Raw genomic sequence first — 57,671 nt, 5'->3', positions numbered from 1 at the left:
ACAATACGTTAAAGAAAATGAGTGTAAAGTAATTATTTGCTAATAATTGCAAATTCAAATTTCAATAGCTCTTATCATGGTATAAACATTAGTATATTTATTCTAAGCGAATTAATATAGTTTACTAATATTTATACGTTAAGTATTAAGAATTATTGAAATAATAGAATGGATAATACTACGCAAGAGCATAAAAGATTAAATCAAAATTATTCCGAAGAAAAAGACTGGCTTAAATGGGGTCCCTATTTAAGTGAACGCCAATGGGGTACTGTTCGTGAAGATTATAGTGGTGGTGGTGATGCATGGAACTATTTTCCGCATGACCATGCTCGTAGTAGAGTTTACCGCTGGGGCGAAGATGGTATCGCAGGCATATCTGACCGTTACTGTAATATCTGTTTTGGTGTTAGTATGTGGAATGGTAATGATGATATTATAAAAGAACGGTTATTCGGTTTAACAGGTCCACAAGGTAATCATGGTGAAGATGTAAAGGAACTTTATTATTATTTAGAGTCTACTCCTACACATTCATACATGAAACATTTGTATAAATATCCTCATGCTAAATTCCCTTATGCGGAACTTGTAGCAGAAAATAGAAGTAGAGATAGAAGCCAATTAGAATATGAATTATTAGATACTGGTATATTTGATGATGATGCTTATTTTGATGTAGAAACAGAATATGCTAAAGCTGATAATGAAGATATTTTGGTAAAAATCACGGTAAATAATCGTGGTAAAAAGAAAGCACCTATTCATTTATTACCAACACTATGGATTAGAAACTATTGGAGTTTTAGGGATATGCCTAAGAAACCAGTGATTAAAAAGACAGACAATAAAAAAGAAAATTGCGTAAGTATTGATCATTGCTATGTTGGTAAGTATAATTTTTATTATGAAGATGCTTCAAAACTTTTATTTACTGAGAATGAGACAAATATGGAAGCTGTTTTTAATAGTGAAAATGATCACCCCTATAAAAAAGATTTATTTCATACAGCAGTTACCACTAATGACTATAAGGTAGCCACAAAATTAAAAAACGGGACTAAGTTTTCTCCATTATACATTTTAGAACTAGAAGCTGGTGCATCAAAATCTATAAAACTTAGATTGTCAAAAAATGAATTAAACAATCCTTTTGATGAAGATTACGATTCGGTTTTAAAAACTAGAACAGAAGAATGTGAAGAGTTTTATAAAAACACAGTGAAAGATAATGACCAATTAATGATTCAAAAACAGGCTTTTGCAGGTTTACTTTGGTCCAAACAATATTACAATTATGATGTAGAAAAATGGCTGAATGGTGATGCGAAAGCATCAATACCTTCGGCACAAAGGTTGACCGGTCGTAATAATACTTGGAAAACATTACGTAATCACGATATTATGCTTATGCCAGATGCATGGGAATACCCTTGGTATGCCGCTTGGGATTCTGCTTTTCATTGTGCTACAATGGCATTGGTTGATGCCGATTTTGCAAAAAATCAACTATTACTTTTCACAAAAGAGTGGTATATGGCGCCTAATGGCCAGATACCTGCTTATGAATGGAATTTTAGTGATGTGAATCCGCCTGTACAAGCATGGGCAACGTTAAATATTTATAGAAACGAAAAAAAGGTAAAAGGTAAAGGAGATCTTAACTTTTTAAAACGGATGTTTAATAAGCTCGCTATTAACTTTACGTGGTGGGTGAACCGTTTAGATACTAACCAAAATAATGTGTTTGAAGGTGGCTTTTTAGGCTTAGATAATATTGGTGTTTTTGATAGAAGTCATGGAGTGCCAGGTGGTGGTGTTTTACAACAAGTTGATGGTACAGCATGGATGGCGCTTTATTGTTTAAATATGCTCGAAATGAGCTTAGAACTAGGTATGGAAGATGATACTTACGACGATATGGCTATTAAATACTTTGGTCATTTTGTTTTTATTGCCGAGGCTTTAAATGAGATAAGTATAAAACATAAGGGTATTTGGAATGAAGAGGAAAGCTTTTTCTACGATAAATTAATTTTACCTGATGGTCAAGAAAGATCAATACGTGTACGTTCTATAGCTGGTATGCTTTCTATAGCTGCAGTACTTTGTATTAAAAAAGAAACACTTGAAAAGTTGCCTAAATTTAAAGAAAGCGTTCAGTGGTTTAAGCACCATAGAATGAAAACTTTAAAGTTTCCGGTGATACAAGAATATGCTGATGGTGAAGATTTATTACTTTCTTTAGTACCTAAAGACCGAATGAAAATTTTAGTAAAAGCATTATTAGATGAAAAAGAATTTTTAAGTCCTTACGGAATACGTTCACTTTCTAAGATACATGAAACTCCTTATCATATTGATATTAATGGCGTAGATTATAATATTAATTTTGAACCTAGCGAGTCTTCAACTTCATTATTTGGTGGTAATTCAAACTGGAGAGGCCCTGTCTGGTTTCCTATGAATTATTTATTTATCCAAGCTATAAAAGAACATTATATGTATTATGGTGAAGAAGAAAAATTTGAATACCCAACAGGAAGTAAAAATGAATTATCACTGCAAGAAATAAGTGTCGAAATAAGTAAACGTCTTATATCAATTTTTGAAAGCGATGAAAAGGGCGAGCGTGTAGTTCATGCGTTACATAAAGGTATTTATACCCGTGAGCATTTTAAAGATCTTATTTTGTTTTATGAGTATTTTCATGCAGATAATGGCCGAGGAGTGGGTGCATCACACCAAACTGGTTGGACATCATTAGTAGCTAATTTGATTAATGAAATTAATTAAAAATTCAATATTTATTAAAAAGCTACTTTAAGCGTAGCTTTTTTTTATGCTTTAGGATTTGGGTAATTATCAGATTGGTCTTCAACAGTTTCATCCATGCAAACAAAATCTTTTTCAATAAGAATACCAATTTCTATATCTGAAGCTGTTTTAAACACGTTATTAAAACCAACAACACTATTTGTTGCCCAGTCTTTTGTAGCTTCAATAGGGAAGAGAACAGTGACTGTATTGTTACTAAAATCAGCTTCTAGTGTGTTTACTTCTCCTGCTTTTAGTTCATACATAAATTGAGTAGTAGGAAACTCTGTTTGTTCCTTATAATATCCTGTTCTACAAAACTCTTCTACTTCACTTTTAGTAAGTCTATAGCGTAGCGTATTACCTTTTATTCTAATTTTCATTTGTACTAGTCTTGTAATTAATAGTAATTCTTGTGCCTTCTCCTTGCTTTGTATTTATAAACAAACGTCCGTTTATATAACTAATTCGTTCCTTCATATAAAATAAGCCCATACCGCCATCGCTATTGTTTTTTGGAGGTTTGTCAACAGTAGTGTAATCAAATCCATTACCATCATCATCAACTTTTACACTTAATAATCCATCGGTATAATTAATAGATAAAAGTATGTAATTTGATTCTGCATATTTTATAGCATTGTTTACCGCTTCTTGGGCAACTCTATAAATGTTCGTTTCAGCTAATGAGTCAAAACGTATATTTTTTTCCGTTTTATTTTCAAACAGAATGTTTTTGCCAGTCAGTTTTGCTAACTCAACTGCCATTTTATGTAATGCAGGTATTATACCGTGATCTTTTAATTCTGGTGGCGTTAAATTAAAAGTAGCCGTTCGTACACCTTTAATTAAATCGGAACATAAAGTTTTTAAATAGGCTATTTTTTCTGCCGTTTTAGCAGTGTTTTCAAGGTTTATAGATTCTATATTAAACTTTAAAGCGGTTAGCATTTGGCCAATACCGTCATGAATATCTTTTGCAATACGTTTACGTTCTTCTTCTTGGCCTTCAACTATTTGACTTGCTTGTTGTTTTTTTTGAAGCATTTTATCATCAAAATTCTGTTGCTTTAACTGTTCAACTTTTGCTTGATTTTGAATACGTTCTGTGATATCAGAACATAAGATTAATATGCTTTGTTTTTTGCTAGATTGGTGTAGAGGTATTATAGACATGTCTAGCCAAATTCCTTCTCCTTTTTTCGTGTTTATTTTAATTTCTTCGGTGCGTATGTTTTTTCTATTGTTTTTTAAGATTTCCTTTAAATACTGTTGTTGTCCTTCATTAGTAGTTAATACTTCTGAAAGTTGTTTGGTTAAATCTTGTGTGTTTACACCTAATAATTCTTGAAATTTTTTACTTATAAACACAATACTCCCGTCGTTTTTTGCACTTGCAAATAAGGCGGCATTATCAATTACAAAGTTCAACTCTTGTAACTCTTGTAATGACTTTTCTTTCTCTTGAAAAAGCTCTTGTATTTTTTCTGTGTTTGTGTCTGATTTTAGCTGGCTCTTTATCAGTTTTGCGATGGTACCTTTAATTTGAAAAGATAAAGGTCTGAAGATAAAAATAATCTCAAGTATAAGAATAAGAAGTGAAAAGGCAAATAAAGCAAATTCTTTATATTTCAAAAATTGAAGTTCAGTCTTACTTTTTTCATCATATTCATTCACAATGGTATCCATTAATTGAAGAAATATTTTTTCGTTTTTCAGAATTTCATTTGGGTTAGATTCAATCCCATCTTTATTATTAATAATTTTAGTAGCACAGGCTATCATTGAGTTATGATAGGGAGTAATTTTTTTAAAAAGCTTTTGAATGTCTTTGTGTTCTTCTTTTTTTAGCCCCATAGAATCATTACCAAATTGCAATGCTTTATGAGAAGTACTCCAAACGTAAATTGTTTTTTTTAAATCAGATACTATTTGTTTTTTTTCAGATGTAGCTAGTTGAGGTTGTTTTAGTAACAATACTTCTTTTACAAGTTTTTGACTATAGGCACGTTGCCTACCTGCTACGTTAATTACACGAGAGTCACCTAATTGAGCGTTTATATGGAGTTGAATTAATATTTGAGCAACAATAATGGTCATTGCAATTGCTGCAAAAGCAAACAGGTACCATTTTTGTATTCTTAAAAAGGTAGTGGTATCTAATGGACGCTCAAATTGTTTTTCACTCATGTATAATTTTTGGTTAAGAAAAGAGACTTTTTAACCTTGTAAAGCTTTGCCAACTAGTGCTAAGGAACTTTCAGATAAAGGAAGTTTTAAAGCGGCTTTTTGTCCTTTTTCTGACATTTTACGCCATGTTTTTTGAACAATATCAATTAATTTTTCTTCACTATATTTTTTAGCAAAAGGTTCAAAATAAAACTCTAAAAACACTAAACAAATGACATCTTCTAATGTTTGTGTTTCTTCGTTTTTTTTTAGTTGTTTTTTTTCAAGTAAAAAAGCAACATTATCAATAGTATCTTGATTATAGCCAACTTCTTTCAAAATTTCACCAGCTTTTTTAGCATGAAATTTTTTAAGGTCTTGTCGCCATTTAAGATAACCAGCTCTATTCATTTCGTATGAATCACGAGCTATTTCCCATCTGCAGATGTGCTGGCAACGAGCTGTTAATTGTAACACTTCAGAAGCATCAGGAGCAAAATCATTTAATTTTTCACTCATTCTAATAGCATAAAGCACTTCTTTCGCATAGCTTTTCCCATTAAAGTATTCTTTGTTTGGGTCTTGCTCATTTGCTTTATCAAAAAGTTGAAATGCTTTTTCTAATTTATCTGATGCTGCCATAATGTACCTTGCTTTTCTCCAAAGCTATTCAGAAAAACCAATATACACAATATCATCTTCTATTTTTACAGGATATGTTGCAATAGCATCTAAATCACCATTCAAATTATCACCGCTTTCTAAAGAAAAAGTTTTTTTGTGTAACGGGCATGCAACCATTGGTATACCTTTGTGATCACCAATCATACCTCTGCTTAAAACCATTTCTTCTTTTTCAGGGGATAAGTTTTGACAAGCATACCATTTATTTAGTCTTTTAAAATTAAATACAGCAATCTGTAAATCTTTGTATTTAACACAGGCGCCACCATCTTTAGGAAATGAACTAACAGGCGCTGCTTTAAACCATACGTTAACATCTTCTGGCTTTACGGTTTTATATTTATCTGAAATTATATTCATTGTTTAAAATTTATAATTGATTGTTTAAAACTCAATTAGACCCATTTTTCAGGCATTTTTTGTTCTCTTAAAGGAACAAATACTAAGTTATCATCATCATCATCGCTATTTACAAAGTGATTAAAACGCTTCATCATTTCTGGATCGTTAATAGCTTGTGTCCATTCGCATTCAAACTTATTAACTAGTGTTTGCATTTCATTTTCTAAATCTTCTGCAATCCCTAATTTATCTTCTATAATTACTTCTTTTAAATAATCAAGTCCACCTTCTAAACGTTCTTGCCATGCTGCTGTTCTTTGTAGAGGTTTTGCGGTACGCATGTACAGCATTAAATAACGGTCAATATATTTAATTACCGTTTCATTATCTATCTGTTCTGCAAATAGTTCAGCATGTCGTGGTGTAGCCCCTCCATTACCTCCAAGGTATAAGTTCCAACCACCTTCAACAGCAATTAAACCAAAATCTTTTCCACGGGCTTCCGCACATTCACGAATGCAACCAGAAACACCACCTTTAATTTTGTGAGGGGCACGTATTCCTCGATATCTATTTTCTAATTCGATACCAAAACTTACACTCTCATCCATTCCGTATCGGCACCATGTAGAACCTACGCAAGTTTTTACTGTACGTAAAGATTTACCGTATGCATGACCACTTTCAAAGCCATGATCAATTAATTCTTTCCAAATTAATGGTAATTGGTTCAAAGTTGCACCAAATAAATCGATACGTACACCACCAGTTACTTTGGTATATAAATCATATTTTTTAGCAATTTCTCCAAGAGCAATTAGCTTATCTGGTGTAATTTCTCCACCAGGAACACGTGGGACTACAGAATAGGTGCCATTACGCTGAATGTTTGCTAAAAATCGATCATTTGAATCTTGTATAGCATATTCTTTATTAGCAGTATCAGCATTGATACTTGCCATTAATGAAGCTACAAGAGGTTTACATAATTCACAACCATGACCACCATTTCCGTGGTTATCTAATACTTCATCAAAAGTTTCATACCCTTTTACTTGAATTATTTTGTACAAATCTTGACGATTATAATCAAAGTGTTCACAAACAGAGTCCTTAACTTCAATACCTAAAGATTTTAAAGTAGCCTCAGTAAGGTCTTTTACCATTGGCTTACAACCACCACAACCAGTACCTGCTTTAGTACAGCTAACAACATCGGCTAGATCTTTAGATTCACCACTTTCAATAGAACCACAAATTTGTCCTTTGGTGACATTTTCGCAAGAGCATATTTGTGCTTCATTCGGTAAATCCATAACATCACCAAAAGAACCTCCATCTGCACCAGCTGGTAATATTAATTGTTCAGGGTTTTCAGGAATTGCCATTCCGTTTAAGAAAATTTGGTGCAACATACTATAATCAGAAGCATCACCAACCATAATACCACCTAATAGTGATTTTCCTTCTTTATCTACAATAATACTTTTGTAAATACCTTGAAGAGCATTCTCGTAAACAATTTCTAAACCATCATTTTCGTTTAATGCATCACCAAAACTAGCTACATCAATACCACTTAACTTAAGTTTGGTAGACATATCTATTTCAGTTGGCATATTAGCCTCTTTATCGCCTAGTAATTGTTCTACAACAATTTCTGCCATATCATAACCAGGAGCAACTAAGCCATAAATCATATTGTTTAATAAAGCACATTCACCAATAGCAAAAATATCAGTATCAGAAGTTCTCATATCATTAGTAACAACAATACCACCTCTTGTACCTACTTCTAATTCACAGGTTTTAGCTAATTCATCCCTAGGTCTAATTCCGGCAGAAACTAGTAACATATCAAATGGTACAGTTTCATCTTCCGAGAATTGCATTCCTGTCATAAAGCTATCACCAGTTAATTGTTGCGTAGCTTTACTTAATAATATCTTAATACCTAAGGCTTCTAATTTGGTTTGTAAAGATTTACTAGCATCGTTATTTAATTGCCTTGGCATTAATCTAGGAGCAAATTCAACAACGGAAGTTTCAAGTCCCATATCAACTAATGCTTTAGCTGCCTCTAAACCTAAAAGTCCTCCACCTAATATAGCTGCTTTTTTTTGTGTTCCTTCAGCTTTTAATTTAGCAACATAGTTCATGGTATCGTCTAAATCTTCAATAGTACGGTATACAAATACGCCTTCTTTTTCAATTCCCTTAATTGGAGGAACAAAAGCTGATGAACCTGTTGCTAATACCAAATAATCGTAAGTATACTTTTCATCTTTAGTCGTTACAATAGTTTTAGATTTTCTACTGATGTCACTTACTCTAACATTAGTAATTAATTCTATTTCATTTTCTTCGTACCAAGTACGAGGAGCCATTTCTAAAGCTTTAGCATTCTTGTTCTCAAAATACTCACTTAAATGAACTCTATCATAAGCAGGTCTTGGCTCTTCACCAAAAACAATGAGTTTAAAAGATTTGCTACCTTCTTTAGCCATAAATTTTTCACAAAACTTATAACCAACCATTCCATTTCCTACAACTATTATAGTTTTCATATATGCCGTTTTAGATATTACGTAGCAATATTACGTATAATTACGTATATATTTACTATTTTTATAAAAATAAATACGTAGTTTTGTTGTCATATTATTAATTATAGGTCTTAAAAATGAAAATTATGACAGTATCTATTCAACCAAAAGTAACATTAGTCGGCGCTGGCCCTGGTAGTAGTGACCTTATTACTTTAAGAGGGTTCAAGGCTTTACAGCAAGCATCAGTAGTTTTATATGATGCATTGATTAGCAATCAACTTTTAAATGAAATTGATGATAGTGTACCTAAAATATACGTAGGTAAACGTTGTAGTGAACATTCTTACACACAAGATGATATTAATAAACTAATTGTCGAAAACGCCTATACTTACGGACATGTAGTACGTTTAAAAGGAGGTGATCCTTTTGTTTTCGGAAGAGCAAGTGAAGAAATTGAATACGTAGAATCTTTTGGTATACCTATTACAGTAATTCCAGGTGTTACTAGTGCTGTAGCTGTACCAGCAAGTCAAGGTATTCCTGTTACAAGAAGAGGGATTAGTAGTAGTTTTTGGGTGATGACAGCAACAAAAAAAGATGGTTCTTTTTCAGATGATTTACAATTGGCTGCACAATCATCGGCAACTATGGTGATACTTATGGGTATTCGTAAGTTTAGCGAAATAGCCCAAGAAGTTTCAAAATACAGAAATACATTAACGCCATTTGCTATTATTCAAAACGGAACTTTAACAGCAGAAACATGTGTCACTGGCATGTTACAAAACTACACTAGTGTGCTAAATACCATTGATATAACTAAGCCAGGTGTAATTGTTATTGGTGATGTTGTTGCGGAACACCCATCTTTCTATGAAGAAGAAGTGCAACGTGTTTTAAATTCTAACCTTTAATTATTTCTATACATAATTTTCAAGCCGATATGGTCATTATTTTGGTTCTGCCTTGATCCAGATTTTGACCAATATATCGGTGGATTTATTTATTATTAGCTAAGTTTAATATTCCTAAGAATATTGAATTATATCTGTTTACTGTCTTCAATTATATTTTCAATAATATATGAGGTAGAAAACTAATATATAATTAAAATTACGTATAAATTTGTCTTTTTGTCTTTAAAAATAAGTATTTATACGTATTTATACGTATTTTTGATTCATATCAAGAAAGCTACATTAATTTCTTTAATTCAGACACTATGAAAAATTCTACCTCAGGAAAAGCCACAAAATTAAATTTAACTAATTTTAAAAGTATTCCGATTAGAACATTTTGGATTACCTCAATAGCATTTTTCTTATGCTTTTTTTCTTGGTTTGGAATTGTTCCTTTTATGCCAGATGTAGTTAAAGATTTAGGATTAACACCTTCGCAAAAATGGAACTCTATAATATTAGCCGTTTCAGGTACTGTATTTGCACGTTTATTAATAGGAAAATTATGTGATAAATATGGCCCAAGATTATGTTATACGTATTTACTTGTATTTGGTGCAATACCTGTAATATTATTAGGTTTTGTACAAACACCTTTACAGTTTTTAGTATGCAGGTTGTTTATAGGTTTTATAGGTGCATCATTTGTAATAACACAATTTCACACTTCAATAATGTTTGCCCCTAGTATCGTTGGTACTGCAAATGCTACCTCTGCAGGTTGGGGAAACCTTGGTGGTGGTGCAAACCGTTTAGGTATGCCTTTAATTGCGGCGGCTGTAGTAAGTTTTGGTGTTGCTGATAATATTGCTTGGCGATATTCAATGGTAATTGCAGGTGTTTTATGTTTTTGTATGGGACTTGTTTATTATTTTTTCACTCAAGATACTCCTGAAGGGAATTATAAAGAACTAAAAGAGAAAGGTGAAATGCCAATTTTAAAAAAGGACGAAGTTTCATTTACTAGTACTTTAAAAGATTACAGAGTTTGGATTTTATTTTTAGTTTACGCTTCATGCTTTGGTATTGAACTTACGGTTTACGGTACTATGGATGATTACCTTCAAAATAGATTTGGTTTGGAGCGTACTTTTGCTGGTAATCTAGTCCTTTCATTTGCTTTAATGAACATATTTGCTAGAACACTAGGTGGCTACTTCGGAGATGTCTTCGGAAAGATGAAAGGGCTAAGAGGTAGAGTTATATTCTTAGCAGTAATGTTAGCTATTGAAGGTGTTGTGTTGGCTGTTTTTTCAACTACAACAAGTTTGGTTGTAGGAATGATATTTTTAATACTCTTTAGCTTATCTGTACAAATGGCTGAAGGAGCAACTTTTTCAGTAGTGCCTTTTATAAATAAAAAAGCCATTGGATCTATTTCAGGTATTGTTGGCGCAGGTGGTAACGTTGGTGCTTTTTTAGCAGCTATTTTATTAAAATCGAAATCTGCAGTTGCTGAAAGTGCTGCTATTTCTGCTAATAATGCTTTGGGTGAAGAAGCTATAAAAACAGCTCAAACAGTTGCTTCAGCAACAGCTGTTTCTAGTGGTTACTTTGTAATTGGTGGTTGTATATTGCTAGCATCACTATTATCATTAGCAATTAAATTTGCAGTATCTGAGGAAAAAGTAGAAGAAGAAAATTTAAACATGCAATTGGCAGATAAATAACAAAATATATTTGAGAACTTCAGTCCAACATACTATTAATTCGAACGCTAGAAAATTTTCAATTAAAGGAGTTTCTTGTGGTACTTGTGTGAATGATACTTGTTTAATTAAAAAAAATCTATCAACACCATCTGTCTTTGATTTTTCACATAAAAAAACTGAAATTAGATGTAGAAAGGGACAGCAATTTATTATTGAAGGTGCGCCCGTAAACGGACTCTTTTTTATTTTAAAAGGTAAAGTAAAAGTTTTTAGAACAGGAATTAATGGCCGTGAACAAATTGTAAGGTTTGCAAACGAAGGAGAAATAATCGGACATAGAGGTTTTGGTACAGAGGAGTATTACTCAATTGGTGCCATTGCATTAGAAGATACAGTGCTTTGCTATTTTTCAAAAGCTATTTTACAAGAGGTACTTAAAACTGATCCAAGTTTTACGTATGACCTAATGTTATTTTATGCAAACGAATTAAATAAGAGTGAAGCTAAAGTTAAAACTATTTCACAAATGACCGTTCGTGAGCGTATAGTTGATACCTTATTATATATACATAGAAAATTCAATACTAAAAATGATTTTCTAAACTTACCACTTAGTAGAAAGGAGTATGCAGATTATGCGGGCACCACAGAGGAGCAAGTTATTCGAATTTTTTCTGCTTTAAAAAAAGAAAACCTTATTAGTGCAAAAGGTAAAAAAATAAGTATTGTGAACTTAGCACTACTTAAACAAGAGATTTCAGAGCACAATTACTACTTAGACAGTTAATTTTCTTGATATGTTATTTCAAGTAATTTTTTCCTTGCCATCTAATTATAGTTACTTATTTAATTATGAGTATAATTGTTCAACCCTAAATCTTGTAGATTAATATAGGTGATTTCTTGTGAGTACTATTTTGAAAGCTCAAATTATACCTCGATGGAGGGAAAGATCCATTTGGTAATGGCAAAAATTATTCAGGGCTTTCTAATTTGGAATAGCTATAACTTTAGAAAAATAACTTCTTTCTAAAAGTATATAGGTTTCTGTTTCCTCAGAAATTATTTTTAGTAAACTTTTTTATAAATACGTACTCATATGATTTAAGTAAGTGCTACTACGTATTATATTTAATAAATTGAATTTTAATAAGTTACATCTTAAATATGTTTTTTAGCAGTTTTACTAATGGTGTAAAAAGATGTTTAGTTATGTGCAATTTCATAAAATGAAATGAAGACTACTTATATATTTGCTACGAATAAGTATTAATACGTAGAACACTTAAATTAATAACCATGAAAAACGTACTTAAAAAATTTACCTTTTCATTTTTTACAGCGCTTCTTTTAAGCGCATGTGGAGGGAAAGAAAAGAAAGCAAAGGAAGTAGCTTCTGAACCACAAGAAATTGCAACCCTTGAAATTGAAAAGCCACAATTAACATTTGGTTTTATTAAGTTAACAGATATGGCACCTTTAGCCATTGCAAAAGAAAAAGGGTTTTTTGAAGAAGAAGGTCTTTATGTTTCTGTTGAAGCACAATCAAACTGGAAAAATGTTTTAGATCGTGTAATTGATGGTCAATTAGATGGCTCACATATGTTAGCAGGACAACCAATTGCAGCGGGCGCTGGTTTTGGTAGACAAGCAGAACTTGTAACTCCTTTTTCTATGGATTTAAACGGGAACGGTATTACTGTTTCAAATGATGTTTGGTCTAAAATGAAGCCTAATGTTCCTACAGGAGATGATGGTAAGCCAGTTCATCCAATTAAGGCAGATGCTTTAAAACCAGTAGTTACGGAGTATAAAAATAGTGGTAAGCCTTTTAAAATGGGAATGGTTTTCCCTGTATCAACACACAATTATGAAATTAGATATTGGTTAGCAGCTGCGGGTATTCACCCAGGTATGTATACGGCTGATAATGTTCAAGGTCAAATTGATGCTGAAGTATTGTTATCAGTTACGCCTCCACCACAAATGCCAGCTACTCTAGAGTCAGGTACTATTTACGGGTATTGTGTAGGTGAACCTTGGAACCAACAAGCGGTATTTAAAGGTATTGGTGTTCCTGTTGTTACAAATTATGACATCTGGAAAAATAACCCAGAAAAAGTATTTGTAATGACTAAAAAGTTTGTTGAAGAGAACCCTAATACAGCTGTAGCAGTTACAAAAGCATTAATACGTGCAGGTAAGTGGTTAGATGAACCATCAAACAGAGCTGAAGCTGTAAAAATATTATCGATGTCTCAATACGTAGGTGCACCAGAAGAAGTATTAGCAAATTCCATGACAGGTACTTTTGAGTTTGAAAAAGGTGATAAACGTGATATGCCAGACTTTAATGTTTTTTATAAGTATAACGCAACATATCCTTTTTATTCTGATGGTATTTGGTTCTTAACACAAATGCGTAGATGGGGGCAAATTCCTGAAGCTAAATCTGCTGATTGGTATGAAACAACTATCAAAGATATTTATAGACCAGATGTATGGAAAAAAGCGGCAGATTTATTAGTTGCTGAAGGTAAAATACCAGAGTCAGATATTCCTGATACTGATGGTTATAAACCAGCATCTGCAGACTTTATTGACGGTACAAGTTATGATGCTAAAGATCCAATTGGGTATATCAATAGCTTTTCTATTGGTAATAAAGATTAAAGTTTAGTTATCGCTTAACAACCTAAAAAGCAAAGCAAAATGAAACAGGAAATTACATTAAAAACAGAAAGTCAAGCACCTAATATTATGAAGCCAATAACTGAATTTTTAAAGTTGAAATTAGGGAAAGTCAATTTTTTAGGCGGTTTTAAAAAAACCGGTATTACAATTCTTTCTATCCTATTATTCATAGGCTTATGGCATTTAGGTTCTAAAGCGCTATACAATAAAGAAGCTGATTATAAAGTTGAAAAAGCACTTACAGAACAAGGGCAAGCAGCGGCTGATGCAGAGCGTGCTTGTATTGAGTCTGGTGAAAGTGGGTGTCAACCAAATACTTTGCCTTCACCAACACAAGTATGGGCATCATTACAATCTTTAATAGCAGATCATTATATTATTAAAGAGAAAAAAGATGCTTTTGCAACCAAAATGGAAGCAACAAACCAAAAATTGATAGCAAAAGGTAAAGCCCCAATAGTTTACACAGGTAGAGCATCATTTATTGATACGGTACTAACAAGTATTAAAACGGTATTTGCGGGCTTTTTGTTAGCCTTATTAATTGCAGTTCCAATAGGTATAATTATAGGTTTAAGTCCAACTCTTAAAAGCGCTTTCAATTGGTTTATTCAAATTTTTAAGCCAGTTTCTCCAGTAGTTTGGTACTTACTTGTGTTTATGATTGTAAAAACTATCTACATAGGTAAAAGCTCTGATAATGCTTTTGTTATTTCATTTATAAGTGTTGGTTTATGTGCCATGTGGGCAACATTAGTTAACACAGCAATGGGTGTAGCTTCGGTTGATAAAGATTATATAAATGTAGCTAAAGTTTTAAAGCTTGGTACTTTTCAAAAAGTATTCAAAGTAATATTACCATCATCATTACCGCTGATTTTCACAGGTCTACGTATTACTTTATCTGTAGCTTGGATGGTATTAATTGCAATTGAATTACTTGCACAAAGTCCTGGTTTAGGTTTGTTCGTTTGGGAAGAATTCCAAAACGGAGCAAACGATTCAAATTCAAAAATAATCGTTGCCATGTTCGTGATTGGTATTATAGGTTTTCTGTTAGATAGGTTAATGCTAACAGTACAACAAATGGTATCATTTAACAAGAATGAAGGAATTTAATCTAAATATTAAAACTCTATAACATGGCATATTTAGAACTAAAAAATGTTTGTAAAACATACGGAACAGGAAAAGATAGTACAGAGGTATTGTCTAATATCAATCTTACTATTGAAGAGGGTGAATTTGTTGCGATAGTTGGCTTTACAGGTAGTGGCAAAACTACTCTAGTAAATTTAATTAACGGACTTATAAAACCAACAAGTGGTGAAGTTTTATTTAAAGGCGAACCAGTTGTAGATACAAGCCATGAACGTGGTGTAATTTTTCAAAATTACTCTTTATTACCATGGTTAACTGTAGGTCAAAATGTTGCAATGGCAGTTACTGAAGCTTTCCCAAAAGAGAGTAAATCAGAAATAATGGAGCGTGTAAAAAGCTTCGTTGAAATGGTGGGGCTTTCACATGCAATTAATAAAAGACCAAAAGAATTATCTGGTGGAATGCGCCAACGTGTTGCAGTGGCAAGAGCATTGGCAATGAAACCAGAAATGATTATTATGGATGAACCTTTAGGAGCGTTAGATGCATTGACAAGAGGTAATTTACAAGATGAAATATTAAACATCTGGAATCAAGATAAACGTACAGCATTACTTATTACGAATGATGTTGATGAAGGTATTTATATGGCAGATAGAATCATTCCTTTAAAGCCAGGGCCAAACGCCACATTAGGGCCAGAATTCAAAATAGAGATTGACCGTCCTCGTGATAAAACTGCTTTGAATGACAATGAAAACTTCATGAAAACTAGAAATGAAATTATCGCTTATTTAATGACTATTGGTGACGAAAGAAAATCGGTTTCAGAAGTAGAATATGTATTGCCAGATTTAGAACCAAAAAGCTTTGTAGGATCACTTTAAATCAATTTACGATATGAACACAAGTACTATAAAAAACACCAATACTTATTCAGAAAATGGAATTGTATTTCCGTCAAAAGTAATGCTTGACCTTAAAGATTTGAAAAAGGTGTACCCTACTCCAAAAGGTGACTATGTAGTTTTAGAAAACTTGAACCTTCAAATTATGAAGGAAGAGTTTGTAACTATCATTGGGCATTCAGGTTGTGGAAAAACAACAATGTTATCAATGATTGCGGGTTTAAACCCAATATCTGGAGGAAATATTGCTGTGCTTGGTAACCCGGTAAAAGGTCCGGGGCCAGATCGTGGTGTAATTTTTCAATCGCCAAGTTTAATGCCTTGGATGACAGCATTGCAAAATGTGTTATTAGGTGTAAACCAAGTATTCCCTCATGCTACAAAAGCACAAAGAACTGATATTGCTAAGTATTATTTACACAAAGTAGGTTTAGATGGTGCTTTTCATAAAAAAGCAAATGAATTATCTCAAGGAATGCAACAACGTGTAGGTATCGCAAGAGCCTTCGCTATAAAACCTAAAGTATTATTATTAGATGAGCCTTTTGGAATGCTCGATTCTTTAACGCGTGGTGAACTTCAAGATATTCTAATTGAAATATGGAATAAAGAAAAAATCACAGCTGTCATGATTACCCATGATGTTGATGAAGCTATTTTTTTAGCAGACCGCGTAGTAATGATGACTAGTGGACCAAAAGCAAAAATTGGGGATGTTCTAAACATAGATTTTGAAAGACCAAGAACTAGAAAAGCAGTACTTGATCACCCTGATTATTATACTTATAGAAAACACTTAATTGATTTTCTAGAACACTAAAAAACAAAAAAACAACTAAATTTTTTTAAAATGAAAAAACTGAACTTATTAATCGCAGTTGCTTTATTCTCTGTTCAATTTATTAATGCACAAATTACTATTGATGGAGAATTTAGACCAAGAACAGAATACCGCCATGGATATGGTAATGTAATTGCTGACGGCGCAGATGCTGGTTTTGCAACATCAACAAGAGCAAGACTTAATTTTGGCTACCAAGATGAATCTTATAAGGTTTATGTGAGTTTACAAGATGTTATGGTTTGGGGTGAGAATAGACAAATTCTTCCAGATGATGAAAATAATTCATTTGCAGTGTTTGAAGCATGGGCAGATATTAAATTAGGTGAAGGTTTTTCTACAAAATTAGGTAGACAAGTAATTTCATATGACGATCAAAGAATATTTGGAGGTTTAAATTGGGCACAACAAGGTAGAAACCATGATGCTGCATTACTTAAATATAAAAAAGGTAAATTTCTTTTTGACTTAGGTTTAGCATTTAATCAAGATTTTGATAACCCTGCAGGTTTTCAATCTGTTGGAACAGAATATACAACAACAGGTTTTTTCTCATATAAAGCAATGCAATACATTTATATGAAACAAAGTTGGGATGCTTTTTCAGGTAGTTTGTTAGTTTTAAATAATGGTTTTCAAGCTTATGAAGAAGATGGTTTAACACCTGATGGTGTAAATAGTTTACAAACTATTGGTACACATTTAAACTATAAAAAAGGAAGCTTAGGTTTAGCAGGTAACTTTTTTGTACAAACTGGTGAGAGACAAGGTGGTTTAAAAGTAAAAGGCGCATATTTAGCAAGTTTAGATTTAACGTATAAAGCTTCAAGTAAAGTTGCTTTAGGTTTGGGTACTGAAATTATTAGTGGAAATGATGGTGATGCTGGTGAAACAGGTGCGTTCTTTCCCTTATATGGTACAAACCACAAGTTTAACGGGTTTATGGATTATTTCTACGTAGGTAATCATGCAAATTCAATCGGTTTATTTGATGTTCATGCAAGTGCTAAGTTTACTTTAAATGAAACTTCAAGCTTATTAGTAAAAGCATTAAACTTTAGTGGAGAACAAGAATTAGCAAGTGGAGAAAAATCATTAGGTACAGAAGTTGATTTAGTTTATGCAAAGAAATTTAAAGGTTTCGGACTTGCAATAGGTTATTCTCAAATGTTTGCTAGTGATGGTATGTATGAATTAAAAGGTACTACTGCTGCTGCAGCAGCTGGTGGACAAAACTGGGCATGGGCAATGTTAACCATCAAGCCAAAGTTTTTAAACACAGCTAAATAAGAACTTATATTTAGTTTTCTATTCAGCCATCATAATTACTTTTATAAGTAATTGTGGTGGTTTTTTCTTTTTATTAATTTAAAATTCTATTAATTATTATTTAATTTACAAAAAATAATTTCGTTATTTATTATTAAATAATCGACGAAATGACAAAAACTATTTTTTTAAAGAGATTTATTGCGCTACTGATTGTAACAGGTCTACTTACAGGCTGTACAAATAATGATGAAGAAAATTATTATGATGATTCAGAAACTACTTCGACAACAACCGAAGGTTTAATAATTACGGGTTCATTATCTACAACTTTGTATTTGTATGACAACGAGGGGTATTTTAAACATAATCATACGGCAAAGGGAGTAGAAGGTTTTATTGAAGATTTTGAAGACGCAACAAAATCAAGCTACAGTGAAGCCGATATTACTATTGAAAATTCAGGTAGTTGGAACCTTTCGGATGCCTTAATTGGATCATTATCTAATGATAGAAAATACGGTTCTAAATCAGTAAGGATAAGAAATACTGGGCATTTACTAATGAATTTTGATATGACTGATGGTGTTGAGTCATTAAGTATTAGGCATGCAGTCTATGGTTCAGACGGTTCTTCAACATGGCAATTAGTTGTTTCGTATGATAGTGGTGATACATGGTTAACACTTGGAGATATAATAACATCTAGTTCAACAACTTTAAACACGGTTACTTATGATGTGGATGAATTTGAAAGTGTACGTTATGGAATTATAAAATTATCAGGAAGTTCAAATAGAATAAATTTTGATAATATTGAAATGAGCGTTTCTACATCTTCTGAAGATTCAACTATTGCGACAAAAGATAGTAATATAACTTTTGGAAACCCTTCTAACGCAAGTACAGACTCAGATAATTATTATCTTGATAATACAGATTATGTTTTATCATATAATAATTCTAAAGGAACTGCAAATTGGGTAAGTTGGCATTTAAGTACAGCCTGGACGGGTAGTTCAGATAGATGCAATTGTTTTAAACAAGATGCATCATTACCAAGCAACTTTTTTACTGCATCAACTTCAAATTATACAAATACTGGTTTTGATAGAGGTCACCTTTGCCCTTCAGCTGATAGAAATGGTGATGATGACTCAAATGAAAACACATATTATATGACAAATATTGTACCTCAATCTCCAGATAATAACCAAGGTATATGGGCTAATTTTGAGGATTATTTAAGAGAGGTTATTGATGAAGGTCATGAGGTACACATTATAGCAGGAGTTATAGGTGTTGGTGGTACAGGTTCAAACGGTTCTTTTGATTATATTTATGAAGATAATATTACGGTTCCTGAAACTTTTTGGAAAGTAGCCTTAATATTACCAAATGGTTCTAATGATATTAATCGGGTAACAACAGCAACACGTATGATTGCTATTAGTGTGCCTAATGATCAAAATATAAGTAGTGATTGGACAGAATTTGGAACATCAGTTGATGATATAGAAGCAATTACCGGATATGATTTTTTTGAAAATATTCCTGATTCTATTGAAAACACTATAGAGTCTATTGTAGACACTAGTACTTCAATATAATAACTTTTTAATTAAACTCTTTTCTTGCCTAAATTAGCAATAAAAGAGTTTAATTTTTATTAGAAAAATACGTATTTTAACTACGTATTTTTTATTTTATATTTGTATAAATATTTATTTTTTAATGAAAACCACAAAAATTGTTTTAGCAGATGATCATTCTTTAGTTAGAGATGGAATAAGAGCTTTACTTGAAGAGGAAGAAGATTTAGTAGTTGTAGCTGAGGTTTCTAATGGAAAGGAAGCTATAGATATGGTAAATGAAAAAAAACCAGATCTTTTAATTATTGATATTCGAATGCCAGTAATGAATGGTATTGATGCAGTTAGTATGCTAAACAAACAAGGTACAAATGTCAAGGCAATTATACTTTCAATGCATGATTCTGAAGAGTATATATTAAAATCAGTAAGTGCAGGTGCTAGTGGTTATTTACTAAAAGATACTGGTAAAATAGAGTTTATTAAAGCTATACGTACGGTACAGCAGGGTGGTAAGTATTTTAGTGGTGATATTTCAAATGTACTTGTAAATAACCTCTTAAATGGAGGTAAAAGTGTAGATAAACCATCAAAACCTGCAAAAAATAGCGATAATCCTTTTGATTTAACGGGTAAAGAACTTCAAATCCTAGAATTGATACTTTCTGGTTTAACAAACAAACAAATTTCTGAACAATTAGAAAATAGTAAGCGTACTGTTGAAACACATCGTTTTAATTTAATGCGTAAAATGGAAGTTAAAAACCTTATCGATTTATCTAAAAAAGCACAAGAGTTTAACTTGGTTTAAACTTTAATCCTCTTTTAGCTTGTTAATTATTTTGCTGATGTTCTTTTCTTCAAAAAAACTTATACATTTTAATGCGAACTTGATGAATATTGATTTAGGGTTTTTTAAAATTGTCGCAAATTTATAAACTATAAAATCAAGGTTGCTTATTGCCTCTGGTAACTGCTCATCGTCCAATGTCCATAAATAGTTAGTGCTATTCCATGATTGCTCCCTAGCTTTTCGCATGCTAAAATCTATAATTTGCTCATCAGTATTTTTTATAAGCATATCAAGTATAAATAGTAATGGAGAAACCCTGCTTAATCGGTTTTGCATTTCATTAGTAATATTAAATAAGATATCATTTACTTTATTAAAATCGTTTTCTATATCACTAATATCTTTACCTTTCATAGTTGCGGCAGTTGCAATACCAAGGTCTAAATTTATATGGGCATTTACTCCCAATAAAATATGTTGTATTATACTTAGTTTTTCATCTGCACTTACAAAAGAGTAAGCCCAACATTTACTTACGGGTTTGCCAGCTTTATAATCGTGGTAGGCATCAATGTAAAGATTAGCGAATGCAACATCCATACGTTGTAATTGTTCATTATTCTCAAAACTACCTAGTTCAACTTCTTTAAGTATTTCAGCAGTAGTTCTTCTGTATAAATATGCAAAAAAGCCTAACCGACTGTTAGTTACAATTGATTCTTCGATAATTTCATCTAAAGCAACTAATACTTCTTTAATGGTGGTTGGTTTATTCATTTTCAGTTTTGTAGCTATTTTCCTTATTGGCAATTTAACTTTAAAAAGTCTTTTTTGAAAATAGGAATGAATGTTTTTAAAGCCATTTATTTATCATACTAGTAAAACTAACGGTTAATAATTATTAAATTTTAACTACGTATTTATACGTATTTTTGTATCTTTCGAATGTTAATTTTGATACATCAAGTATTTAGTGGAATAATCATGCAAAAAAATACAACACATAAATCAATTTGTTCTTACTGCGGCGTAGGTTGTGGTATTTTGGTTGATAAAGATTCAAAAGGGAATATTAGTGTAGAAGGAGATCCTGATTATCCCGTAAATACGGGTATGCTTTGTTCTAAAGGTAAAAACTTAAATTACGTAGCTCAAGATACAACTGATCGTATTTTATACCCTGAAATGCGTTGGAGTAGAAATCACCCAATGCAACGTATTAGTTGGGATACCGCTTTTGATAGAGCAGCAGCAGTTTTTAAAACAATTATAGACAAACATGGACCAGATAGTGTAGGTTTTTATGTGTCTGGACAATGTTTAACTGAAGAGTATTACTTAGCGAACAAAATTATAAAAGGTTTTATTGGTAGTAATAATATTGATACCAATTCAAGACTTTGCATGAGTTCAGCAGTAGTTGGGTATAAAAAAACGGTTGGTGAAGATTCTGTTCCAATTGCTTATGCTGATATTGAATTAGCAGATTGTTTTTTAATTGCAGGTGCAAACCCAGCTTGGTGTCACCCTATTTTATTCAGAAGATTAGAAAAACATAAAGAAGAAAACCCAAATGTAAAAATAATAGTAGTAGACCCTCGAAAAACACAAACCTGTGCTTCGGCAGATTTGCATTTGCAAATATTACCAGGTACTGATGTTATTCTGTTTAATGCTATTGCACGTGTTTTAATAGACAAGAAGAAAATAGATAAAAATTTCATTAAAAAACATACTGTAAATTTTGAAGCATGTAAAGAAAGTGCTTTTCAATTAACGGTTCGTCAAGCAGCAGAAAAATGTGGTATTCCTGCCGATGAAATTAAAAAAGCAGCACAATATATTGGTAATGCTAAAGGCTTTATTAGTATGTGGACAATGGGGCTCAACCAAAGTGTTATTGGGGTTTCAAAAAATGTTGCATTATTAAACATATCATTAATTACGGGTCAAATAGGTAAACCCGGTGCAGGTCCCTTTTCATTAACTGGACAGCCAAATGCGATGGGTGGTAGAGAAGTAGGTGGTATGGCTAATTTACTTGCTGCACATAAAAATTTAGACAACCCAGAACATAGAAAAGAAGTTTCAGATTTTTGGGGAGGTAAATCTATTCAGGAGAAGCCTGGCTATACAGCAACAGAAATGTTTGATGCGCTTGATGAAGGCAAATTAAAAGCAATTTGGATTATATGTACTAACCCGGCAGTAAGCATGCCTAATGTTAATAAGGTAGAACGAGCATTAAAAAAAGCAAGCTTTGTAGTGGTTCAAGATATTTCTTATAATTCTGAAACCACAAAATTCGCCGATTTATTACTACCAGCAGCTGGTTGGTTAGAAAAAGAAGGTACAATGACTAACTCTGAACGCAGAATTAGTTATTTACCAAAAGTTATTGATGCTCCGGGTGAGGCTTTGCCTGACGTTGAAATATTATGGCGTTTTGCTCAAGCTATGGGTTTTGAAGGTTTTGATTATAATAATGCGAGTGAAGTTTATGATGAACATTGTTTATTAACTAAAGATACCAATATTGATATCACTGGTTTATCTTATGACAGATTGAAAAATGAAGGAAGTTTCCAATGGCCCGTGCCACATGCAACGCATCCAGGGACACCACGACTTTTTAATGATAAAATATTTTTCACACCAGATACAAAAGTACATTTTAATGCACCCACTGCACTATATAACAAATCGGAAGAAACAAATGTTGATTATCCTTTAGTGCTAAATACGGGGAGAGTACGTGATCAATGGCATACGCGTACAAAAACAGGTAAAGTAAAACGATTGCTTACGCATATTCCTGACCCTTATTTAGAAATGAATAGGGTTGATGCTTATTTGAGAAATTTAAGTGAGGGTGATATTGCAGTTATAAAAAGCCGAAGAGGTCAAGTACAAGTTAAGGTTACTATTAATTTTGATATTAGAGAACGTGTAGTTTTCTTACCAATGCATTGGGGTAAAGTACTGAATAATGATTTTGGTAGGGCTAATAATTTAACCAATGATATTGTAGACCCAGTATCAAAAGAGCCAGATTTTAAATACTGTGCTGTACAAGTTGAAAAATTTGAGAAACCAAAACAAAAAATTATCATCATTGGTGCTGGTGCTGCAGCATATAGGTTTATTCAATCGTATAGAGAGAAAAATAAAGTTGATGAGTTGCATGTTTTTTCAAAAGAAAAAGATCCTTTTTATAACCGTGTACTGTTGCCAGAATACGTAAGTGATGAGCTTTCTTGGGAAGCTTTAGAAAAACTAAAAAAAGGGGAGTTAAATAAGCTTGATGTTGAACTGCATTCCGGAATAGGAATTTCAAAAGTTAATGATGAAGAAAAAACGGTAACTGATGAAAACGGTGAAGTGCATTCTTTTAATTTATTAATGATGGCTACCGGTAGCCGTGCCTTTGTGCCTAGTGATGTGCAAATAAATTTGCCAGGTCGTTTTACTATGCGCGAACGAGGTGATGCAGATAAACTTAAAAAATACCTACATGAAACTGGCCTGCCAAATGAAGAGCAACATGTGGTTATTGTTGGTGGTGGTTTGTTAGGTTTAGAACTTGCAGCAGCTTTAAAAAAGATACATGTTAATATTAGTATCATACAGAGAGCTCCAAGATTAATGGAGCGTCAGTTAGATAGTGTAGCAAGTAGATTATTAGCTGAAGATGTTGCTGAACGAGGTATAAACTTATATTTTGATAACGAGGTTAGTACTGTTTTTGAAGAGCGAACAAGCAATCATACTTTGTTAGTAAATTTAAAAACAGGAAAGACGATAAAATGTAATGCTATTGTTTATGCGATTGGTACAAGACCAAATATTGAAATAGCAAAACAGACCAATTTAAAAACAAGGCGAGGCGTTGTTGTAAATTCATATTTACAAACTTCAAACCCTTCAATTTTTGCATTAGGTGAAATAGCCGAATTTAATAATTCACTTTTTGGAATTACATCAGCAGCAGAGCAACAAGCAGATATTGCGGCTAATTATATTTTAGGTGATTTTAGCAGTATTTATAGTGGATCTGTTCTAATGAATATTTTAAAGTTTGAAAACTTAGACTTGTGTAGTATTGGTATGGTAAATTCTCCACAAGGAGATTCTAGCTATGAAGAAATTATATTAATGGATGTTAGTAAGCGTTTTTATAAAAAATGTATCGTAAAAGATGATACACTTAAAGGCGCTATTTTAATGGGTGATAAAAATGAATTTGCTGAATTTAAACGCCTAATTGAAGAAGAGATTGAACTATCAGAGAAAAGAAATGAATTACTTAGAGGAGCTTCTAATACAGCGCCAATGAAAGGGAAGCTAATTTGCTCTTGCAGTCAAGTTGGTGAAGGTAATGTGATAGAGGCTATACAAGGTGGATGTAGCGATTTTACTAAGTTATGCTCAGAAACTGGCGGTGGTTTAGGTTGTGGTAGCTGTAAACCCGAAATAAAAGAAATACTTCACAATCAATTGCAACTTACTAAATAAACTGTGCTATTATGAATGATGATTTACATAGAATTTTAATAAAAGGTGGAGTTACTTCACCAGGTGAATTGAAAGATATTATTATTATGCTTGAGACAGCAGGTCTTAAAGAAGTTTATTTTGGTTCTCGTCAAGATTTTCTTTTTCCGCTAAATGATAAGAGTAAAGAGGAGCAGTTAGAAAGTATTTCTAAATTTAATACGGATATAGTTAGTGAACGATCGTATCAAAATATAGTATCATCTTACGTTTGTGCTGATATTTTTGATATGACCTATTGGTTAAAAGGGTCAACGTATTTATACATTCTTGAAGGTTTTGATTATCTACCTCATTTAAAAATTAATATTACAGATCCAAAACAACGTTTGGTGCCAATCTTTAATGGTAATTTAAATTTTATAGCATCAGAAAGTGAAGATTATTGGTATTTGAATGTAAAATTACCACACTGGAAAGAGGCTGCGAATTATCCTGTTTTGGTTTATAGTTGGGATATAAATACGATATCAAAAACTATTGAAGATATTTACGAAGATGTTCAAGATATAGATGAATTATTTTTTATTCTAAATAAAAATTTATCTACAAATAATAAAACGATGGAAAAGGAATTAGAAGTGCCATACCTTACTTTTCCGTATTATGAAGGTGTAAATAGAATGGGCTTAGACCAGTATTGGTTAGGTTTATATTGGCGGAATAATAATTATGATTTAAGCTTTTTAAAAGAGTTTTGTGGTTTTTGTTTAGATAATAGTATTGGTAAAATATGCATAACACCTTGGAAATCGTTTATAGTTAAAGGTGTTAAAAAGCAATGTCGTCAAGATTTAGAAAAATTCTTAGGGCAATGGGGAATAAACATTCGTCATTCGCAATTAGAAATGAATTGGCATGTTCCTGTTGATGACAAAGAGGCACTTGAATTGAAAAAGTTTTTGGTTTTAAGTTTTGATCAGAATGATATAAGTACTTACGGTCTTACTTTTGGTTTAAGTAATGATACCGGTAAGCGTTCTCATTTTGCTTCAGTAATTGTTGAAAAGAATACGCCACCTAAAATTGTAAAAGATTTTGCTGTTCGCCCAACATATAATGTACTCCATTTTAAAAATTTTGATCCGAATACGCAGGTTTATGAAGCTTACGCTCATGATGTTGATAAAATTGAATTACCAGGTTTATTAATGGAGCTCAGTAAAAAGTATTTTGAACAGTTAGGTAGAATAGAAATTATAAGCGATGAGAATGTTAAAGATGTTGATGTTGATGTAAGAGCAGTACACCAATGTTTGTCATGTTTTACCGTTTATGATGAAACTTATGGTGACGAAAAATCTAATATTAGTCCGGGTACAAAATTTGAAAAATTATCTGATAGTTATTCTTGCCCTGTATGCGAGGCACCCAAATCTAACTTTGAAAAAAAAGAATTACAGTTTTCTTAATCATAAATTATCGCTATATTTTCATTAAAAAAAGCTTAAAAAAATAATTTAAAGTAAGTTTGTTTTAATTGAGTGGAGATATTGGGAGTATGTTGGGAAAGGTAAACGTAATTAAAAACCAAAAACTATTAATTAATTTATTAATTGGTTTAGGTTTACTTTCAATACCTATTGTAACCTCACCCGATATTAATTCAGATGTAGCGTTATTCAGTATACAACCATTCCAAAGAAATTTTTTAAGTTATTCACTATTAACGTTTTTCTTTTTCTTTAGTTATTACATTATAATTCCTAATTTTTACTTTAAGAAAAAATGGTACCTTTTTACGCTGTTCTTAGTATTGGGTTATTTATTGGTTATTGAATTCCCTCAAGTTGTGATTGACGATTCAGATTTTACAAATGGGTTTCATATGCGAGATAGGCCACATAAAACTCAGGATGGTTTTAGTTTTTTCAGCATATTAGCATCAAGTCAAAATCATTTTTTACAATATATAGGCATCTTCTTTTTGTCTTTATTTTTGAGGGTAAATGAACGTTTGTATAAAACAGCTAATGATAAACTTCTAGCAGAAATTTCATATTTAAAATCTCAAATAAATCCTCATTTTTTATTTAATACCTTAAACAGCCTGTATGCTTTATCATTATCGAAATCAAAAAAAGCACCTGAAGCAATTTTAAAATTATCTAATCTGATGCGTTATGTTGTTGCAGAAAGCAATCAGCAGTATATAAGTTTAGGTCAAGAAGTCAATTATATTAAAGATTTTATAGATCTCCAAAAATTAAGGTTGACTGATAAAACTAATTTGAAAACACATTTTGAAGGAGACTTTGAAAAATATAATATAACACCTCTTGTTTTAATTTGCATTATAGAAAATGCTTTTAAATATGGTTCAGATGTTGAAAACAGCTCAAATATTACAATAAGTATGGTTGTTGTTGGTAGTAAATTGAATTTAGAAGTAACGAACACGATTGTTAATTTAAAAGAAAATTCAATACAATCAACAGAGCGTGGAATACAAAATACTAGAAAACAATTAGATCTGTTTTATGAAAATGACTATATATTAAATATTAAAAATGGTTTAAAAACATATACCGTTAACCTGCAAATAAAGTTAAGATGATAACAGCAATTGCCATAGATGATGAACCCTTAGCATTAGAAGTTATTAAAATCTATTGCGACTCAATAGCTGAGGTTAATTTGGTTAAAACATTTACAAGTCATAATAAAGCCAAGCTTTTCTTAAATAAATTTCCTGTAGATGTTATTTTTTTAGATGTTGAAATGCCTAAGAATAATGGTTTTGATTTTTATAAATCTTTAAATTGTGACTCTAAAGTAGTTTTTACAACAGCTTTTGATAAATATGCAGTTGAAGGTTTTAATGTTGATGCTGTAGACTATTTGCTTAAACCTTTTTCTTTAGATCGTTTTAAAAAAGCTGTAAATAGAATATGTAATTTAATAAAGTCTGAATTAGATAGTGTTGAGAAAAATACTCATTTGGCCATTAGGGCAGATTATAAATTAAACCGTATACCATTAAAGCAAATCGTTTACCTTGAAGCAATGAATGATTACGTGAAAATTTACATAAAAAATGAAACGACTATAGTTGCCAGAGCAACCATGAAAAGCATACTTCATAAACTTCCAGCGGATAATTTTGTAAGAATTCATAAATCTTTTATAGTTTCAAGAAAATGGGTTAAAACGGTAAGTGCAACAGATATTCATATTGAAGATGAGAAATTACCCATAGGTAATAGCTATAAAAAACATTTGTCAACTTTTTTTAATTAGTACTTATCGCAAAGTTTTAAGGGTTTATCTCATTTTTTTCAATCTTTTAAATTCTCAAACTAGTTTTATGATTTAATAGAAAAAAACTAGAAAATGATAATTCAAAAATTTAATTACGTATTATTTTTATTCATTTCAGCTTTATTACTATCATGTGGTTCAGATGACACTTCTGATGATACAGATGTAGACGTTGATGATGACACTACAACCACAACAGAATGTACAACCGATGGTACAGTTGACCAATCAACAGATACTGAAATTGAAACAATGAGAGCTGCAGTAGTAAGCTTTAGAGCTTCACTTTCTGAATCACTTTTAGAAGATGTATCCACTTGTTTAGATAATGAAAGATTTTATTTGTGGCATAATACGCCAGCAAATGATGATAATAGAGATGGTATTACTTATGGAGAATTAACTGATACGCAGTTAAGTGATTTTAAAGAAATTTTACAATTGTTTTTAAGTACTCAAGGCTACCAAAAAGTGTATGAAATTACAGAACTATCAGAAGGGTGGTTAAGTGAAGTAAGTAGTGATACCTGGAACCCAGAATATTATTCAATCGATATGTTTGGAGACCCAGAAACTAGTGGTTCATGGGGTTTTCAATTAGATGGTCACCATTGTGCAGTTAATTTTTTAGTTCACGGTGATAATGTTTCAATTGTTCCTGCTTTTTTAGGTGGTGAACCTGCAGCAGATACTTATAATGGAGAAGATTTTGATATTTTTTCTGATGAAAGAGATTTAGCTTTAGACTTATATAATAGTTTAGATGACGATGAGCTTGCCTCAGCAGCGACTACATCGACGTCACATTCTCTTGAGGTTGGTGCGGCCGATCAAAATGGTGATCCAGATCCGTATATTGGTACTTATGATTATTCAGGTTTTGCAACAGGGTTAAAATATTCTGATATGTCAGCTACTGCACAAGCTAACCTACTTTTAGTTATGGAAGAGTATGTTTATAATATGACAGATACATTTGCTGATGTTTGGTGGACCGATATAATGGAGAATATTGATGATACGTATTTTGTTTGGATAAACGATCAAGATACATCACCTACAGCAACATCAGAGTTTTATTATAGAATTTATAACCCTTATTTATGGGCAGAATTTAATACAGAGGGCTCAACTGGTGCAAATGCAAACACTATTGAAGATTATAATCACATTCATACCATAACACGTATACCAAATAATCCTGAAACAGATAATGGAGGTGATTATGGTATTTTTGCTTATATGATTAATCAAGATGGTCCAAAAACTCTTTTTGAACATTATGCAATGGCAGATCACCATAAAAATAGTGAAGTGAATTTTGATTATACCCTTAAAAACTTATTTTAATTATCAAATAGATTGTAGTGTTTTTTTAATATTTAAGTTTTAAAGCTGGAGTTGAATTTTAGTATTCAATTCTAGCTTTTTATTTTAAAATACATTCAGATAAAAATTTGAATAATTGCGCTAAAGTAGAATTGTTGTAGTTTTCGCTACAATTCAGTAACTTTACGAACTTATTTATCGTTTAAATACATTTTTTTCAACTAAAAAGACGCTGTATTATATATAGATAAAAAGTAGGGAACATAACGTAATTTTTTTATTCATCCAATTTCTTCACATATGTCAACAAATAATAAGTCGGTAATAGATTTAAATGGAAACAAAGATGAGCAAAATGGCTCAAAGATTGATTTAATAAAAAACATCATCTTTGGAGAAGATATAAAAGCATATAACTCTGAATTTGAGCTTCTTAAGGCTGATATACTTGAGAAGAAAAAAATATTACATGAACTTATTGAAGAAGTTAAGACAGATTTAAATACTGCAATTGATTCTGTCTCAACTGATGTGAATATTAGAATTACTGCTTTAGAAGAAAAACTTGAAGATAGAATTGAGCAGATTGATGATGAGAAGTTAGATAAAAATATGCTTGGTAATCTACTAATCGAGTTAGGAGAAAAAGTAACAAAAAAGTAGTTTTAAAAGCTGTTTATGATGGTTGAAAAAGACAAAGTCGAGCTTTTAAGGGACATTTTGTTTACTGATGACCGCGTATTCGTACAAAAAATTGCTGATCGTATAGGTGTTATTGAGCAAACGATTGAAGAAAAAGATAAACTTTCTGAAAAAGTAGATCCTATTATATCAAAACAATTAGATGATTTCGTTGAAGAAATACCTACAAAATTAGGCCCTGCAATTACAGCTACATTAAAAGAAGAGATTCGAAAAAACAAAGAAGAAATTGTTGATGCATTATATCCAATTTTGGGTAAAATGATTAAAAAATATATTGCTCAAGAAATTAAAATGCTTTCCAACAAGATTAGCAAACAATTATCAGCAAAAAGATGGAATATTAAATTTAAATCATGGTTTAGTGGCGTAAAAGAGGAAGAGATTATAATAAGTAATCTTTCTGTTTCAACCATTGAACAAGTTTTATTAATAGAAAGAGGTTCTGGGATATTAGCAGCTAGTTACTCAAAAACAAAAACTATTGATGAAGATATGATTTCAGGGATGCTTACTGCTATCAAAGGTTTTGTAGAAGATGCTTTTGGACAGAAAAATCAAAATTTAGAATTAATAGAGTACGAATTATATAATATTCACCTTCAAAGTTTTGTATCGTATTATGTTGCTGTAGTAATATCTGGTAATTATTCATTAGAGGCAAAAGATAAAGTGCAAGATTTAATATTTGATTTTTATGATGATTTTATGGGTAAAAATTTAGATTCGTTATTTTCTTCTGATGGTAATGAAAAGAAAGAAAAAGTGAGTAGAGCTTCATTAGAAAAACAATTAAATAAAAAATTCGAAAATGCAATTATCTAAAAAAATTGTAGTGCTAGGGCATTTCGGAGTTGGTAAAACATCGTTAATTAGAAGGTTTGTTGAAAACAGCTTTTCTGATAACTATAAAGTATCAATTGGCGTACACATCACAAAAAAAGTTGTGGAGTTTGAAGTTGAAGATACCATGTCTTTAATTTTATGGGATCTTGAAGGTACTGACGAAATTAAAACTATTCGTGATGCGTACTTATTAGGTACACATGGTGTTGTTTTTGTATTTGATGTAACACGACCGTCAACTTTTCAATCTCTAAATACTGATTTAGAGATTATAAAATCAAAGTTACCAACAACGCCACTTTTTGTAGTAGGTAACAAAGTAGATTTGGTAGTGGTTTCAGAATTAGAAACCCTTTTTAAAGAGAATAATATCAAGACCAATTTTTTAACAAGTGCAAAAACTGGTGATACGGTTAATGATATGTTTTTTGAATTAGCAAAGTTGATAAAATAATATGCTTAAAAAATTTCAACAAGAATATGCTACTAAAAATGTTCAGTTTATATTAACTGATTTTGAAGGTACAATATTAGAGTCTGACCAAGCTTTTTTGGCTATAAAATCCAATTCTCATTTAATAGATATTCATCCATTTTTTGAATGTTTTATTTCGATAAAGGATACTTTAGAAGACGAGATAGTTTTTAATTGTGTACATATTGTTGTTGATAATAATGAGTATGTTACTGATATTCAATTTTCAAAAAAAGATGTTGGTTTCTTAGTTGTTATTTCTGATTATACATCGCATTACATTGCTTATCAGGCCATAGCACAAACTAGAAATGAATCTATCATTAATGGGGAATTAATTACTATAAAAAACGCAGAGCTAGAAGAAAGAGAGCGCTTTAAAAATCTTTTTATTCGAAATTTTAGTCATGAATTGCGTAATCCGCTAACGAGTATTATTTCTATTACAAAAATCATTTCAAGTACAAGTTTGACATCTGAGCAAGAAAATATGATTCAGTTTTTGCAAGAGTCAAATGCCAACCTTAAGCTTTTACTTGAAGATATTTTAAGTATAAGTATGATATCTTCAGGTAGATTAAAATTAAGTGAAAATGTATTTAGTCTTTCTCAGTTATTTGAACTTATAACATTTACCTATAATACTAAAACAGCCTCAAAGGGATTAAGTTTTGAAATTAATATTGATAAAAAAGCTCCTGATTATGTTGAGGGTGATCGATTGCGATTGTATCAAGTACTTACAAACCTTTTAGACAATGCACTCAAATATACTAATGAAGGAAAAATTACCTTAAACATAACCTTTAATCAGAAAAGAGCGAATAAAGTAAACATGCGTTTTGAAGTTCTTGATTCTGGTATTGGTATTTCAAAAGATAATTTTGAAACTATATTTGAAAGTTTTACACAATTAAAAACAGCAACTGAAAACCCAGGTAGTGGTTTAGGCTTATCAATAGTTAAAGGTTTATTAGATTTAATGAATAGTGAAATTAAAATATCTTCGTCTATAGGCGAAGGATCAAATTTTTATTTTGATATTAGTCTAAAGCAACCATTACAAACATCTACAAAGCCAATATTAAACACTAATAAAAAAAGCACTAAAAAAAGTTCAAAAAGAAAAACTGATAAAAAGTATAGAATATTATTAGCTGAAGATGATATTAATGTTCAAACAGTGCTTTTTAAGCTTTTATTAAATACAGGGTATTTTTATATAGACCTTGTTAATGATGGTGCTTTGGTAATGGAAAAGCTTATCAATGATGATTACGATTTAATATTAATGGATATTAACCTTCCTAATGTGATGGGAGATGAAGTAACACGATTAATAAGAGACTTCCCTTTTAAGAATATTAAGAAAATACCAATTATCGGTTTAACAGGTTATTCATTCGAAGATGACTTTGCTGGCTTTAAAAAAGCAGGTATGAATGCTGTTATCGCTAAACCTTTTGATGATCAAGACTTAATAGGTCTGATTTTTAAACACTTATAATTTGTAATCTTTTTTATTAAAAATAGGTATACATATAAAAAATGTAATCTTACTATTTTCTTTAAAAATTGCTTGATTCTAATCTCTTAATGTAGGAAAAAAACTACATTAATGTTTTTAAACGATTTTACGAAGCATTTCATCGAAGTTTTAAATTTGCCCTTTTATCCATAATCAAAATTGTAGTTAGCTCCATACATTTGAAGTGTTCTTAAGTATTAGAATAAATCAAAATGGAAATTTTGAGATAACTTTTTAAGAAATTAGAATATATGGACTTGTCATTTTGGGTTGAAGTTTTCTTTGTAATAAGTACACTATGCCTAATATTAACAATTTATATTTTAATATGTTCGCATTTAGTTAAGAAAAAAGTAAATAGAAAATCAGAGAATAAAAATATATGAAGCATTTATTATCGTCAATATGTATGGGTTTATTGTGTATCTCAGTTTGGATTCTAGCAGCCCCAATATTAACGAATACTAATAAAGATCAAATGATTCTTAAAGCTGATTTGGATAAAGAAGATTTAAATAAAGCGCAAAACAAACACTAACCATGTTATAAAAGTGCTAAATGATAACAGTGTGAATTGCTTAATGGTTGAATAAGCAGTTTGTTTGTTATGTTCCCCAAAGGGTATTTTGAGAGCAATTTCAAATACCCTTTTTTTATTTTAATAAAATAATTATTGCACCTATTGCAGTTAGCACTAAAATCATTTTTCTATAAAAATCATCTTTTATAATTTTCACAACTCTTACACCTATAAACAACCCAATGAATAATGCAGGTAGTAGTGTTAAATTAATACCAAGAGTGCTTAATGATACGGTCTTCCATATAAATATGTGACATAAAAGCTTAAATATATTTACAATAAAAAATATCCAGGCAGCAGTTCCTATAAATTGATTTTTAGGTAAACGTAATGCTAAAAAAAAGATATTAGCAAAAGCACCTGCTAAGTTACCTATCATAGTAGTTATGCCAGATAAAATTCCCATTGAGCCAGCAAATGCCCAATGGGTTGGCACTTTTATAGATTTTCGACTGTCCCACCAAAACATCATTCCGGCACTTACTAAGATTATAGTGCTAATACCTATTTTAAACGTATGCTCATCTAAATCTTTTCCTATAAGTGCACCAAAGATAACCCCTAGTATCATCCAGGGTAAAAACCTTACTATATAATGCCATTGAGCATGGCGGTTGTAATAAATTACAGCGTAAATATCACCAACAATTAAAATTGGAACGATAAGCCCTGTTGATTCTTTTGCGCCAAAAGCAATTGCCATTAATGAAACAACAATAATAGCAATACCTTTTAAACCAGATTTTGATAAACCTAAAATAATAATAGCAATTACAGATAATATCCATGAAGTTGTAGATATGTCTGTGTAAATAAGTAGCAACAATAGATGTGTTTTGGTAGCTTACTATATATAAGGTAAACCAATTAATTAATTTGTATTACCCTCTGTTGGCCATTAGTTTTGATACGTATTTTCCAATTACGTCAAATTCTAAATTTACTATGGTACCAACTTTATAAGTATTAAAGCGTGTATTTTCATAAGTATAAGGTATAATAGCAACGCTAAATGTATTTTTACTAGAATCTACTACTGTTAAACTAGTACCATCAATAGTAATAGACCCTTTTTCAATAGTAGGGTTGTTAAGTGTAGCATCATATTCAAAAGTAAAAAACCAGCTTCCGTTTTTCTCTTCAATATTAATACAAGTTCCTATTTGGTCAACGTGACCTTGTACAATATGGCCATCTAAACGTGAACCTAAAATCATTGCGCGTTCTAAATTAATAGCCTCACCAACATTTAAATGTTCTAAATTGGTTTTTTGTAACGTTTCATCAATAGCAGTAACTGTATAATTGTCACCATCAATTGCAACAACAGTTAAGCATACACCATTATGAGCAACACTTTGGTCAATTTTTAATTCGTGTGTAATTGTAGCATTTACACTAATGTGTAAATTGGTATCCTCTTTTCTTAACTCTTTAACTTCTCCTAAAGTTTCAATTATACCTGTAAACATGTTGTCGTTTTAATTAAGTAGTTTTGTAGTGTAAAATTACTATAAACCCATAAATTAATATGGAGGAAAGACAAAAAATAAAAGTAGGAATATCAATTGGCGATTTAAATGGTATAGGATGTGAGGTTGTTTTAAAAACTTTTGAAGATTCTAGAATGTTAGATTTTTGTACTCCGGTTATTTTTGCATCTAATAAAACGATTTCTTATCAAAAAGGAGAATTGAAAATAGACATCAATTATAATGGTATTCATGATGCTTCAAAAGCACTTGATGGTAAAATAAATGTTGTTAATGTTTGGAAAGAAGTTCCGAGAGTAAAATTTGGAGAAGCAACAAAAGAATCAGGAGATTTTGCAATAAAATCATTACGTGCGGCTGTAGCCGCTTTAAAAGATGGTAGTATTGATGTTTTGGTTACAGCACCAATAAATAAAAATAATATTCAGGCAGAAGATTTTAATTTTCCTGGTCATACAGATTATTTAGCGCAAGAGTTAGAAGGTGAAAGTTTGATGTTTATGGTTACTAACACTTTAAAAGTAGGTTTGTTAACAGATCATATTGCCGTAAAAGATGTAGCTGAAGCTATTACACCTGAATTAATTAAAAATAAAATTAATGTCATTGAAAATTCGTTAAAAGTAGATTTTGGGATTACGAAACCAAAGATTGCACTTTTAGGCATTAACCCACATAGTGGCGATAATGGTATTATAGGTAAAGAAGATGATATAATTTTAAAACCTGTAATTAAAGAAGTTTTTGATACTGGATCATTAATTTATGGCCCATATGCAGCAGATAGTTTTTTCGGAACAGACGGTTATCAAAAGTTTGATGCAATATTGGCAGCATACCACGATCAAGGATTAATACCTTTTAAAACTTTATCATTTGGTAAAGGTGTTAATTATACGGCAGGTTTAAATAAGGTGCGTACATCACCAGATCATGGTACAGCTTATGAAATTGCTGGAAAAGGGAAGGCAGACCACAGTTCTTTTAAAGAAGCAGTATTTACAGCTATAAAGATTTTTAGAAATAGAGAAGAGTATAAAGAGCTTACAGCAAACCCATTGAAAAAAACAAGATTAAAACGTGATTACAGATAAGTGAATTGTTGAAAATCTTTTTGTAAATTTCAGTAATTATACTTGTATAATACAATTTAACTTAAAAAGTTGGGTTTTAGTAAAATAATAGTATCTTTGCACCCGCCTTTGATTGGCTGGAGCACTAATTAAAGTGTCAAACATGAAGAAGCATAGAGAGTTTGTGATTCCTTTTTCTGGATTGAAGCAAGGAAAACATAAATTTAATTTTAAGATTGATAATACGTTCTTTGAATCTTTTGAATATAATGAGTTTAATAATGCTACTGTTGATTTAGAAGTATTGTTAAACAAATCTAGTACAATGTTGGAGTTAGAAATGACGGCTAGCGGTACTGTAAATGTATATTGTGATGTCACTAGTGAAGCTTATGACCAACCAATACAGGCTGATTTAGAATTGGTAGTAAAGTTTGGTGAGGAGTTTAATGACGATAATGATGAAATATTAATTCTTCCACATGGAGATTTTCAAGTTGATATATCACAATATGTATATGAGATGCTGGTTTTAGCAGTGCCTTTGAAAAAAGTTCACCCAGGAGTTTCGGATGGAACTTTAAAATCAGACGCATTAGATAAACTAGAAGAATTACATCCAAAAGAGGTAAAAGAAAATAAAAGTGAAGAAACGGATCCCCGATGGGATACATTAAAAAAGTTATTAACGGATAAATAAGTTAAAATGGCACATCCAAAACGGAAGATTTCCAAAACTAGAAGAGACAAAAGAAGAACGCATTACAAGGCTGTTGCCCCTACAATTGCAAAAGACCCAACTACTGGTGAAATGCATTTGTATCACAGAGCACACTGGCATGAAGGTAAATTATATTACAGAGGTCAGGTTTTGATTGATAATACAGAAGAAGCAGTTGCATAATTAGCTTCACATACAGTTATATAGACTCCCACTTGAAATAAGTGGGAGTTTTTTTATGAAACTATTTCAATTTTTGAAATAAAGGGATTTAATTCAAAAAGAGATGAAAAGTCGTGGAAAATCACTACTTTTCACTAAATTTATCCTTTTTTTAATGTTTTTAGCGCAAAATCGTTTCTAAATGAGTAAACTATCAGCGGCTATTACAGCTGTAGGGGGCTATGTCCCAGAGTTTAAGATGACCAACAAAATGTTGGAGGATCTAGTTGATACTAATGATGAATGGATCACAACTAGAACAGGAATAAAAGAAAGAAGAATTCTTAAAGAGAAAGGAGCAGGTACATCTTATATGGCCATTAAAGCTGCTGAAGATTTAATAAAAAAAAGAGGCATTGATCCTTCTGAAATAGATTTAATCTTAGTAGGCACAGCCACCCCTGATACATTAGTAGCTTCAACTGCGGCTTACGTAGCTTCAGAAATTGGAGCAACAAACGCATTTGCTTTTGATTTATTAGCAGCTTGTTCGAGTTTTTTATTCGGAATGTCAACAGCGGCAAGTTTTATAGAATCTGGCAAGTATAAAAAAGTACTTTTAATAGGGGCTGATAAAATGTCTTCTATTATAGATTATACAGATAGAACTACATGTATAATTTTTGGTGATGGCGCAGGAGCCGCACTTTTTGAACCTAATGAAGAAGGTTTAGGTTTGCAAGATGAATATTTACGTTCTGATGGTTCAGGTAGATCATATTTAAGCATGAATGCGGGTGGATCTATTATGCCAGCTACAGAGGAAACCGTAAAAGATAAACAACACTTTATTTTTCAAGAAGGTAGAACCGTTTTTAAATTTGCTGTATCTAATATGGCAGATGCTGCTGCAAATATTATGGAGCGAAACGATTTGACTGATAAAGATGTTGATTGGTTAGTAGCACACCAAGCTAATAAGCGTATTATTGATGCTACTGCAAACAGAATGGGGATAGAAGATGAAAAAGTATTAATGAATATTGAGAGATATGGTAATACTACATCAGCGACCTTACCGTTAGTGTTAAGTGACTATGAAAGTCAATTAAAAAAAGGAGATAATATTGTATTTGCTGCATTTGGTGGAGGATTTACATGGGGGTCTATATATTTGAAATGGGCTTATAATTCAAAATAAAAACAAACTATTATTAAACAAGAATTCGATGGATATTAAAGAAATTCAAAGCTTAATTAAATTTGTAGCTAAATCAGGTGCAAGTGAGGTTAAATTAGAGATGGAAGACATCAAAATAACTATCCGTACTGGTAGTGAACCTTCTGAATCTACGTCATATGTACAACAGATACCTATGCAACATAATCCAATGATGCAACAGGTACCAGTTGCTAGCGAGCCTACAGCACCAGCTGTTGAGATTGCTGCAAAAGCGGATGCTAGTGAAGATGATAAATACATCACTATAAAATCACCAATTATAGGTACTTTTTATAGAAAACCTTCGCCAGATAAGCCTGTATTTACTGAGGTTGGTAGTGTAATAAATAAAGGTGACGTACTTTGCGTTATTGAAGCTATGAAATTATTCAATGATATTGAATCTGAAGTTTCAGGTAAAATAGTAAAAGTTCTTGTGGACGATTCTTCTCCTGTAGAATTTGATCAACCATTATTTTTGGTAGATCCATCATAAGAAATTTTAAATGTTAATTAAAATCATTTAAGATTTAGGTTTCAAAATTTAAAATTTCATAAGATGTTTAAAAAAATATTAATCGCAAACAGAGGCGAAATAGCGCTACGTATTATTAGAACCTGTAAAGAAATGGGTATTAAAACCGTAGCAGTATATTCAAAAGCTGATGAAGAGAGTTTGCATGTTAGGTTTGCTGATGAAGCTGTTTGTATTGGACCAGCACCTAGTAATGAATCTTACTTAAAAATACCAAATATAATTGCTGCTGCAGAAATTACAAATGCAGATGCAATACACCCAGGTTATGGTTTTCTTTCTGAAAATTCAAAGTTTTCAAGAATTTGTGCTGAGCACGATATAAAATTTATTGGAGCTTCTGGTGATCAGATTGATAAAATGGGAGATAAGGCAACTGCCAAAGAAACTATGAAAGAAGCTGGTGTACCTTGTGTACCAGGGTCTGATGGTTTACTTAAAGATGTTGTTGACGCTAAGAAGATTGCTAAAAAAATGGGTTATCCTGTTATGATAAAAGCAACTGCTGGTGGTGGTGGTAAAGGTATGCGTGCTGTATGGTCTGAAGATACAATGGAAGACCTTTTTGATAGCGCCGTACAAGAAGCTACTGCAGCGTTTGGTAATGGTGGTATGTATATGGAAAAGCTTATTGAAGAGCCTCGCCATATTGAAATTCAAATTGTAGGTGACCAATACGGTAAAGCATGTCATTTATCAGAAAGAGATTGTTCTGTACAACGTCGTCACCAAAAATTAACTGAAGAGACTCCTTCTCCTTTCATGACAGATAAGCTTCGTGAAGATATGGGAGCTGCAGCCGTTAAAGCAGCAGAATATATAAAGTATGAAGGTGCGGGTACTATCGAATTTTTGGTAGATAAGCACAGAAACTTCTACTTTATGGAAATGAATACACGTATTCAAGTAGAGCACCCAATTACGGAACAGGTAATTGATTATGATTTAATTAGAGAACAAATTTTGGTTGCAGGTGGTGTTCCAATTTCAGGAAAAAACTACCTTCCAAAACTACACTCTATTGAATGTAGAATTAATGCTGAAGACCCTTACAATGGGTTTAGACCTTCTCCGGGTAGAATAACAACGTTACATACGCCAGGAGGTCATGGTATTCGTTTAGATACTCACGTATATAGTGGTTACATTATTCCACCTAATTACGATTCAATGATTGCAAAGTTAATTACGACTGCTCAGACTAGAGAAGAAGCAATTAACAAAATGAAGCGTGCATTAGATGAATTTGTAATTGAAGGTGTAAAAACTACAATACCTTTTCATAGGCAATTGATGGATCATCCTGATTATTTAGCTGGTAATTATACTACTAAATTTATGGAAGATTTTGAAATGGCACCTCAGGTAGAAGATTAGAAAAATTTAAACTCCGGCTTTTTAGTCGGAGTTTTTTTATTTAATTATTTCACGGTATTCAGGGATTAATTAAATAAATTAATCCTTTTTCTTTGTACTGTAGTTGAAATACAATTTTTAACAGAATTTGAAGTTTTTAATATAGCACCATTTTAAAACCAACCACATGCTTAAAAGAATAACCACTTATTGTCTATTATTTTTTGCTATTACGCTTTGTACTAGTTGTTTTGAGATTTTAGAAGAAATCAATTTAAAGACTGATGGTAGCGGTACAATGCTAGTAACTTTTAACTTAAGTAAGAGTAAAACTAAACTAGCGTCTATAATGTTGTTAGATAGTGTAAATGGGCATAAAGTACCAAGTAAAGATGATATTAGTATTGCTTTAAAAGATGCTGAAGATCATTTAAAAAAAATACCTGGTATTAGTAATATTAAAAAAACAATAGATTATGAGAATTACATTTTCACTATAGCTTGTGATTTTGATAAAGTTTCAAATTTAGATGCTGTGTTTAAAGATTTAATTCAGAGACACAATAAAAGAGAAAAAACGAATTTCAATAGCACAAACTTTTCATTCAACCAGTCAACAAACACTTTTGCTCGTAAATTTTCCTATGATGATGCTATAAAAAAATCATTTTATAGACTAAAAGGTGATGATCGTAAGGTCTTTGAAGATGCTAGCTACACGAGTATTTATAGGTTTGATAATTTAGTCGAAAGTGCTACAAATTTAAATGCTAAAATAGCACCTAATAAAAAAGCTGTCTTCTTAAAAATTGATGCAATGTCACTTATTTTAGGAGAGAAAAGTGTTGCCAATACAGTTCAACTTACAAAATAAATTCAATCAAAAATTAATAGTAATAAATAATGAAAAAAGTTCTACTTTTCACGACGTTGTGTTTTGCTACATTAGTAGTGTCAGCTCAAGACTTAATAACTAAAATACCTAAAGATGCTAGTATTGTTGCTTCTATTAAAGGAAAAAACATTACAGATTTAGTTTCTACATCAGAATTTGAAAACTCTAAAATGGGTAAAATGATGATGGAAAAACTTTCCATGAAAACAGATGGAGTGGTTACTAATTTTGAAACATTAGGAATTAATCTTTCTGAAAACTTCTATTATTTTATGCAAATTAAGGATGGAGTTGATACACATAGTTTTTTAATACCTTTAAAAGACAAGCGTGGCTTTTTTAGTTTGTTATCAGAAAGTGAAAAAGAAAGAGTTGAATATGAAGATGATTTAGCTTATCTGGTAGATAAATATGATAATACAATTACCATGTGGAATAATAACACAATGTTAATTACTTCAACTGATAAAGAAGATAGTTATGATGATTATTATGGTTACAACGATTATTATGATGATTATAGTGTAGTAGAAGATGCAGTAGAAGAAGCCAAAACAATTTATCCTGTGATGGACTTTTATGAAACTACGTATAATTTTGGTACTATTAAAGAAGGGGATATTGTTGAGCATACTTTTAATTTCACGAATACAGGTAACTCTCCCTTAATTATTTCTGATGCTAAGGCAAGCTGTGGTTGTACCGTGCCTAGTTTTTCTATGGAAGAAATTGCTTCAGGTGCTACAGGTAGTATATCGGTAAAGTTTGATAGTTCGCATAAATCGGGTAGCCAAAACAAAACGGTTACAATAACTGCTAATACAGAAAATGGCGTTGAAAAATTATATATTAAGGGCTATGTAAGTGAAGATGGTATTGCTGAAGCAGTTATTGAAGATATTGAGGTTGAAGAAATAGAAGAAACAGTTATTGAGTCTACAGAATATGCTCAAGACAGTTATTATAATGATGATTACTACACAAAAAGAGAAGCAGAACGAAAAGCAAGGGATGCAAAAAGAGAAGCTGAAAGAAAAGAATTATTTGTAGACATAATTGCTAATGCAAAAACGACTCTGAAAGCCGATTATGTTAATGGGAGTATTTTAAAAAACCCGTCATATTTAAAAAGTATTGGATCAGGAAAAGATGAAGCTACGCTTTGGGTAAGTGATTTTATGGGTATTTATAAAAATATGTTTTCTTCAATTTTGGGTAGTGGGTACTATGGTGATAGCCCTTATGACATTTTTAATGCAGGTGCTCTTTATGATGGCATGACACTTACCTCAAAATTAAATTTTGAAGAAGATAAAGCAAGTTTAAAAGCAAGTTATACAATGAATAATGAGATGGCTAAATATAACCGTCAAATGTATAATGGTAAAATGAATAAAAACTTCTTTAAATATTTTAATGAGGATGAAATTGAAGGGTATTTTTCTTTTAACATGAGTACTGAAGGTATGTTGGAAGCGTATCCAAAAATGGTAGAAACTATGTTTGATGGTGTTGAAAAAGAACACTTAGATGATTTAGTACCAATTGGCACACGTTTATTTTCATTAATTTTAGATGAAGAAGCAATAGCAAAAATTGTTAGAGGTGATATGCTTTTAGTAATGACTGGTTTAGAAACCAAAGAAGTAGAATATACTACTTATGAGTATGATGAAAATTATGTAAGTACTGAGGTTGTAAAAACAAAAGAAGAAACAGTACCTAACTTTTTATTTATGGTAACATCTGAAGAAAAAGAAATTTTTGAACGTTTAATGAGAATAGGTATAAAAGAAGGTGGAGTATTTTTTGAAAACGGAATTTACAATGTAGATGTTCCTGATGCTCCTTTTATGCTAAGTATGGTTTTTAAAGATGATGTTTTGGTTATTGGTAATTCTGCGAAAGAAATTATGGCAATTAATAACGGGACTATTAAGGGTAACGTTTCAGGAAAGCATAAAAAAATTATTTCAAATAACTCTTCAAGTTTGTATGTCAACGGAAAGAAAAGTGTACGAGATATTCCAAGTGACGTTTTGCCTAGAGAGATTGAAAGTAAATTAAATTACTTTGTTGATAATGTTGAAGATGCATACCTAACAGTAGGTAAAATGAAAGGAAATACAATGGAAGCTGAAATGATTATTAATAAGCCAGAAGATAAAGGGCATAAAAATAGTTTAGCATATTTCTTTAATATGATTAATGCTTTAATAGACTAATAAATAACGTCTTGATGAAAAAAATTTTAAAAATAGCCCTATCACTAATAGTTGTATTATTGATAGGGTATTTTATTTATTCAAAATACCAAAATACCACTGTATTAAAAAATGTGGTTCATGAGAACGCAGAGAGTGTTTTAAAAATTGGTTTACATGATATAAAAAAAACAATAATTCTTGATGCGATTTCTTCTCCTAAATATTACTGGAATTCGGTAAATTTTAAGCAAGGTTATAAAGAAAAAGACACAATTGATGAGCCAGGTAAAGGCATTGATTTTTTACCGTATTCTCTTGTTTTTTATACTATGAAAAATGTGAAAAACACTTTGTTTACTACTTTTCCAATCAAAAATTCATCAGAGTTTGAAGTCTACGCGCAAAAATTTACAACGGATAAGAATATAAAAATTATTAAAGGCGACTACAGCTATGCAATTGATGAAAAGTCTAAAATGGTTTATGCTTGGAACTCGAGTTATTTAGCGGTAGCTATAAGTCCTAAAATCGATTATAAAAACTACAAATTAATATTTGATGACGTTCTATTAAAAAACAAACTTATTTCAGATAGTGATAATACCTATCTAGACAAATTAGCGACGTCAAAAAATCACATTACCTATTTAAATGGTGATGGTGAACTAGCCATTAATTTTTTAGACGGTAAAGCAGTTGTAGAAGGTAGTTTATTTACCGAAAACTCTAATTCATTTAATTCTGAAATTAAATATAGAGCATTACCAAACGCATCGTTACAATTGTATTTTGATGCAAATTTGACAAATGAAGCACATAGAATTTTAACCTTAAAGCAATTAGAGGGCATTACTTTTTTTGAAAAAAATAATATTGATGTAGCGACATTATTAAGCAAAACAAATGGTGTGTTTAATTTAGCAATAAAAGGGAGAACCACTCAAAAAGATACTATTGTAACTTACGAGTATGATGATAATTTTAATAAAATCGCCATTAAATCGGTTCAAGAAAATCAAGCGCCAATTATTACAATGAATTTAGGAGCCAAAAATAGTCTGTACCACTATTTATCAGAGCAAAAAGCAATTGATAATAACGTTTTAAAGGCAATACCATTATATACTTTTTATGCACATGAAACAGCTAATACTATTAACTTTTCTACAGTAAAAAAAGCTTTGCCTTCAGAGCAAAAAACAAGTGGTTATTTTTTTAGTTTAAACACTAATTTTAGTGATTTACAACAAGATATTCAATTTCCAAAAGCTTCAAAAGCCGCATCACTTTTAGATAAGTTACGTATTAATGCACAACAGTTGAATACTAATGAAATTTATATTGAAGGAAAACTTACTGCGACTAATGATGATATTAATATTATCTCTCAATTATACTTTGGCTTAAAAGAGAAAGATTCTATTTAGTGATTATATTTACTATTAATTTGTGTGTAAATTAGTAGTATGAATTTAAGTTATTGGGAATATAAAACTTGGCTTTCTAATATAGATTTTACAATTGTTGGTAGCGGAATAGTAGGCTTAAATTGTGCACTTAATCTTCGGGAAAAGTTTCCGAAAGCTAAAATTTTAATATTAGAAAAAGGATTTCTACCTCAAGGTGCAAGTACTAAAAATGCTGGTTTTGCATGTTTTGGTAGTATTTCAGAAGTATTATCTGATTTAAAAGTTTTATCAGAACAGCAAGTGCAAAAATTAGTGCAAAAGCGTTGGAATGGAATTCAGTTACTTCGCAAAAATTTAGGAGATAGTTATATAGATTTTCAGAATCATGGCGGACATGAAGTTTTTACTGATAATCAAGCAGAACTTTTTGAATCCTGTTTAAATAATCAGTCTGTAATTAATGAATTATTACAACCAGTTTTTGGAAAAGCACCATTTGTAAAATTAGAAAATCACTTTAATTTTAAACAGGTGCAAAACCAATATATTACAAACACTTTTGAGTCTCAGATTGATACGGGAAAAATGATGCATAGGTTGTTACACTTGGTGCAAAACGGTACTATTTCTATTTTAAATGCTATAAACGTAACGGAGTATTCGGAAGGTGATGATGTTGTGCACGTAAAAACTGATAAGTTTGAGTTTGCTACAAAAAAGCTAATTGTTACAACAAATGGTTTTGCTTCAAAATTGCTGAACAATTCGAGTATTAAGCCAGCAAGAGCTCAAGTGTTAATTACCAAACCAATACCTAAACTGCATATAAAAGGTACTTTTCATTTAGATGAAGGTTACTATTATTTCAGAAATATTGAAAATAGAATTTTATTGGGTGGCGGTAGAAATCTTGATTTTGAAGCCGAAGAAACTACTAGTTTTGGTGAAACTAAATTAATACAAAACAAATTGGTTCAGTTGTTAACTGAAACGATATTGCCAGAAACATCTTTTGAAATTGAACATAGATGGAGTGGTATTATGGGAGTTGGCTCAAATAAAGAGCCAATTGTAAAACAAGTTTCAAATAATGTATATTGCGGTGTTCGGTTAGGTGGTATGGGTATTGCAATTGGTAGTGCTATTAGTAAAGAAATTACAGATTTACTATAAGGCCATATTTTAATATAAATAATGGAAGAAAATATAAAAGAGCAATTATTTAATTTTTGTAAAGAAGTTACAGATACTAGAGTTGCCCGTATACAAGAGAATATAAAAGGCTATCAAAATGCATTGCACAGCGAAACCAAAAGTAGTGCTGGTGATAAGCATGAAACGGGCAGAGCTATGATTCAATTAGAAATTGAAAAAGCAGGCGCACAACTGGCAGAAGCAGAAAGTGTATATAAGGCTTTAAAAGCAGTAAATATCAATACGGCAATAGCAACTATAGGCTTAGGTAATTTGGTTAAAACTTCAATGGCTAATTACTTTATCGCAACTTCTGCGGGGGAATTTAAATACAATAATACTACAATTTATTGTATATCACCAATAACGCCAATAGGTAAATTACTATTTGGTAAAAAAGTGAATGATATAGTTACTTTCAATAAAAAAGAAATACAAATACTTGAAATACTATAAGTTTTAGTTGACTTCAATAAGATCAATATCAAAAAGTAAAACGGAACCTCCAGGAATTACAGAATTACTATTATTTCCATACCCTAAACTTGAAGGGATTAATAATATACCACTTCCACCTTCATTAAAATATTGAATACCTTCCGTCCAACCTTGTATTACACCACTAAGATTAAATGAGATTCCTTCTTCATCGCTTTCATCAAATACGTTCCCATTTAAAAAATAACCTTTATAAGCAACAGTTACATCTGATGTTGCTGTTGGTTGCTCTCCAGTACCTTGTTCGTTAATCACGTAATACAAACCACTTTCACTTCTCGTAGCATCTAATTCGTTTTCAGCAATATATGCAACTATATCAGCTTCATTTTGAGCGGTATAATCTATTGGTTCAATTATCTCGGTTTTGTTTTCTGAATTGCATGAAGTGAAAAGTAATAAGCTTATGGCAATAGTATATAATAATTTCATAGTATGATTTTCGGATAACAAATATATAAATTGTGAATGCTTTAAATAATTATTTAACTCTTTCCCCTTTGGTAGTAAATGACAGTCCTTGTTGTCCAGATGTAGAAATCATTATTCCTTCAAAAAAGGGTTCAGGTGTAGTAGTTTCAATTTTCCAATCAAAAATAAAGTTTGCTCCAGTGCCGCCTTCTTTATCTTTTTCTTCTATAACAATAGCAATAGTTTCAAGCGGGCTTAAATAGACCGGTTTATTAATATATGACCGTATTAATTGGCCATGTGTGTTATAATAAGTAGCGTTTGTTAAGTAAATAGAATCTGTAATACTTGTGTTTCTAATACTTACGGTTGCCGTTAAATTGTGTGTAGAGTGTTCTGACAAGCTATAAATTTGAGGATAAACAGATAAATAGGTACTACCCTCTAATAACGAATCAGAGAGTTTGTTTTGTAGTATTCTGTTATTCCAATTTACTGTATTTAAAGTTTTCTCTTCCTTTTTTTCTTCACAAGAAAAAAGAAAGAATAGTATACTAAAAGCTAAAATACAGTTTTTCATCAATATAGATTATAAGTATAAAAATAAGCAATATTTAATTGATGATTTTCTATTAAGAAGTAAAATTAATCCCAGTTTTTCTTAGACCGATTCGCTTTTTTTTCTGCCGATTTCTTTTTTGATTGTAATCGCTTTTCTATTGATGATTTTGAAGGTTTAGTTTTCCTTCTCTTTTTAGGAACCTTTAAGGCATTTTCAAGTACACTTAAAAAACGTTTTATAGCAATTTCTTTATTTTTATGCTGGCTTCTAGTTTCATCACATTGTAGTATTAAAACGTTCTCTTTAGTTAACCTATTCTGTAGTTTTAAATATATTTTTTCCTTTTCAACACTTGAAAGGCTATTAGATGTTTTTACATTAAAAGTCAGTTCAATTTTAGTAGACACTTTGTTTACGTGTTGACCACCAGCGCCACTACTTCTAACAGCTTTAAACTCTAGCTCTTGTATGATGGTTTTTGTATTCAAAATTGGTATTAGCTTTTAATTCTGTTATTTATTGTTTTAAGTGCGATGTTCAAATATACATTTTCATTAATTGTAAGTTCTTTTTCACTATCAAAAAAAAGTTTTTCTCCTGTTTCTAGAATTCCTTCGTTTAAATAATGAGATCCTTTAAAATATAGCTTCTCAACTTTAACTTTAAGTCCGGTTTTTTCAGAAATTTTAAATTCATTAGGGTAGATAAGTACAGATTTATCAATTTCAGTATATGTTTTTAATAAAGACATAGGTACTAAATTTACTTCACCAAAAAGTGATGCTATATACTTTTTTTTGGGGTTATTATATAAGTGTTCGGGTGTATTATTAGCAATAATATGCTGTTCTTTAAGTACAATAATCTCATCAGCAAACGATAAAATATCATTACTATCATGCGAGGCTACAATACAAGTTATAGCTTCTTCTTTTAAATAATTGAAAAGATTTCTCCGTAGCGTATTTTTTCTTGAATTATCAATATGACTAAAAGGCTCATCCAGTAATAGTATTTCAGGTTTTTGAGCTAAAACTCTGGCTAAAGCTACACGTTGCTGTTGACCACCACTTAAAAGCTTAACTTTTGTTTTTGCAAAATCTGTCATCTCAATCATCTCTAAAAGTTCGGCGGTTCTGGCTTCTAATTCTTCAGGGTAAAAAACAGATAAAAACTGACTTATATTTTCTTCCACAGTGATAAATGGCATCAAATCAAAATCTTGAGAAAGATATTTCATGTATTTTTCACCAGGTACCAAATTATAGTCTGGTCCCATAATTTGATTTTCCTTCCAAAAAATGGTTCCTTCATTAGGTTGTAATATTCCGTAGATTAATTTAAGTAAAGTACTTTTTCCACAACCACTTTCACCAATTATAGAAATATGAGCACCTTTTTTGGCCTTAAAAGAAATATCGGTTAAAATAATTTGGTCCTGATATGAAAAAGATAAATTGTTTACTTTAAGCATAATATATTTTGATAATTAAAACAAAACTAGAAATAAAAAGTCCGTTTTAAATAGAAGCAGACTTAATTCTTTGATTTTCACATTAAACAAATAAAGTTTTAATCATAATTAAAACTGCGGTTTTTCCACAGTGCTTATGTGGCGTCTCGTTTATCTGTGAGCCTATAAGTGAATAATTTTACATCAAAATATTAACCTAAATAAATCAACCAAAAAAAAGATTATGAATAATTTTAAAATTTACTCACTATTACTACTTTTAATTATTTCAAGTTCATGTGTAAAAGATGAAATTGAAAATTCTCCAGAAAATGAACTTCAACTAATACTTTCATTAGAAGAGGAGGAATTAAACTCAGAAAATGTTATAACTAATGTTATTGAAGATGTTGAAGACACTGTTAACGAAAGTACAGCCGATACTGGAGATCAAAATAAAGAAGATGAAACTAGAGGGGAAGATTAAATTTTTTCTTTTTTTCTTTTCTTCTTTTCTTTTCATATCCTGTAATAATGGAGACACGGTTGCTAATGAACTAGATCTAATTGATACTAAACTTCAGGATTCACTTAGTACCCTTATCGGAAAGAGACAGATATTAAAAGAGTTTTATGTAAAGAGTCTTCATCTGGATAATGACAGCATAAAAAGCAATAATATGTTATATTTATCTTACAAATATTTAAAGTATTTTCCAGATGAAGATTTTAAAAAAGTCAATGCGCTCTCTGAAAGATTAGCAAAAGAGAGAAATGATAGTTTGAAATTAGCTGGAGGCTATTGGGACTTAGCAGAATATTATCATAAAAAACGGATAGAAGATAGCGCTTATTTTTATTATTCAAGCGCTCAAAAAATCTATGAATTAAAAGAAGAACCCTATAGCTCTGCAAGAATGTTATTACAGATGGCTAATGTAGAGAGTAATATCGGAAATTATACAGGAAGTGAAATATCAACGGTCAAGGCTATAGAGATATTTAAAGAACTTGGTAAAAATGACAAATTATATAGCTCGTATAATAACTTAGGAATTGTATATTGTGAATTAGGAGAATATGATGAAGCTATTAAAAATCATCAGACTGCATTAGACTATATTAATGAAAATTTTTCAGATACTCAGTATGCCTCTACGATGAATAATTTGGGAGTGATTTATTTTAACATGAAAGACTACCATCGTGCTATTGAAAAATATGAAAAGGCGATTGATTACAGCTCAGATTTAAAAAATCAATCGCCAAAACTCTACGCAATGTTAATTGATAATAAGGCGATTTCAGAATTGTATTACGGAAATAACAATTTGGATAGTATTTTATCAGGGATGAAAAAAGCATTATCAATACGGGTAGAAAACAACATAAAAGACGGTATAACGATAAGTAAGATACATCTAGGAGAGTTCTATAAAATGCAAAAAGACACTTTGTTAGCAAAAGAGTTTTTAGAAGAAGCCAAAGATCTAGCAAATCAAACTAGAAATATTAGAGATTATTTAAAGTCAATTTTAATATTATCCGCATTAAATCCAAAGGATGAAGTAGCTTATTTAAAAAGGTACATTTCCGTTAATGACTCTATGACGAAAAGTCAATTAGGAGTTAGAGAAAAATTCACAAAAATACGTTTAGAGACAGATAACTATATTAATGTAGCCAAAGAGTTGGGAAATAAAATGGTCATTACAATATCACTTTCAATCGTACTATTTTCTATAATAGCGTTGAGTTATTTTAATTTTCGTCAAAAGTCAAAAAATAAAAGATTAGAATTAATTCATACTCAGAATATTAATAAGCAAGAAATTCATGATTTGACGATTTCAGTACAAGAAAAATTTTTAGAAGGAGCTGAACAGGAAAAATTTAGAATTTCTAGAGAGCTTCATGATGGAGTACTAGGAAGAATTTTTGGCGTAAGGTTAAGCTTAGATAGTTTAAATGAGAAAACCACAGAAGATGCAATACTTAAAAGGCAGAAATATATTGATGAAATTCAACTTATTTCAGAAGATATAAGAATTCTTTCTCATAAACTTATAAAGAAGAAAGAGGGCAAAGCAAATTTTGAATCGGTATTAACTGATTTAGTTACGATGCAAAAAGCAATAAATGAAACAACAAAGTATCATTTGTTTATAGAAGATAAAATAAATTGGAATAAAATTGATGACGTCATAAAAGTTAATTTATATCGTATAGTCCAAGAGGCATTGATGAATATTAGTAAACATGCCGCAGCTTCAATTGTAAAGATAACAATTTCAAAAAATAACAGATTTACAACATTAACTGTCGAAGATAATGGTGTTGGTTTTATTGTCCAAAATGCCTTGGAAGGTATTGGATTGAATAATATAGAAGCTCGAGCAAAAGAAATGAATGCTTATTTTAAAATTCTTTCTAGAGAGTCAGGAATTTTAGGGACGATAATAAGAATTGAAATTAAAAATAATGATGATGATAAATAAAAAAATAATAAATATTTTGATGGTAGATGATCATTATATGATTTTAGAAGGTTATAAAAATGTATTGTCAGGGCTTGAGTTAGAAAATGTAGTTACGAATTTTCATACGATAGACAATTGTGATGATGCCTGGGAAATGATCAACACTTCCAAATTTGATATTATTTTTTTAGACATCAATTTTACACCAAAAAATGATGCTAAAATTTTATCAGGAGAAGACTTAGGTATAAAAATAAAGAAAAGTTTTCCAGAAGTTAAAATTGTGGTTTTAACGACGCTTGAAAATTCTTTTCGACTTCAAAATATTTTTAACAATGTAGAACCAGATGGTTTTCTTTTAAAAGGGGAAACAACTTCAAAAAATCTTATCCGTTGTTTAGAAAGTGTTATTGAAAACCCTCCTTATTATGGACCAAAAATTTCAAAGCTATTGCGTTCTGAGATGAAACTAAAATACACTCTAGATGAGGTTGATCGAATCATTTTATTTCAATTGTCAATAGGAACAAAAACTAAAGATATTACAGATCATGTTCATTTATCGCTTAGAGCCGTAGAAAATAGAAAGAAAAAGCTCAAGGAAATATTTGATGTTTTTGAGAGTGGTAATAAAGAACTCTTAGAACGAGCCCGAGAATGTGGCTATATATAAGTAAAAAAACCATTTCTTTAGAAATGGTTTTTTTATGTCCTTTTATTTCTTCTACGGTATTTTTTTAGTTCTTTCTCATTTAATGACTTTTATATAGAGATGCGGTTTAACCGAAGTGTATGCGTGGTTTATTTACATAACCTGCAGGTATACAGTACTTAAATTTGAATAAAATTAATAACATGAAATATTTTATTCTAGTAGTAGTAGCATTTTTAATGTCTTTTTCAAGTCAAGCACAAATTAGTGTTTCAGGTCAAATCAGTGATGAAAATAATGCGCCTATTGCATTTTCTAATGTTACGATTAAAGAAGTTGATTCAGGTACGATTGTTACAGGAGGAATTAGTGATGAAAATGGAAAGTACAGCTTACAATCCCCAACAGGAAAATATCAAATTGAAGTAAGTTTTATTGGATACGAACCTTTTTCTAAGGTTATCGTGTTGACAGAGAGTCTTGTATTAGAAAACATTGTATTAATTGGTACCGTAGATCAGTTAGACGAAGTAGTAATACGTGGAAAAAAACCAGTTATTCAACAAAGTGCTGATAGATTGACTTTTAATGTTGAAAATAGTGTCATGGCCACAGGGGGTAATATTGTTGATATATTAAAAGTTACCCCTAGTATTAATATTACGGATCAAGGAATAGGCCTTATAGGGAAGGGTAACGTATCTGTTTTAATAAATGGAAATCCTGTTAAACTTACAGGAGAAGCTTTGGTCAATTTTTTAAACTCTATTCCGGCAGAGAATATAGCTAAAATAGAAGTAATAGATTCACCTCCTTCAAATTTTGATGCAGAGGGAAGTAATGGTTTAATAAATATTATTTACAAAAAAGGCTTAGCAGGCTTATGGAATACGACTATTAATGGATCTTATCGACAAGGAGTATACTCGTTATATTCTTTAGGAGCGAGTACGATCTACAATGATGATAAATTAAGTTTTTCAGCAAATATAAATTATGTAGATGGAAGCAAGCAAGTAGAAGAAATGGCCACTATATTTTACGATGAGAATATATGGGATAATGATATTACCAGAGAGAATATTTCTGAAGATCTAAATGGAAATCTATCCTTAGATTATCAATATAGCCCTAAATCAAATATAGGTTTTCAATATTTAGGAACTGTTGAGCGCCCTGATGTAGACTATAATGGATTAACGCAAATAACGGATTATAATAACACGTTAGATTCTTTAATCGTTTCTAAAAATTTTACAGCGAATAAAAACTATAACCATTCTTTTAATATTTACCATGAAACTGATTTAGATACTTTAGGAAAGAAAATGACTATAGGGGCAGACTATTTTATTTTAAATAATAAAAACTACTCCTCTATTGAATCTAGAAATTTTATTGACGAGAGTACTTCAACAGGAGTCGTAATATTAGCAGATAATGATAGTAAGCAAAAAATAGAAAATGTTGCAGCTAAATTAGATTTTCAAATTCCAACCAAACTTTTAGATTTATCTTTTGGAGGTAAGCTAAGTTTTACAACAACAACAAATAATACCACATATTTAAATGCTCCAGAGGCGACTGCTATTACTGTTCCAAATCAAGACAATAATTTTGAATATAAAGAAGATATACAAGCTGTTTATATCACAGGAAAAAAGGCATTTAATAAAAAATGGGAAAGCACTTTTGGTCTTAGGGTAGAGAACACTAACACTAATGGTATTTCAATGGCATCAGATGGCTCTTTTGAAGAAGAGAATAGTAATTCTTACTTAAAGCTTTTTCCAACCATGACTACCACATATAGAGCCAATGAATCCAATGTTTTAAGTTTTAGTTATTCTAAACGAATTACGAGGCCTGCATTTTGGGAATTAAACCCTTATAGAAATTATATTAATGCTTATATCTATTCTGAAGGGAACCCTTTTTTACAGCCTTCTTTTAGCCATAATATAGAGTTTACTCATTCTTTAAAAAACAAATTCACCAGTAGTTTTTTTGTCAGTATAGTCGATAATGGATTCGGTCAAATTCCAGGAGTTAATACAACGACAGGAGAACAGTTTTACACAAGGAATAACTATTATAAACGAACCTCTTATGGTATTAGTGAAAGCTACAATGTAGATGTTTTTAAATGGTGGAAGAGTTACAATTATCTTTTTGCTTTTTATAATGATGTTTCCTTTTTACCAGGAACAGATTTAGAGACAGAAGCTCTTGATGGATTTGGACTTAGGTACTCGAGTATGAATACATTTACTTTAAACGCAAGTAAAACACTTAATGGGGAAATTAATTTTTGGTACTTCCCAGGAACAAAATATCAAGTCTATGAGTCAACAGGATCATCTGGTCTTGATTTAGGGATAAAATGGTCTGTAAAAGATAATTTACAATTAACTGCAACGGTTAAAGATATTTTCAACCAAAACAATCCAACCTATACTACTTCAACAAGTAGTACACCACAAGAATTTTCTATGAATGGAAGTACTCGATACTTGCGTATTTCAGCGCGTTATCAGTTTGGAAATAAAAAGATAAATAAATCAAAACGAGATTTTGGTAATGAATCAGAAAAAAGCAGAGCAATAAACTAATAATAACCAAAAAACATAAATACAATGGACATTTCACACAATTTTTTTATTCTATTTGAAGATAATAAGGCGAAACTTGTCAATTATAAAGAGAAGAAGGAATATCATATTAGAAAAGAGTACATGAACGAGCTGATAAAGCTTAGTAGTGCTGAGGAAGAAGTTTCTGATACAACAAAAATAATGAAAGACCTTACTCAAGCTGGCGTACTAGTAGAGGGCAACGATAAGCCAGAAATGTATATTCATTATTATTCAAATATTTTTCACAATTTATCTAAAAATCGTTCAGTAACATCAAACAATACTACAGAAGGTGAATGGGCTTTGGAATACATAAAAGTTTGTGAACGAGTTGCAAAAGAGAAGTTTCCAGAAAGAGATTCTTATGTAAATTACGAAAAGACAATTCAGTTGCCAGTAGCAACTCAAAGTGAAGAATCTTTATTGAACACTTTAAAGGAGCGAAAAACTATTCGAGAATTTTTTGATGAATCAGTTACTCAGCAACAATTAAGTAATATCCTTTATTTTTCTTATGGTAATGTTCATAAAGATGAGGGAGAATATGCTCCTTTTTATAGAAGAACCAGTCCTTCAGGAGGTTGCTTACAAATTATAGAACCTTATGTTACAATATTTAATGTAGACGGTATCCCTCAAGGACTATATTGGTATGATTCAGCAGAACATAAATTATGTCTTGTTAGAGAAGCGTTTAGTTATCAAGATTTAAGAGAGTGTTTAGCAGGTCAATTTTTTGCAAATGATTGTGCCTTTGGTGTTTTTATGACCGCTAATTTGGAAATTCTTAATTGGAAATATAAGACTGAAAGAAACTACAAAGTAGTCTTTTTAGAAGCAGGACATTTTGCGCAAACTTCTCAATTAATGAGTACTTCAGAAGATTTACAGATTTGGATAACAGGTGCTATGACTGAGAGTTTGATTGAAGAAGCTTGTAAAATTGATGGAGTAAAAAAGATACCGGTATTTTTTACAGCTTTTGGTAAAGGAAGAAAGAAATCAATGCATAGCCTGATGCAACAAAAATTGGATTCTTATGTGGAATCGATAAAAGACTAGACTTATGAATAAGCTAATAATTTTTTTTAAGGAATTTTTTATAGAAGATATATTTATCTTTTTTCGGAAGAAAAAAATATTCTTTGTACTAGGTATTATTTTTTTGTTTTTATCCGGTATAATCCAGCTAATGATTCCATTATCATTTGGAGATTCGTTAGGTTCAATGACCAATTCAGACAAGCTTGTTTATCCAAAAATATCATCTTTTGTTTTTGTTTTTAGCATGGTTCTCTTTCAATTTGTATTGATGTTTGCTAAAGACTACTTCTTTATGAGGTTTTCATTAGAAGGGATTAGTAATTTAAAAAGACATCTTTTTGATAAATTTTTAAAATTGCCAATGGCTTATCATAATAAAAGCAGTGTTGGAGGAATCATAAGTATTTTAACTCACGATGTGGAAACAGTCAAAACCCTTTATTCATCGAACTTATCAAAGTTTTTTTATGATATTTTTATAGTTTTTGTTGCTACAATAATTTTATTAAGTATTAACTATAAACTATCACTTATACTGTTATCTATTTTTGGTTTGTCCATTTCGGTGGCTTACTTGTTTGGAAAAAAAATCAGGAGAATAGCCTTAAAAACTCAAAATTTAAATTTCAAACTTTCTTCAAAGTTTGAGGAATCATTACATCGAATACAGACTATTAAAATTTTTACGTCTGAAGAATCTGAAGTTGCTCAAGCTTCTAAAAAAATAAATGGTGTATTTAACGAAATGAAAAAGAATGAGATATTAGAGTCAATATTATATCTGGTAGGATTATTAATGATCATGTCTTCATTATTATTTATGGTATGGTACGCCTCTTATATGTTGACTACAGGTGAGATTGTCATTGAAGATACAGTTCCTATAATCATAAATTTGCTTTTTATTATTTATTCGATATCAGGGATTGCAAAATTCCTAGCGAATTTAGAAAGAGCAAGAGGAACTACATTACGATTGGTAGATGTCCTTAATGACGACCCAGAGGCTTATTGTTATCAAGGTATTCTTAAAGAAAATTTCACAGATTCTATTTCTATCAAAAATGCAGGTTTATATTATGAAAATTCAAAGAATATGGTTTTAAAAGATTTGTCTTTTACTATCGGAAAAGGAGAGAAGGTTGCTATTGTGGGAAGTAACGGTTCGGGAAAATCATCTCTGATCAATTTGATACTAAGGCTATATGAGCCTACAAAAGGTAGTATTTATTTAGATCGTCAAAATATCAAACAGATTAATTTACAGAGTTACCGTAATTTATTTAGTGTTGTTTCACAAGATATAAGCCTTTTTAATATGTCTGTTGATGATAATATTTGTTATCCAGATAAAAATATTGATAAAGAAAAGATTTCCTACATTAAAAAATTAACCAACATCAATTTTAATAAGGATGGTGCATTAAAAATAGGAAATAATGGTAATTTATTATCAGGGGGACAACGACAAAAAATAGCATTGGCTAGAGCTTTGTATAGAGATGCTTCTATAATTATACTAGATGAAGTTACCAATTCTTTAGATCAAGATACAAAGACCTTTTTGAGTAGTGATTTCTTTAAAAATTACCTTAGTAAAAAAACAGTTATTTATATTTCACATGAGATGTCTTTGATAGAAAATGTTGATAAAACTATTGTTTTAGAAAAAGGAAAAATACTGGAAATAAGAGAAAATAAACTAGAGCGTACCGCTTAAAATTGATAAAACTATGGCAACAAAGATCCCTATAGAGCATACAGAACATCTAAATAATACTAGTATAATTTGGCCTGAAAATGGAGATTTTTTTACTATAAAAAATGACAGTATACGACTAAAGCCTTTATTTCATGGTTACTAGCTGTTAAAAAATTGAAAACTATTCAATTTACTTAGGAATTCCCTCAAAAGTAATCCTCTTAAATAAGAGTGTTTATTTAGAAAAAGACCACCTTTTATGGGTGGTTTTTTTTGGTTTTAGAAGTAATTGGGTTCATTTTTCATGCACTTATT

Annotated in this window: 50 protein-coding genes; 38 read left to right on the top strand and 12 right to left on the bottom strand. The window is 30.9% G+C overall.

Going from position 1 to position 57,671, the window contains the following annotated elements:
- The first annotated feature begins 168 nt into the window (after positions 1–168).
- On the top strand, positions 169–2,796 hold the full coding sequence (locus tag KO500_RS05340; RefSeq protein WP_215955467.1) for an MGH1-like glycoside hydrolase domain-containing protein: 2,628 nt from the start codon (positions 169–171) through the stop codon (positions 2,794–2,796).
- Between the two features lie 44 nt (positions 2,797–2,840).
- Here KO500_RS05340 and KO500_RS05335 read toward each other — a convergent pair whose 3' ends face one another.
- The 5 genes from KO500_RS05335 to nirB are packed head-to-tail and all read right to left on the bottom strand — an operon-like array spanning position 2,841 to position 8,579.
- The gene (locus KO500_RS05335) at positions 2,841–3,200 is read right to left on the bottom strand and encodes a DUF7009 family protein (protein WP_215955466.1); all 360 of its coding nucleotides are present in this window, start codon (positions 3,198–3,200) and stop codon (positions 2,841–2,843) included.
- A complete protein-coding gene (locus KO500_RS05330) occupies positions 3,190–5,007 on the bottom strand; it encodes a PAS domain-containing sensor histidine kinase (RefSeq protein ID WP_215955465.1) in 1,818 nt (605 codons plus the stop codon). Before KO500_RS05330 ends, KO500_RS05335 begins: the two co-directional genes overlap by 11 nt.
- Positions 5,008–5,037: 30 nt before the next feature.
- A complete protein-coding gene (locus KO500_RS05325; protein ID WP_215955464.1) occupies positions 5,038–5,628 on the bottom strand; it encodes a DUF4202 domain-containing protein in 591 nt (196 codons plus the stop codon).
- Between the two features lie 24 nt (positions 5,629–5,652).
- A complete protein-coding gene (gene nirD, locus KO500_RS05320) occupies positions 5,653–6,030 on the bottom strand; it encodes a nitrite reductase small subunit NirD (protein WP_215955463.1) in 378 nt (125 codons plus the stop codon).
- A gap of 35 nt (positions 6,031–6,065) precedes the next feature.
- Positions 6,066–8,579 carry a nitrite reductase large subunit NirB gene (nirB, locus tag KO500_RS05315; RefSeq protein ID WP_215955462.1) on the bottom strand — a complete coding sequence of 838 codons (2,514 nt, stop codon included), beginning with the start codon at positions 8,577–8,579 and terminating at the stop codon, positions 6,066–6,068.
- Between the two features lie 125 nt (positions 8,580–8,704).
- Between nirB and cobA the strand changes: the two genes are divergently transcribed.
- The 10 genes from cobA (at position 8,705) to KO500_RS05265 (ending at position 20,391) form a co-directional block, all read left to right on the top strand.
- Positions 8,705–9,478 carry a uroporphyrinogen-III C-methyltransferase gene (gene cobA, locus KO500_RS05310; protein WP_215955461.1) on the top strand — a complete coding sequence of 258 codons (774 nt, stop codon included), beginning with the start codon at positions 8,705–8,707 and terminating at the stop codon, positions 9,476–9,478.
- Between the two features lie 308 nt (positions 9,479–9,786).
- On the top strand, positions 9,787–11,193 hold the full coding sequence (locus KO500_RS05305; RefSeq protein WP_215955460.1) for an MFS transporter: 1,407 nt from the start codon (positions 9,787–9,789) through the stop codon (positions 11,191–11,193).
- 10 nt (positions 11,194–11,203) lie between these two features.
- Entirely contained in the window at positions 11,204–11,962 is a 759-nt protein-coding gene (locus KO500_RS05300) for a Crp/Fnr family transcriptional regulator (RefSeq protein ID WP_252732427.1), read from the top strand.
- A gap of 512 nt (positions 11,963–12,474) precedes the next feature.
- On the top strand, positions 12,475–13,848 hold the full coding sequence (locus KO500_RS05295) for a CmpA/NrtA family ABC transporter substrate-binding protein (protein ID WP_215955459.1): 1,374 nt from the start codon (positions 12,475–12,477) through the stop codon (positions 13,846–13,848).
- Between the two features lie 39 nt (positions 13,849–13,887).
- Entirely contained in the window at positions 13,888–14,988 is a 1,101-nt protein-coding gene (locus KO500_RS05290) for an ABC transporter permease (protein WP_215955458.1), read from the top strand.
- Positions 14,989–15,011: 23 nt separating this feature from the next.
- On the top strand, positions 15,012–15,857 hold the full coding sequence (locus KO500_RS05285) for an ABC transporter ATP-binding protein (RefSeq protein WP_215955457.1): 846 nt from the start codon (positions 15,012–15,014) through the stop codon (positions 15,855–15,857).
- A 13-nt stretch (positions 15,858–15,870) separates the two neighbouring features.
- Complete coding sequence (locus KO500_RS05280) at positions 15,871–16,698, top strand: ABC transporter ATP-binding protein (protein ID WP_215955456.1); 828 nt, start codon at positions 15,871–15,873, stop codon at positions 16,696–16,698.
- 30 nt (positions 16,699–16,728) lie between these two features.
- Positions 16,729–18,009: an alginate export family protein gene (locus KO500_RS05275; RefSeq protein ID WP_215955455.1), complete on the top strand. Its 1,281-nt coding sequence runs from the start codon at positions 16,729–16,731 to the stop codon at positions 18,007–18,009.
- 149 nt (positions 18,010–18,158) lie between these two features.
- Positions 18,159–19,598: a DNA/RNA non-specific endonuclease gene (locus KO500_RS05270; RefSeq protein ID WP_215955454.1), complete on the top strand. Its 1,440-nt coding sequence runs from the start codon at positions 18,159–18,161 to the stop codon at positions 19,596–19,598.
- 124 nt (positions 19,599–19,722) lie between these two features.
- Positions 19,723–20,391: a response regulator transcription factor gene (locus KO500_RS05265; protein ID WP_215955453.1), complete on the top strand. Its 669-nt coding sequence runs from the start codon at positions 19,723–19,725 to the stop codon at positions 20,389–20,391.
- 3 nt (positions 20,392–20,394) lie between these two features.
- On the opposite strand, the gene KO500_RS05260 is transcribed toward KO500_RS05265, so the two are convergent.
- Positions 20,395–21,150, bottom strand: a complete 756-nt coding sequence (locus tag KO500_RS05260) for a DUF5995 family protein (protein WP_215955452.1) — start codon at positions 21,148–21,150, stop codon at positions 20,395–20,397.
- Between the two features lie 207 nt (positions 21,151–21,357).
- Between KO500_RS05260 and KO500_RS05255 the strand changes: the two genes are divergently transcribed.
- The 9 genes from KO500_RS05255 (at position 21,358) to KO500_RS05215 (ending at position 33,047) form a co-directional block, all read left to right on the top strand.
- A complete protein-coding gene (locus KO500_RS05255; protein ID WP_215955451.1) occupies positions 21,358–24,888 on the top strand; it encodes a nitrate reductase in 3,531 nt (1,176 codons plus the stop codon).
- Positions 24,889–24,899: 11 nt separating this feature from the next.
- Positions 24,900–26,339 carry a rubredoxin gene (locus KO500_RS05250; protein WP_215955450.1) on the top strand — a complete coding sequence of 480 codons (1,440 nt, stop codon included), beginning with the start codon at positions 24,900–24,902 and terminating at the stop codon, positions 26,337–26,339.
- 68 nt (positions 26,340–26,407) lie between these two features.
- A complete protein-coding gene (locus KO500_RS05245) occupies positions 26,408–27,484 on the top strand; it encodes a sensor histidine kinase (protein WP_215955449.1) in 1,077 nt (358 codons plus the stop codon).
- A complete protein-coding gene (locus KO500_RS05240) occupies positions 27,481–28,167 on the top strand; it encodes a LytR/AlgR family response regulator transcription factor (protein ID WP_215955448.1) in 687 nt (228 codons plus the stop codon). The genes KO500_RS05245 and KO500_RS05240 overlap by 4 nt, the downstream gene beginning before the upstream one ends.
- Positions 28,168–28,260: 93 nt before the next feature.
- Positions 28,261–29,538 (top strand): DUF3500 domain-containing protein, encoded by a 1,278-nt coding sequence (locus tag KO500_RS05235; protein WP_215955447.1) that lies wholly within the window; start codon positions 28,261–28,263, stop codon positions 29,536–29,538.
- A gap of 279 nt (positions 29,539–29,817) precedes the next feature.
- The gene (locus KO500_RS05230; protein WP_215955446.1) at positions 29,818–30,180 is read left to right on the top strand and encodes a fructose 1,6-bisphosphatase; all 363 of its coding nucleotides are present in this window, start codon (positions 29,818–29,820) and stop codon (positions 30,178–30,180) included.
- Between the two features lie 15 nt (positions 30,181–30,195).
- Positions 30,196–31,044: a cell envelope biogenesis protein OmpA gene (locus tag KO500_RS05225; RefSeq protein WP_252732426.1), complete on the top strand. Its 849-nt coding sequence runs from the start codon at positions 30,196–30,198 to the stop codon at positions 31,042–31,044.
- Entirely contained in the window at positions 31,031–31,519 is a 489-nt protein-coding gene (locus tag KO500_RS05220) for a Rab family GTPase (protein WP_215955445.1), read from the top strand. Before KO500_RS05225 ends, KO500_RS05220 begins: the two co-directional genes overlap by 14 nt.
- 1 nt (position 31,520) lies before the next feature.
- Entirely contained in the window at positions 31,521–33,047 is a 1,527-nt protein-coding gene (locus KO500_RS05215; protein ID WP_215955444.1) for a hybrid sensor histidine kinase/response regulator, read from the top strand.
- A 674-nt stretch (positions 33,048–33,721) separates the two neighbouring features.
- Here the strand turns inward: KO500_RS05215 and KO500_RS05210 are convergent.
- Both KO500_RS05210 and KO500_RS05205 read right to left on the bottom strand, forming a co-directional pair.
- Positions 33,722–34,477, bottom strand: a complete 756-nt coding sequence (locus tag KO500_RS05210; protein WP_215955443.1) for a sulfite exporter TauE/SafE family protein — start codon at positions 34,475–34,477, stop codon at positions 33,722–33,724.
- Between the two features lie 55 nt (positions 34,478–34,532).
- A complete protein-coding gene (locus tag KO500_RS05205) occupies positions 34,533–35,123 on the bottom strand; it encodes a riboflavin synthase (RefSeq protein WP_215955442.1) in 591 nt (196 codons plus the stop codon).
- A 59-nt stretch (positions 35,124–35,182) separates the two neighbouring features.
- Here KO500_RS05205 and pdxA point away from each other — a divergent pair, with 59 nt between their 5' ends.
- From pdxA to KO500_RS05150, 11 genes are all read left to right on the top strand, one after another.
- Positions 35,183–36,238 (top strand): 4-hydroxythreonine-4-phosphate dehydrogenase PdxA, encoded by a 1,056-nt coding sequence (gene pdxA, locus KO500_RS05200; RefSeq protein WP_215955441.1) that lies wholly within the window; start codon positions 35,183–35,185, stop codon positions 36,236–36,238.
- Between the two features lie 142 nt (positions 36,239–36,380).
- Positions 36,381–36,917 carry a YceD family protein gene (locus KO500_RS05195; RefSeq protein WP_215955440.1) on the top strand — a complete coding sequence of 179 codons (537 nt, stop codon included), beginning with the start codon at positions 36,381–36,383 and terminating at the stop codon, positions 36,915–36,917.
- Between the two features lie 6 nt (positions 36,918–36,923).
- A complete protein-coding gene (gene rpmF / locus KO500_RS05190; protein WP_215955439.1) occupies positions 36,924–37,121 on the top strand; it encodes a 50S ribosomal protein L32 in 198 nt (65 codons plus the stop codon).
- A 181-nt stretch (positions 37,122–37,302) separates the two neighbouring features.
- Complete coding sequence (locus KO500_RS05185; protein ID WP_215955438.1) at positions 37,303–38,301, top strand: beta-ketoacyl-ACP synthase III; 999 nt, start codon at positions 37,303–37,305, stop codon at positions 38,299–38,301.
- Between the two features lie 28 nt (positions 38,302–38,329).
- Positions 38,330–38,818: an acetyl-CoA carboxylase biotin carboxyl carrier protein gene (accB, locus tag KO500_RS05180; protein ID WP_215955437.1), complete on the top strand. Its 489-nt coding sequence runs from the start codon at positions 38,330–38,332 to the stop codon at positions 38,816–38,818.
- 63 nt (positions 38,819–38,881) lie between these two features.
- Positions 38,882–40,234: an acetyl-CoA carboxylase biotin carboxylase subunit gene (accC, locus tag KO500_RS05175; protein ID WP_215955436.1), complete on the top strand. Its 1,353-nt coding sequence runs from the start codon at positions 38,882–38,884 to the stop codon at positions 40,232–40,234.
- 166 nt (positions 40,235–40,400) lie between these two features.
- Entirely contained in the window at positions 40,401–41,087 is a 687-nt protein-coding gene (locus KO500_RS05170) for a hypothetical protein (RefSeq protein ID WP_215955435.1), read from the top strand.
- A 29-nt stretch (positions 41,088–41,116) separates the two neighbouring features.
- Entirely contained in the window at positions 41,117–43,333 is a 2,217-nt protein-coding gene (locus KO500_RS05165; RefSeq protein WP_252732425.1) for a DUF1573 domain-containing protein, read from the top strand.
- A gap of 14 nt (positions 43,334–43,347) precedes the next feature.
- Positions 43,348–44,742 (top strand): hypothetical protein, encoded by a 1,395-nt coding sequence (locus KO500_RS05160; protein ID WP_215955434.1) that lies wholly within the window; start codon positions 43,348–43,350, stop codon positions 44,740–44,742.
- Between the two features lie 39 nt (positions 44,743–44,781).
- Positions 44,782–45,897 carry an NAD(P)/FAD-dependent oxidoreductase gene (locus KO500_RS05155; protein ID WP_215955433.1) on the top strand — a complete coding sequence of 372 codons (1,116 nt, stop codon included), beginning with the start codon at positions 44,782–44,784 and terminating at the stop codon, positions 45,895–45,897.
- Between the two features lie 21 nt (positions 45,898–45,918).
- Positions 45,919–46,374 carry a GreA/GreB family elongation factor gene (locus KO500_RS05150; protein WP_215955432.1) on the top strand — a complete coding sequence of 152 codons (456 nt, stop codon included), beginning with the start codon at positions 45,919–45,921 and terminating at the stop codon, positions 46,372–46,374.
- 3 nt (positions 46,375–46,377) lie between these two features.
- Here the strand turns inward: KO500_RS05150 and KO500_RS05145 are convergent, their stop codons facing one another.
- The 4 genes from KO500_RS05145 to KO500_RS05130 all read right to left on the bottom strand — a co-directional run bounded on the left by KO500_RS05145 (position 46,378) and on the right by KO500_RS05130 (position 48,863).
- Complete coding sequence (locus tag KO500_RS05145) at positions 46,378–46,848, bottom strand: FKBP-type peptidyl-prolyl cis-trans isomerase (RefSeq protein ID WP_215955431.1); 471 nt, start codon at positions 46,846–46,848, stop codon at positions 46,378–46,380.
- A 49-nt stretch (positions 46,849–46,897) separates the two neighbouring features.
- Entirely contained in the window at positions 46,898–47,407 is a 510-nt protein-coding gene (locus KO500_RS05140; RefSeq protein ID WP_215955430.1) for a DUF3124 domain-containing protein, read from the bottom strand.
- Between the two features lie 65 nt (positions 47,408–47,472).
- Positions 47,473–47,877 (bottom strand): alternative ribosome rescue aminoacyl-tRNA hydrolase ArfB, encoded by a 405-nt coding sequence (gene arfB / locus KO500_RS05135; protein WP_215955429.1) that lies wholly within the window; start codon positions 47,875–47,877, stop codon positions 47,473–47,475.
- 8 nt (positions 47,878–47,885) lie between these two features.
- Positions 47,886–48,863 carry an ABC transporter ATP-binding protein gene (locus KO500_RS05130; RefSeq protein ID WP_215955428.1) on the bottom strand — a complete coding sequence of 326 codons (978 nt, stop codon included), beginning with the start codon at positions 48,861–48,863 and terminating at the stop codon, positions 47,886–47,888.
- 223 nt (positions 48,864–49,086) lie between these two features.
- Here KO500_RS05130 and KO500_RS05125 point away from each other — a divergent pair, with 223 nt between their 5' ends.
- From KO500_RS05125 to KO500_RS17485, 7 genes are all read left to right on the top strand, one after another.
- A complete protein-coding gene (locus KO500_RS05125) occupies positions 49,087–49,329 on the top strand; it encodes a hypothetical protein (RefSeq protein ID WP_215955427.1) in 243 nt (80 codons plus the stop codon).
- Positions 49,307–51,340 (top strand): tetratricopeptide repeat-containing sensor histidine kinase, encoded by a 2,034-nt coding sequence (locus KO500_RS05120; protein WP_215955426.1) that lies wholly within the window; start codon positions 49,307–49,309, stop codon positions 51,338–51,340. Before KO500_RS05125 ends, KO500_RS05120 begins: the two co-directional genes overlap by 23 nt.
- A complete protein-coding gene (locus KO500_RS05115) occupies positions 51,330–51,995 on the top strand; it encodes a response regulator (RefSeq protein ID WP_215955425.1) in 666 nt (221 codons plus the stop codon). Before KO500_RS05120 ends, KO500_RS05115 begins: the two co-directional genes overlap by 11 nt.
- A gap of 182 nt (positions 51,996–52,177) precedes the next feature.
- Positions 52,178–54,586 carry an outer membrane beta-barrel family protein gene (locus KO500_RS05110; RefSeq protein ID WP_215955424.1) on the top strand — a complete coding sequence of 803 codons (2,409 nt, stop codon included), beginning with the start codon at positions 52,178–52,180 and terminating at the stop codon, positions 54,584–54,586.
- 24 nt (positions 54,587–54,610) lie between these two features.
- Entirely contained in the window at positions 54,611–55,672 is a 1,062-nt protein-coding gene (locus tag KO500_RS05105; protein WP_215955423.1) for a SagB/ThcOx family dehydrogenase, read from the top strand.
- A gap of 4 nt (positions 55,673–55,676) precedes the next feature.
- Complete coding sequence (locus KO500_RS05100) at positions 55,677–57,374, top strand: ABC transporter ATP-binding protein (protein WP_215955422.1); 1,698 nt, start codon at positions 55,677–55,679, stop codon at positions 57,372–57,374.
- A gap of 13 nt (positions 57,375–57,387) precedes the next feature.
- On the top strand, positions 57,388–57,519 hold the full coding sequence (locus KO500_RS17485) for a hypothetical protein (protein WP_289847641.1): 132 nt from the start codon (positions 57,388–57,390) through the stop codon (positions 57,517–57,519).
- Positions 57,520–57,671: the final 152 nt, after the last annotated feature.

This window comes from Cellulophaga baltica (assembly GCF_018861125.1).
GTDB classification, from domain to species: Bacteria; Bacteroidota; Bacteroidia; order Flavobacteriales; family Flavobacteriaceae; genus Cellulophaga; species Cellulophaga baltica_A.
This window is presented reverse-complemented; position numbering and strand designations above follow the sequence as displayed.

Excerpts from the sequence above, each read along its gene's own strand:
- KO500_RS05120 (WP_215955426.1), top strand. The coding sequence starts at position 49,307 with ATGAAACTAGAGGGGAAGATTAAATTTTTTCTTTTTTTCTTTTCTTCT.
- accC (WP_215955436.1), top strand. The coding sequence starts at position 38,882 with ATGTTTAAAAAAATATTAATCGCAAACAGAGGCGAAATAGCGCTACGT.
- KO500_RS05285 (WP_215955457.1), top strand. The coding sequence starts at position 15,012 with ATGGCATATTTAGAACTAAAAAATGTTTGTAAAACATACGGAACAGGA.
- KO500_RS05340 (WP_215955467.1), top strand. The coding sequence starts at position 169 with ATGGATAATACTACGCAAGAGCATAAAAGATTAAATCAAAATTATTCC.
- KO500_RS05155 (WP_215955433.1), top strand. The coding sequence starts at position 44,782 with ATGAATTTAAGTTATTGGGAATATAAAACTTGGCTTTCTAATATAGAT.
- KO500_RS05215 (WP_215955444.1), top strand. The coding sequence starts at position 31,521 with ATGCTTAAAAAATTTCAACAAGAATATGCTACTAAAAATGTTCAGTTT.
- KO500_RS05140 (WP_215955430.1), bottom strand. The coding sequence starts at position 47,407 with ATGAAAAACTGTATTTTAGCTTTTAGTATACTATTCTTTCTTTTTTCT.
- KO500_RS05280 (WP_215955456.1), top strand. The coding sequence starts at position 15,871 with ATGAACACAAGTACTATAAAAAACACCAATACTTATTCAGAAAATGGA.
- KO500_RS05205 (WP_215955442.1), bottom strand. The coding sequence starts at position 35,123 with ATGTTTACAGGTATAATTGAAACTTTAGGAGAAGTTAAAGAGTTAAGA.
- KO500_RS05130 (WP_215955428.1), bottom strand. The coding sequence starts at position 48,863 with ATGCTTAAAGTAAACAATTTATCTTTTTCATATCAGGACCAAATTATT.
- KO500_RS05115 (WP_215955425.1), top strand. The coding sequence starts at position 51,330 with ATGATAAATAAAAAAATAATAAATATTTTGATGGTAGATGATCATTAT.
- KO500_RS05100 (WP_215955422.1), top strand. The coding sequence starts at position 55,677 with ATGAATAAGCTAATAATTTTTTTTAAGGAATTTTTTATAGAAGATATA.
- KO500_RS05335 (WP_215955466.1), bottom strand. The coding sequence starts at position 3,200 with ATGAAAATTAGAATAAAAGGTAATACGCTACGCTATAGACTTACTAAA.
- KO500_RS05295 (WP_215955459.1), top strand. The coding sequence starts at position 12,475 with ATGAAAAACGTACTTAAAAAATTTACCTTTTCATTTTTTACAGCGCTT.
- KO500_RS05185 (WP_215955438.1), top strand. The coding sequence starts at position 37,303 with ATGAGTAAACTATCAGCGGCTATTACAGCTGTAGGGGGCTATGTCCCA.
- KO500_RS17485 (WP_289847641.1), top strand. The coding sequence starts at position 57,388 with ATGGCAACAAAGATCCCTATAGAGCATACAGAACATCTAAATAATACT.
- nirB (WP_215955462.1), bottom strand. The coding sequence starts at position 8,579 with ATGAAAACTATAATAGTTGTAGGAAATGGAATGGTTGGTTATAAGTTT.
- KO500_RS05145 (WP_215955431.1), bottom strand. The coding sequence starts at position 46,848 with ATGAAATTATTATATACTATTGCCATAAGCTTATTACTTTTCACTTCA.
- KO500_RS05325 (WP_215955464.1), bottom strand. The coding sequence starts at position 5,628 with ATGGCAGCATCAGATAAATTAGAAAAAGCATTTCAACTTTTTGATAAA.
- KO500_RS05290 (WP_215955458.1), top strand. The coding sequence starts at position 13,888 with ATGAAACAGGAAATTACATTAAAAACAGAAAGTCAAGCACCTAATATT.
- KO500_RS05220 (WP_215955445.1), top strand. The coding sequence starts at position 31,031 with ATGCAATTATCTAAAAAAATTGTAGTGCTAGGGCATTTCGGAGTTGGT.
- KO500_RS05235 (WP_215955447.1), top strand. The coding sequence starts at position 28,261 with ATGATAATTCAAAAATTTAATTACGTATTATTTTTATTCATTTCAGCT.
- KO500_RS05275 (WP_215955455.1), top strand. The coding sequence starts at position 16,729 with ATGAAAAAACTGAACTTATTAATCGCAGTTGCTTTATTCTCTGTTCAA.
- KO500_RS05305 (WP_215955460.1), top strand. The coding sequence starts at position 9,787 with ATGAAAAATTCTACCTCAGGAAAAGCCACAAAATTAAATTTAACTAAT.
- KO500_RS05150 (WP_215955432.1), top strand. The coding sequence starts at position 45,919 with ATGGAAGAAAATATAAAAGAGCAATTATTTAATTTTTGTAAAGAAGTT.
- KO500_RS05250 (WP_215955450.1), top strand. The coding sequence starts at position 24,900 with ATGAATGATGATTTACATAGAATTTTAATAAAAGGTGGAGTTACTTCA.
- KO500_RS05230 (WP_215955446.1), top strand. The coding sequence starts at position 29,818 with ATGTCAACAAATAATAAGTCGGTAATAGATTTAAATGGAAACAAAGAT.
- KO500_RS05105 (WP_215955423.1), top strand. The coding sequence starts at position 54,611 with ATGGACATTTCACACAATTTTTTTATTCTATTTGAAGATAATAAGGCG.
- KO500_RS05160 (WP_215955434.1), top strand. The coding sequence starts at position 43,348 with ATGAAAAAAATTTTAAAAATAGCCCTATCACTAATAGTTGTATTATTG.
- KO500_RS05255 (WP_215955451.1), top strand. The coding sequence starts at position 21,358 with ATGCAAAAAAATACAACACATAAATCAATTTGTTCTTACTGCGGCGTA.
- pdxA (WP_215955441.1), top strand. The coding sequence starts at position 35,183 with ATGGAGGAAAGACAAAAAATAAAAGTAGGAATATCAATTGGCGATTTA.
- KO500_RS05170 (WP_215955435.1), top strand. The coding sequence starts at position 40,401 with ATGCTTAAAAGAATAACCACTTATTGTCTATTATTTTTTGCTATTACG.
- KO500_RS05330 (WP_215955465.1), bottom strand. The coding sequence starts at position 5,007 with ATGAGTGAAAAACAATTTGAGCGTCCATTAGATACCACTACCTTTTTA.
- KO500_RS05240 (WP_215955448.1), top strand. The coding sequence starts at position 27,481 with ATGATAACAGCAATTGCCATAGATGATGAACCCTTAGCATTAGAAGTT.
- KO500_RS05265 (WP_215955453.1), top strand. The coding sequence starts at position 19,723 with ATGAAAACCACAAAAATTGTTTTAGCAGATGATCATTCTTTAGTTAGA.
- KO500_RS05270 (WP_215955454.1), top strand. The coding sequence starts at position 18,159 with ATGACAAAAACTATTTTTTTAAAGAGATTTATTGCGCTACTGATTGTA.
- KO500_RS05165 (WP_252732425.1), top strand. The coding sequence starts at position 41,117 with ATGAAAAAAGTTCTACTTTTCACGACGTTGTGTTTTGCTACATTAGTA.
- KO500_RS05225 (WP_252732426.1), top strand. The coding sequence starts at position 30,196 with ATGATGGTTGAAAAAGACAAAGTCGAGCTTTTAAGGGACATTTTGTTT.
- rpmF (WP_215955439.1), top strand. The coding sequence starts at position 36,924 with ATGGCACATCCAAAACGGAAGATTTCCAAAACTAGAAGAGACAAAAGA.
- nirD (WP_215955463.1), bottom strand. The coding sequence starts at position 6,030 with ATGAATATAATTTCAGATAAATATAAAACCGTAAAGCCAGAAGATGTT.
- KO500_RS05195 (WP_215955440.1), top strand. The coding sequence starts at position 36,381 with ATGAAGAAGCATAGAGAGTTTGTGATTCCTTTTTCTGGATTGAAGCAA.
- cobA (WP_215955461.1), top strand. The coding sequence starts at position 8,705 with ATGACAGTATCTATTCAACCAAAAGTAACATTAGTCGGCGCTGGCCCT.
- KO500_RS05260 (WP_215955452.1), bottom strand. The coding sequence starts at position 21,150 with ATGAATAAACCAACCACCATTAAAGAAGTATTAGTTGCTTTAGATGAA.
- KO500_RS05110 (WP_215955424.1), top strand. The coding sequence starts at position 52,178 with ATGAAATATTTTATTCTAGTAGTAGTAGCATTTTTAATGTCTTTTTCA.
- accB (WP_215955437.1), top strand. The coding sequence starts at position 38,330 with ATGGATATTAAAGAAATTCAAAGCTTAATTAAATTTGTAGCTAAATCA.
- KO500_RS05125 (WP_215955427.1), top strand. The coding sequence starts at position 49,087 with ATGAATAATTTTAAAATTTACTCACTATTACTACTTTTAATTATTTCA.